Source organism: Rhizobium sp. PP-F2F-G48, from assembly GCF_004342335.1.
GTDB lineage: Bacteria > Pseudomonadota > Alphaproteobacteria > Rhizobiales > Rhizobiaceae > Ferranicluibacter.
Genome location: NZ_SLVH01000015.1, coordinates 1 through 53,486 on the forward strand (window position 1 = coordinate 1; position 53,486 = coordinate 53,486).

General features: G+C 59.9%; 46 protein-coding genes, 1 tRNA gene and 4 pseudogenes. 30 read left to right on the forward strand and 21 right to left on the reverse strand.

Annotated elements, in window-relative coordinates; genetic code table 11:
* A partial coding sequence (locus C8J36_RS25205) for a metalloregulator ArsR/SmtB family transcription factor (RefSeq protein WP_207897614.1) occupies positions 1 to 439 on the forward strand: 439 nt, incomplete at its 5' end.
* A gap of 166 nt (positions 440 to 605) precedes the next feature.
* Positions 606 to 842 carry a hypothetical protein gene (locus tag C8J36_RS23210; RefSeq protein ID WP_132537659.1) on the forward strand — a complete coding sequence of 79 codons (237 nt, stop codon included), beginning with the start codon at positions 606 to 608 and terminating at the stop codon, positions 840 to 842.
* Between the two features lie 20 nt (positions 843 to 862).
* Here the strand turns inward: C8J36_RS23210 and C8J36_RS23215 are convergent, their stop codons facing one another.
* Positions 863 to 1,108, reverse strand: coding sequence for a hypothetical protein (locus C8J36_RS23215; RefSeq protein ID WP_132537660.1), 246 nt, complete (start codon positions 1,106 to 1,108; stop codon positions 863 to 865).
* A gap of 1,351 nt (positions 1,109 to 2,459) precedes the next feature.
* Between C8J36_RS23215 and C8J36_RS23225 the strand changes: the two genes are divergently transcribed.
* Together C8J36_RS23225 and C8J36_RS25670 are read left to right on the forward strand one after the other, a co-directional pair.
* Entirely contained in the window at positions 2,460 to 2,786 is a 327-nt protein-coding gene (locus C8J36_RS23225; RefSeq protein WP_132537661.1) for a hypothetical protein, read from the forward strand.
* A 340-nt stretch (positions 2,787 to 3,126) separates the two neighbouring features.
* The gene (locus tag C8J36_RS25670; RefSeq protein WP_281029269.1) at positions 3,127 to 3,255 is read left to right on the forward strand and encodes a hypothetical protein; all 129 of its coding nucleotides are present in this window, start codon (positions 3,127 to 3,129) and stop codon (positions 3,253 to 3,255) included.
* Between the two features lie 200 nt (positions 3,256 to 3,455).
* Here the strand turns inward: C8J36_RS25670 and C8J36_RS23230 are convergent.
* A pseudogene (locus C8J36_RS23230) lies at positions 3,456 to 3,923 on the reverse strand (recombinase family protein).
* Between the two features lie 827 nt (positions 3,924 to 4,750).
* On the opposite strand from C8J36_RS23230, the gene C8J36_RS23240 reads away from it, so the two are divergent.
* Entirely contained in the window at positions 4,751 to 5,845 is a 1,095-nt protein-coding gene (locus C8J36_RS23240; RefSeq protein WP_132537695.1) for a GSU2403 family nucleotidyltransferase fold protein, read from the forward strand.
* Positions 5,846 to 5,989: 144 nt separating this feature from the next.
* On the opposite strand, the gene C8J36_RS23245 is transcribed toward C8J36_RS23240, so the two are convergent.
* The 4 genes and pseudogenes from C8J36_RS23245 to C8J36_RS25085 all read right to left on the reverse strand — a co-directional run bounded on the left by C8J36_RS23245 (position 5,990) and on the right by C8J36_RS25085 (position 11,154).
* Complete coding sequence (locus C8J36_RS23245; protein WP_132537662.1) at positions 5,990 to 6,571, reverse strand: DUF1349 domain-containing protein; 582 nt, start codon at positions 6,569 to 6,571, stop codon at positions 5,990 to 5,992.
* Positions 6,572 to 6,912: 341 nt separating this feature from the next.
* Positions 6,913 to 7,254 (reverse strand): annotated as a pseudogene (locus C8J36_RS23250) (transposase); the annotation flags it as partial.
* Positions 7,255 to 7,624: 370 nt separating this feature from the next.
* Positions 7,625 to 10,774, reverse strand: coding sequence for a PAS domain S-box protein (locus C8J36_RS23255; RefSeq protein WP_245506715.1), 3,150 nt, complete (start codon positions 10,772 to 10,774; stop codon positions 7,625 to 7,627).
* A gap of 203 nt (positions 10,775 to 10,977) precedes the next feature.
* Positions 10,978 to 11,154 (reverse strand): hypothetical protein, encoded by a 177-nt coding sequence (locus C8J36_RS25085; protein ID WP_165915150.1) that lies wholly within the window; start codon positions 11,152 to 11,154, stop codon positions 10,978 to 10,980.
* A gap of 467 nt (positions 11,155 to 11,621) precedes the next feature.
* Here C8J36_RS25085 and C8J36_RS23260 point away from each other — a divergent pair, with 467 nt between their 5' ends.
* The gene (locus C8J36_RS23260) at positions 11,622 to 11,927 is read left to right on the forward strand and encodes a hypothetical protein (protein ID WP_165915151.1); all 306 of its coding nucleotides are present in this window, start codon (positions 11,622 to 11,624) and stop codon (positions 11,925 to 11,927) included.
* 138 nt (positions 11,928 to 12,065) lie between these two features.
* Positions 12,066 to 13,280, forward strand: coding sequence for an IS701 family transposase (locus tag C8J36_RS23265; protein WP_132537663.1), 1,215 nt, complete (start codon positions 12,066 to 12,068; stop codon positions 13,278 to 13,280).
* A gap of 154 nt (positions 13,281 to 13,434) precedes the next feature.
* Here the strand turns inward: C8J36_RS23265 and C8J36_RS23270 are convergent, their stop codons facing one another.
* On the reverse strand, positions 13,435 to 14,538 hold the full coding sequence (locus C8J36_RS23270; protein ID WP_132537664.1) for an aldo/keto reductase: 1,104 nt from the start codon (positions 14,536 to 14,538) through the stop codon (positions 13,435 to 13,437).
* Positions 14,539 to 14,648: 110 nt separating this feature from the next.
* Between C8J36_RS23270 and C8J36_RS23275 the strand changes: the two genes are divergently transcribed.
* Complete coding sequence (locus C8J36_RS23275; protein ID WP_132537665.1) at positions 14,649 to 15,548, forward strand: LysR family transcriptional regulator; 900 nt, start codon at positions 14,649 to 14,651, stop codon at positions 15,546 to 15,548.
* A 46-nt stretch (positions 15,549 to 15,594) separates the two neighbouring features.
* On the opposite strand, the gene C8J36_RS23280 is transcribed toward C8J36_RS23275, so the two are convergent.
* Positions 15,595 to 16,428 carry an SDR family oxidoreductase gene (locus C8J36_RS23280; protein WP_245506716.1) on the reverse strand — a complete coding sequence of 278 codons (834 nt, stop codon included), beginning with the start codon at positions 16,426 to 16,428 and terminating at the stop codon, positions 15,595 to 15,597.
* A gap of 97 nt (positions 16,429 to 16,525) precedes the next feature.
* Between C8J36_RS23280 and C8J36_RS23285 the strand changes: the two genes are divergently transcribed.
* Positions 16,526 to 17,416: a LysR family transcriptional regulator gene (locus C8J36_RS23285; RefSeq protein WP_132537666.1), complete on the forward strand. Its 891-nt coding sequence runs from the start codon at positions 16,526 to 16,528 to the stop codon at positions 17,414 to 17,416.
* Between the two features lie 326 nt (positions 17,417 to 17,742).
* Here the strand turns inward: C8J36_RS23285 and C8J36_RS23290 are convergent, their stop codons facing one another.
* The 4 genes from C8J36_RS23290 to C8J36_RS23300 form a co-directional block, all read right to left on the reverse strand.
* Entirely contained in the window at positions 17,743 to 17,946 is a 204-nt protein-coding gene (locus C8J36_RS23290; protein ID WP_132537667.1) for a hypothetical protein, read from the reverse strand.
* 94 nt (positions 17,947 to 18,040) lie between these two features.
* Entirely contained in the window at positions 18,041 to 18,256 is a 216-nt protein-coding gene (locus C8J36_RS23295) for a hypothetical protein (protein ID WP_132537668.1), read from the reverse strand.
* A 416-nt stretch (positions 18,257 to 18,672) separates the two neighbouring features.
* On the reverse strand, positions 18,673 to 18,837 hold the full coding sequence (locus tag C8J36_RS25090; RefSeq protein WP_165915152.1) for a hypothetical protein: 165 nt from the start codon (positions 18,835 to 18,837) through the stop codon (positions 18,673 to 18,675).
* Positions 18,838 to 18,898: 61 nt separating this feature from the next.
* Positions 18,899 to 19,129 carry a hypothetical protein gene (locus C8J36_RS23300; protein ID WP_132537669.1) on the reverse strand — a complete coding sequence of 77 codons (231 nt, stop codon included), beginning with the start codon at positions 19,127 to 19,129 and terminating at the stop codon, positions 18,899 to 18,901.
* Positions 19,130 to 19,347: 218 nt separating this feature from the next.
* Between C8J36_RS23300 and C8J36_RS23305 the strand changes: the two genes are divergently transcribed.
* Complete coding sequence (locus C8J36_RS23305) at positions 19,348 to 19,599, forward strand: DUF982 domain-containing protein (RefSeq protein WP_132537670.1); 252 nt, start codon at positions 19,348 to 19,350, stop codon at positions 19,597 to 19,599.
* A 284-nt stretch (positions 19,600 to 19,883) separates the two neighbouring features.
* On the opposite strand, the gene C8J36_RS23310 is transcribed toward C8J36_RS23305, so the two are convergent.
* Positions 19,884 to 19,959, reverse strand: a tRNA-Thr gene (locus C8J36_RS23310).
* A 500-nt stretch (positions 19,960 to 20,459) separates the two neighbouring features.
* Between C8J36_RS23310 and C8J36_RS23315 the strand changes: the two genes are divergently transcribed.
* The 6 genes from C8J36_RS23315 to C8J36_RS23340 all read left to right on the forward strand — a co-directional run bounded on the left by C8J36_RS23315 (position 20,460) and on the right by C8J36_RS23340 (position 25,863).
* The gene (locus tag C8J36_RS23315; RefSeq protein ID WP_132537671.1) at positions 20,460 to 23,003 is read left to right on the forward strand and encodes a HAMP domain-containing methyl-accepting chemotaxis protein; all 2,544 of its coding nucleotides are present in this window, start codon (positions 20,460 to 20,462) and stop codon (positions 23,001 to 23,003) included.
* 62 nt (positions 23,004 to 23,065) lie between these two features.
* On the forward strand, positions 23,066 to 23,584 hold the full coding sequence (locus tag C8J36_RS23320) for a hypothetical protein (RefSeq protein ID WP_132537672.1): 519 nt from the start codon (positions 23,066 to 23,068) through the stop codon (positions 23,582 to 23,584).
* Positions 23,585 to 23,661: 77 nt separating this feature from the next.
* Positions 23,662 to 23,952 (forward strand): hypothetical protein, encoded by a 291-nt coding sequence (locus C8J36_RS23325; RefSeq protein ID WP_132537673.1) that lies wholly within the window; start codon positions 23,662 to 23,664, stop codon positions 23,950 to 23,952.
* A gap of 127 nt (positions 23,953 to 24,079) precedes the next feature.
* Positions 24,080 to 24,427 carry a metalloregulator ArsR/SmtB family transcription factor gene (locus C8J36_RS23330; protein ID WP_132537674.1) on the forward strand — a complete coding sequence of 116 codons (348 nt, stop codon included), beginning with the start codon at positions 24,080 to 24,082 and terminating at the stop codon, positions 24,425 to 24,427.
* Positions 24,427 to 24,726, forward strand: a complete 300-nt coding sequence (locus C8J36_RS23335) for a hypothetical protein (protein ID WP_132537675.1) — start codon at positions 24,427 to 24,429, stop codon at positions 24,724 to 24,726. Before C8J36_RS23330 ends, C8J36_RS23335 begins: the two co-directional genes overlap by 1 nt.
* A gap of 24 nt (positions 24,727 to 24,750) precedes the next feature.
* Entirely contained in the window at positions 24,751 to 25,863 is a 1,113-nt protein-coding gene (locus C8J36_RS23340) for a VWA domain-containing protein (RefSeq protein ID WP_132537676.1), read from the forward strand.
* Positions 25,864 to 26,448: 585 nt separating this feature from the next.
* On the opposite strand, the gene C8J36_RS23345 is transcribed toward C8J36_RS23340, so the two are convergent.
* The 5 genes and pseudogenes from C8J36_RS23345 to C8J36_RS23365 form a co-directional block, all read right to left on the reverse strand.
* Positions 26,449 to 28,134 carry a methyl-accepting chemotaxis protein gene (locus C8J36_RS23345; protein ID WP_132537677.1) on the reverse strand — a complete coding sequence of 562 codons (1,686 nt, stop codon included), beginning with the start codon at positions 28,132 to 28,134 and terminating at the stop codon, positions 26,449 to 26,451.
* 12 nt (positions 28,135 to 28,146) lie between these two features.
* Entirely contained in the window at positions 28,147 to 30,495 is a 2,349-nt protein-coding gene (locus C8J36_RS23350) for an EAL domain-containing protein (protein ID WP_132537678.1), read from the reverse strand.
* Positions 30,496 to 30,517: 22 nt separating this feature from the next.
* Positions 30,518 to 32,263: a pilus assembly protein TadG-related protein gene (locus tag C8J36_RS23355; RefSeq protein ID WP_132537679.1), complete on the reverse strand. Its 1,746-nt coding sequence runs from the start codon at positions 32,261 to 32,263 to the stop codon at positions 30,518 to 30,520.
* Positions 32,263 to 32,688 carry a TadE/TadG family type IV pilus assembly protein gene (locus C8J36_RS23360; RefSeq protein WP_132537680.1) on the reverse strand — a complete coding sequence of 142 codons (426 nt, stop codon included), beginning with the start codon at positions 32,686 to 32,688 and terminating at the stop codon, positions 32,263 to 32,265. The genes C8J36_RS23355 and C8J36_RS23360 overlap by 1 nt, the downstream gene beginning before the upstream one ends.
* 360 nt (positions 32,689 to 33,048) lie before the next feature.
* Positions 33,049 to 34,222, reverse strand: a pseudogene (locus C8J36_RS23365) (IS256 family transposase).
* A gap of 658 nt (positions 34,223 to 34,880) precedes the next feature.
* Between C8J36_RS23365 and C8J36_RS25675 the strand changes: the two are divergent.
* Complete coding sequence (locus C8J36_RS25675; RefSeq protein ID WP_281029270.1) at positions 34,881 to 35,006, forward strand: hypothetical protein; 126 nt, start codon at positions 34,881 to 34,883, stop codon at positions 35,004 to 35,006.
* A gap of 211 nt (positions 35,007 to 35,217) precedes the next feature.
* Here the strand turns inward: C8J36_RS25675 and C8J36_RS23375 are convergent, their stop codons facing one another.
* Positions 35,218 to 35,940, reverse strand: coding sequence for an SDR family oxidoreductase (locus C8J36_RS23375; protein ID WP_132537681.1), 723 nt, complete (start codon positions 35,938 to 35,940; stop codon positions 35,218 to 35,220).
* Between the two features lie 127 nt (positions 35,941 to 36,067).
* Here C8J36_RS23375 and C8J36_RS23380 point away from each other — a divergent pair, with 127 nt between their 5' ends.
* Positions 36,068 to 37,003, forward strand: coding sequence for a LysR family transcriptional regulator (locus tag C8J36_RS23380; protein WP_132537682.1), 936 nt, complete (start codon positions 36,068 to 36,070; stop codon positions 37,001 to 37,003).
* A 52-nt stretch (positions 37,004 to 37,055) separates the two neighbouring features.
* Here the strand turns inward: C8J36_RS23380 and C8J36_RS23385 are convergent.
* Both C8J36_RS23385 and C8J36_RS23390 read right to left on the reverse strand, forming a co-directional pair.
* Positions 37,056 to 37,502: pseudogene (locus C8J36_RS23385) on the reverse strand (IS630 family transposase); the annotation flags it as partial.
* Positions 37,503 to 37,644: 142 nt separating this feature from the next.
* The gene (locus C8J36_RS23390; RefSeq protein ID WP_132537683.1) at positions 37,645 to 38,811 is read right to left on the reverse strand and encodes a dihydrodipicolinate synthase family protein; all 1,167 of its coding nucleotides are present in this window, start codon (positions 38,809 to 38,811) and stop codon (positions 37,645 to 37,647) included.
* Positions 38,812 to 39,067: 256 nt separating this feature from the next.
* On the opposite strand from C8J36_RS23390, the gene C8J36_RS23395 reads away from it, so the two are divergent.
* The 12 genes from C8J36_RS23395 (at position 39,068) to C8J36_RS23450 (ending at position 53,379) form a co-directional block, all read left to right on the forward strand.
* Positions 39,068 to 40,114 (forward strand): LacI family DNA-binding transcriptional regulator, encoded by a 1,047-nt coding sequence (locus C8J36_RS23395; RefSeq protein ID WP_132537684.1) that lies wholly within the window; start codon positions 39,068 to 39,070, stop codon positions 40,112 to 40,114.
* Positions 40,111 to 41,115, forward strand: coding sequence for a Gfo/Idh/MocA family oxidoreductase (locus tag C8J36_RS23400; RefSeq protein WP_132537685.1), 1,005 nt, complete (start codon positions 40,111 to 40,113; stop codon positions 41,113 to 41,115). The genes C8J36_RS23395 and C8J36_RS23400 overlap by 4 nt, the downstream gene beginning before the upstream one ends.
* 8 nt (positions 41,116 to 41,123) lie before the next feature.
* The gene (locus tag C8J36_RS23405) at positions 41,124 to 42,734 is read left to right on the forward strand and encodes an acyl CoA:acetate/3-ketoacid CoA transferase (RefSeq protein WP_132537686.1); all 1,611 of its coding nucleotides are present in this window, start codon (positions 41,124 to 41,126) and stop codon (positions 42,732 to 42,734) included.
* The gene (locus C8J36_RS23410; protein WP_132537687.1) at positions 42,727 to 43,506 is read left to right on the forward strand and encodes an enoyl-CoA hydratase/isomerase family protein; all 780 of its coding nucleotides are present in this window, start codon (positions 42,727 to 42,729) and stop codon (positions 43,504 to 43,506) included. The genes C8J36_RS23405 and C8J36_RS23410 overlap by 8 nt, the downstream gene beginning before the upstream one ends.
* Positions 43,506 to 45,026 carry an aldehyde dehydrogenase family protein gene (locus tag C8J36_RS23415; protein ID WP_132537688.1) on the forward strand — a complete coding sequence of 507 codons (1,521 nt, stop codon included), beginning with the start codon at positions 43,506 to 43,508 and terminating at the stop codon, positions 45,024 to 45,026. Before C8J36_RS23410 ends, C8J36_RS23415 begins: the two co-directional genes overlap by 1 nt.
* Positions 45,027 to 45,155: 129 nt before the next feature.
* Positions 45,156 to 46,355 carry an ABC transporter substrate-binding protein gene (locus C8J36_RS23420; protein ID WP_207897618.1) on the forward strand — a complete coding sequence of 400 codons (1,200 nt, stop codon included), beginning with the start codon at positions 45,156 to 45,158 and terminating at the stop codon, positions 46,353 to 46,355.
* Positions 46,356 to 46,509: 154 nt separating this feature from the next.
* Positions 46,510 to 47,388 carry a sugar ABC transporter permease gene (locus C8J36_RS23425; protein ID WP_062594400.1) on the forward strand — a complete coding sequence of 293 codons (879 nt, stop codon included), beginning with the start codon at positions 46,510 to 46,512 and terminating at the stop codon, positions 47,386 to 47,388.
* Positions 47,388 to 48,272 carry a carbohydrate ABC transporter permease gene (locus tag C8J36_RS23430; protein ID WP_062594401.1) on the forward strand — a complete coding sequence of 295 codons (885 nt, stop codon included), beginning with the start codon at positions 47,388 to 47,390 and terminating at the stop codon, positions 48,270 to 48,272. The genes C8J36_RS23425 and C8J36_RS23430 overlap by 1 nt, the downstream gene beginning before the upstream one ends.
* Before the next feature lie 5 nt (positions 48,273 to 48,277).
* Positions 48,278 to 49,393 carry an ABC transporter ATP-binding protein gene (locus tag C8J36_RS23435; RefSeq protein ID WP_132537690.1) on the forward strand — a complete coding sequence of 372 codons (1,116 nt, stop codon included), beginning with the start codon at positions 48,278 to 48,280 and terminating at the stop codon, positions 49,391 to 49,393.
* 13 nt (positions 49,394 to 49,406) lie between these two features.
* Positions 49,407 to 50,933 (forward strand): GMC family oxidoreductase, encoded by a 1,527-nt coding sequence (locus tag C8J36_RS23440; protein WP_132537691.1) that lies wholly within the window; start codon positions 49,407 to 49,409, stop codon positions 50,931 to 50,933.
* Positions 50,930 to 51,709 (forward strand): 3-ketoacyl-ACP reductase, encoded by a 780-nt coding sequence (locus C8J36_RS23445; protein WP_132537692.1) that lies wholly within the window; start codon positions 50,930 to 50,932, stop codon positions 51,707 to 51,709. The genes C8J36_RS23440 and C8J36_RS23445 overlap by 4 nt, the downstream gene beginning before the upstream one ends.
* A 14-nt stretch (positions 51,710 to 51,723) precedes the next feature.
* A complete protein-coding gene (locus C8J36_RS23450; RefSeq protein ID WP_132537693.1) occupies positions 51,724 to 53,379 on the forward strand; it encodes a GMC family oxidoreductase N-terminal domain-containing protein in 1,656 nt (551 codons plus the stop codon).
* The last annotated feature ends 107 nt before the right edge of the window (positions 53,380 to 53,486 follow it).

The following is a 53,486-nucleotide window of genomic DNA, read 5'->3' on the forward strand; positions in this document are numbered from 1 at the left end:
GCAAACATGTCAGAAACGGGATGCTGTCGCCCGTCGAGTTCGAAAAGCAGCAGAAAACGTAACCCGAGGGTGTCTACGAAACGCGGGGCTATTCAAAGCCGCGTTCCAGTTTCGTCTGCATAAGCTGGCGCTGCACTGGATTAAGGCCACTTACATGATGACAGAAGACCAAGCAAAAAAAGCAGCTAGTGCACTTTATGCAGTCGCCAGCCCCATGCGCATTCAAATATTTTTGGCTTTGGATGATGTAGAACTGATGGTCGCAGACCTTGCAGACAGGGTACGTCTGTCGCAGTCTGCCACCTCTCAACATCTAAAAATCATGACAGGCTCCGGAATACTGGTTTTCCGGAAGGACGCGCAGCGCCGGTATTATACGATCGATCCTTCAATCTGTGAGACATTCCGGAAGTTGGTATCAGTCGCGCTAAATCGATAAACTCAACCGGCAAGACGCTGACGGCACTACGGCGGACGCCCCCAAGCTTGAGGGCTCAAATCCATCCTATGTTCAAGATGATCCATATCTTCAAGATGTCACACCAGCTGGGGCGTGTGGATTCGCGCCCTGCTCATAAGATGGCAGAGGATTGAGCGGAGGCATTATGACCAGGTACTATTTTCACGTTCGGAACCACGGAGTTCTTGAAGAGGACTTAGAGGGAGCGGAGTTCTCCTCTGTGGAAGCGGCTCATGATGAAGCCCTGAAAGCTGCCAGGGAAATAGTCGCGGAAAAGGTTTTGGCGGACGATGTGATAAATGGTCACTGCTTCGAGATAACTACCGAAGATGGCGAAGTCGTCCGCCGGGTTCCCTTCAGGTCAGCTCTACGACTTGAGTAAGCCGCCACCTTGAGCCGCATTTAGTGTGTGGCGCCATACTCAACAATTGCCTCACGAAACTCGTGGGAAATTGCGACCGAGCGCAGAAGCTGCTCGGAAGTGCAGTGGCCTTTTTGGAATTCGGCGAAAGTCCTCACTGCCAAAATCAAAGCGGTCGTGCTCTGCAAATCGACATCTGCCGCTCGGCAAAGCTTCATGAATGTCTGCTCAATGAGCTCGAAGTCATCAGGGTATATGACGCTGTTGTGGGTAACGGGATCAGGCATTAGATTTCTCCTCCCCAGGACACTGCCCTTAAGGCTGCCATCATCCAAGCAGTATGCAACTTGAGTTTTCACGATCGAGAATTATCACTAAGCAGGCGTTTACACACCATCCCAAGTATTAGGGGTGCTAGTGCTTATACTCGCCTGCAGCGCTGGCACAGCGATGATTATATTTCGAACGTATTCAAGTCCCTAGCGCACCCGATAGGTTACAGGACAGGTGAATTAGTCTCCAATTATACAGTTGTTTTTGCTAGTTCAACGGTACAACGTTGTGACCTCATGTAACGCATCGTTTAACATCTTTTGGGAAATGCAACCATAACGCGGTCCCGAGCATGAACTTTTGGAAGTCTCTTCTCTTGACTCTGCAGCCAGGGACATCCGCTGGCGAGGAAAAGGAGGATAAAATGTACAATCGTTTAGTGACCTACTCGATGGCAGCTCTACTCTCGTCGGCGTTGATGTTGCCGACAATTGGTGAAGCTCGGGATCGCAGCAATTCGCGCGGCGTTGGCGTCTCTATCGGCGGCAGCAACGGGATTAGCGTGAGCATCGGAAGTCCCGCACGTGGTTCCGGCCTTGGCGTCGGCGCCTCAATAGGTGGAAGCAAAGGTGTGAACGCCGGGGCTGGCGTGTCGAGCAAGCCGTCGTCCGGTCTCGGCGTAGGCGTTGGAGCAAGTGTTGGCGGAGCTAAGGGCGTGAATGCTGGCGTCGGCGCAAATGTTGGTGGAAAACGTGGCGTAAGCGCCGGTGTCGGTGCCAGCGTTGGGGGAAGCCGCGGGATTGCTACGGGAGTCGGTGCATCCGTTGGGGGTTCCAAGGGCATCAACGCCGGAGTGGGAGCGTCGGTTGGTGGAAGCAAGGGCGTGACGGCCGGAGTTTCTGCCGGAATTGGAGGGTCCAATGGCATCGGTGCCGGCGTTGGCGTTGGGGTCGGCGGAGGCACAGGGGTGGGAGTGGGTGTAGGGATCGGCAACCCCCGCCCTGATCCGGTTCGCAGCCAGCCGAACAAGCCTACCATCCCCAGCGTTGGGAACGCAGACGGCGGCTCCACACCTCCTCGTACGCCAAACGATGTCGCAGCGGTCGAGACGTTCGGCAACATGTCACGATCCGAGCAGCGGCAAATGCTCAAGACCTGTCGTAATGTGTCAGCCGGCGGCTTCGATGCGTCCCTCGTGAAGCTCTGCAGGCTTTTACAGACAGCCAGCCGTTAGACGTCCCCAGATATGTGATGGTTCGACCTACCCCGAAAATTCTCGGGGTAGGTCCCGATCTTGGCATATCCGCTTCAACTCCTGACACAATGGTCAGCTGTGGATATCCCTCATTCTCCAAAGGAAGGCCCATGACCCTCTTCTTCTTTCATCTCCACCATCCCGATATCGAGATCCGCGACGAAGTTGGCCTGGAATTAGCTAACCTGCGCGACGCGGAGCGTGAAGCTAAGAATTCCATATGTGAACTCGTGGCAGACAATTTGAAGGTAGGCATCAAGTTCTCCCTCTTGGGCATCCGCATCTCCGATACTGACGACAATACCATCTCCGTAGTGCTCAGCCGTGAAATCCTTAGAAGATCCATTTCTCACGAGGTGCTGGCAATCGATGGTTCTCAGTTCGCCACCGGCGACACCGAGATCCGACGGGCCATCCCTTTTCCCGCCGGCACATAAAAAGATACCGGCGCGGTAAGTGGGAAGAGACAGAAGTTCGAGCTATTCGGCTTGAGGGTCAATCCAACCTTTATCGCGGCAGAACTGCTCGGCGGCTCGAAAGCCCGTCCGCTGATTTGGATACGGTCCTGGTAGGGTGTATTCGTTGCCCCTGAATGAGACGATGACCGACTTCGAAAACACATCGAAGAAGATAGCCATTCCGAGTTCATACCGCATTTCTGTCTCCATCGCTAAGACGGCAAATTTACGAACTAGGACTTCGTTCCCCGCCTTTCACATAGCGCGCAGACGGTGTACAGCCTACCAAACCGGAGCGGGGAAGCGGAGATATCCCCACATGCGCTTGACCGTGATCGTCACCGTACTGTTTGCCGGGATCGCCACACAGACGAACGGCGCGATATATCCGGTCCAGACAGATCCGGGCCGCGTCGTCTCGATCTCACTCTCGCGACTGATGCTGTAGGCTCGGAGTACCGCATTTCTCCGGTAGCTATCGTCAGTCGTCAAAGCGTCTGAACCCGAGGCTGCCGGCACGACAGAACTCTCCGCGGAGAAGCCTGCCAGGCGCACCCGAAAGGCGCGTACCCCCAAGACTTAGGCTAGCCCTGTCCAGCTCTCGCTCAGGCCAGCGGCCGAAGGCGCTGGATGGTCATGTGGCTGACATCATAAGATCGGGCGATTTCGGTCAGCGGTTCGCCGCCAGCCCTGCACTGCAAGGGCTCGGCCTGTCTGGCAGACGTCAACTTGAGCGGGCGCGACCTCGGTCGTCTGGCTGGCGATCAGCTCCCGCTCGATCTCAGCTAACCCCCCGAAGATAGCCAGGTACATGCGGCCCGAACTGGTGGAGGTGTCGGCGAATGGCTGAGCCAGGTCGCGGAAGTTGGTACCGGCATCAACGATCTAGCTAACGATCCGGAACATCTGAAAAATCGAGCGGGCGAGGCGGTCGGTGCGCGTGACGACGACAAGATCGCCTTCGCGCAGACTTTTCAGCATCCGCAACAGTTGCTTGCGAACGTCGCGGGCACCGTTGGCCTTCTCCTGATAGATGACTTCGCATCCAGCCTCTTCCAGGTGGTCGAGCTGGGCCTCCAGGGTCTGACCCACAGTGCTGACGCGGGCATATCTCACAAGACGTAAGGGAGGTGCGGTTTGTTCATGACTTATGTTCAGTACAAGCGCCTGTTTTGGCAAGCGTCAGGATCGTGAACACAAGTCTTGACTTATGAACGATTATCACCCTTCCGAACAAAGCGCTCGTAAGCCCAATATGTGATGAAAGCTGCGACTCCTCCAATGATTGCCGTTGCAACGAAAGATGGCTCTCCCCATTGGCTCTGATATGCAGCACTTCCAACGTAGATTATTATACCCGTCGTTATAGACGGAATAAGCAAGTTCATAATCCATCGATTGCTGTTTCTATTCATATTTCATCCTGCTTTTGCTGCTTTGACTTGTGCCATAATGGCGATTTATGCAGCAAATGAGCAAGGGCACTCGACCCAACTGGGGGGGCGCCCTTCAATACATGGGAGACTCGAACCCCCGACCCGCCGATTAGTAGTCGGCCGTTCTATCCACTGAGCTACATGTCCAAGGTGGACGTAAGTATGTCATCAAAGGTTATCAAGTGAGGCGCTCTAAAAATCGTCGCCATTTCAGTGGTTCATCACGAATTATGCAAGATGCACGAAACCCGATTTTTTTAATTTTTCATGAACCAGTTTAATGGGCGTCCGGTGCACGCAAAAAACCGGTTGTGCCGGAACAGCACAATATCTGCGTCTGGAGCTGACTGAACATAATTCGTCATTTTTGAGCATATTGGCTCTGTGTGCATGTCACCACTGCAGTTCGATTCCGCTCAAGGCGGAGAACTTACGTCCCGTATTGCGACCTATCCTTTCGAGCGTTATACTGTTTTTGAAAAACAGTATAACGCCGGAGTCGAGCTTATGAAATCCGTCGACCTGATGTACCAGACTATGCTGGCCGAGCTAGGTCAGCGCTCGCTTGACGCCGCTTGGACGGCTGATTTCCCTCCAGAGGGGCGATTTACCCCTGCGACCATCAAGGGACGCAAGTATTGGTATTTCGACATCCCGGATGGACACGGTGGTACCAAACGTCGCTATGTTGGTCCTGCTGACGATCCGGATATAGCACAACGCGTATCTGATCATAAGCGGGACAAGGACGACCTACGCGCTCGCAGGCGGTTGGTAAATACCCTGACCCGCGAAGGTGGGCTGATTTCCCCCGACGCCATGTCGGGCGACATTGTCGAAGCTCTTGCCGACGGGGGGCTCTTTCGACTCCGTGGTGTTCTTATAGGCACGGTGGCCTTTCAATGCTATTCAGGGCTGCTGGGCGTGCGCCTTCCCATGGCTGCCATACTGACCGGCGATGCGGACATCGCTCAGGATTATGCCATCAGTCGAGAGGTTGAAGATAGTCTGCCTCCGATCGTGGAGTTGCTGCAGCACGTCGACGCCAGTTTCCGGCCCGTTCCACATAGATCGGGATCAGGGGCCTCGTCAGCGTTTCAGAATGCCGACGGCTACAGAGTTGAATTCATGACATCGAACCGTGGCTCGGACGACTACGTCGATCAGCCAGCGAAGATGCCTGCTCTTGGCGGTGCTAGCGCGGATCCACTGCGCTTTCTCGACTTTCTCATCAGGGAACCGGTCAGGACAATCCTGCTCCACCGAAGCGGCATCCCAGTCGTTGTCCCTGATCCGGCTCGGTATGCCGTCCATAAGCTCATAGTCGCCAGCCGTCGGCACACCGACGGGCAAGGGCCAGCGAAGCGCGAGAAGGACATTCGCCAGGCCGCGCTGCTTTTTGAGGCGCTGCAGCAGACAAGGCGATCCGCTGACTTGGCCCTCGTCTACAACGAAGCGTGGGAGCGCGGCCCTGCGTGGCAAGACGCTATCCGAATTGGGGCGGGGATGCTGCCGGCACCAGATGCAGACCGGTTCAAAATTGTCCTAATCGACGGCGCAAAGAAAAACCGAGAAGAAATTGAACTTCCGTTCGGCGAATAGACGTACTTGAATTGAGTGCCAAGCTGCTGATCTCGTTGGAAGTGGCTCACACAAATAGGGTGCCGAGAGTCCGATTCTGTTCAAGAGCACCGACCCCGAGTGGTTGTTCGGCGGAATTAGATTTTAAATAGAGCGCTCTAGCCGCTACGTCAGGTCGTGGAGGTCTTTCCCCAAGGCCCGCCCCAATTGCCACTCACTAAATCTTACCTCCAAGCCTGCACGTTCGGGAGTGCAGCACATAGGGCCGACAAAATAATTGTCCGCCCTTGAGAAAGGGCATAGGCGGACCAGTGGCCAAGTCTGCCCATCGTCTGAAGCTTGTATTCGGAGAACGCCGCTCTGGACGGTCACCCTTATCCAAAAATCTGATGGGTCGCCGTCATATCGTCCCGTTGCCCAGTCGGAGACTTCATCGGTCAGCACACTGCCGAGCAAGCCATATCCATCCGAGAACTCGATCCCGGTCTTAACCCACCGTCTTTCGTCGAGCCTGACCATGAGTCCAGCCTGGTCGTAGAGATGTTCAAAATTCGCCTGGACTCGAACCTGGGCGGTGAAATCGCCTTCGGTTTGGAATGCGTAGAAGTGGCCGCTGTCGCGGACAAAGCCATAGTGTGTTTCTCGCCAAAAATCGGTGTAGGCGTCAGTTGTTACGAAAAGTTCGGTATCAGAAGCATCTGCTTTTGTGGGCTCATTGAGCCACAGTCCGTTTTTAAGACTCTGCAATGGCGTCTCCTACTACAACGAGCGGGCTTGCTCAGCCGCATCTCGTAAAGCGATAGTTCCTAGAGAGCCCAATTGCTATCAACAGGCAAGGTCTGACAGGCGTCTTAAGCTTGGAGCCTGCATTGCTGACATCCAGGCCGATCCGGAAAATCAGAAAAGCGGACGGACCGCTCGGCCTCAAATCAGATCATACGTATCCCAACGCTAATGTCCGCTGTTGGCCGATATCGTTGAAAAACTCGACGGACTATCCGCTCAGACGCCCTCCTTGGTCTTTCGGACGCTGAACTATGCCGTGATCTGCCCCGCGCCTTGGCGCAGGGTGATGGTCGATGCCGCCCTCAGGCGGCGATGGGACCGCATGGCGGCATCTGAGGCCTGAGTTTGGCCAGCCTCCTCAGGTTCTGTGCCGTTGCCGCAAGCAGGAATTCGTCTCTCGCACCACATGGCCCTCGAAGGCGCAACCTTGCCATCCGCAGAATGCGCTTCAGGTGAGCGAAGAGCATTTCGACCTTCTTTCGACGATGCCGTGATTGCTCATATTCCGGTGTCTTGGCAATCGCTCTGGCGACATCGCGTGCATCCTCGTTGAGATCGCGCGGTATTTTGCGCATAGGCATGTTCGGGCAGCAGCGAGGCTTCATCTCACACTGATCACAGTCCTTCTTGCTGGCACGATAAAGCCGGGTCCCCTCGGCCCAGCGCCGAGGAACTGCGACGCTTCGATCATTTGGCGGAGGTCCTGCTCGAACCCGACCGTCATCGGGAAGAACTCCGTTTACTCTATTGCGCTCCAGGGTTCGGCATGCCTGGAGAGGTCTTTAATGCTGTCAGGCAAGTTCGTGAGACGGTTTCGGTCGTGCAGTAGGTTCAAAGCTCGTCGGCTGAAGTTCTGCATGCTCGTGTACTATGCGACCGCAAAAAAGTGACGCTGTTGCCCCATTCTTGCCATCAAGATTGTCGCGGCATTTTTCCGAACGGCCAATGGCGCTTGGCCAATGTGCGGGGAAAACACCGTCTACTCTGCACTCCTTACACTGCCGCGGTTCATTTTCAGCTGAGCACTTGCGTTATTGCACGCGACAATTCGTCCGGGCCAAATGGTTTCGCAAGAAGGGATGTGCGCCGTGAATCGCTGAGCACAGGCGCGGTGTCGCGCCCTGTGGCGAAGACGATCGCGATCGCAGGCCACCTCTGGCGCACCATAATGGAGAGCTGCTCACCACTCATACCAGGGAGACCAAGATCCGTCAGGATGATGTCCACGCTCTGCTGCTCGAGCAGCAGGAGTGCCTTCTCACCTGACGCGGCTTCAAAGACCTCATGACCAAGCTCTTCGAGCATGTCCGCGGTAGCAGCCCTGATCAGGGCCTCATCTTCCACGAGCAGGATGGTGAGCTTGGCAGTGGAGTGGGGGGTAGCGTCTGCGCTGACAGCCGGCGAGGCGGCCGGGGGCGTGAGCGCTTGTTGTTCTGCCATCACATCCGTGTTCCGGGTCAGCACCTGCCTGATCTTCCGAGCGAGTGCTTCGCGGGCATACGGCTTTGAGAGCAGTTGAACACCGGCGTCAAGCCGTCCACCGTGGACAATGGAGTTCTCTGTGTAGCCTGAGGTGAAGAGCACGGCGATATTAGGCAGACGTTCTTTGGCTTTCTGCGCGAGATCAGCGCTCTTGAGCGGACCCGGCATGACTACGTCCGTGAACAGCAGGTCGATCGGCACACCGCTTTCGATGATTGAGAGTGCAGCGCTGGCATCCGGTGCCTTCAGGACACGGTACCCAAACCCTTGCAAGGTCTCGACGACGGTTGCGCGCACGCCTTCGTCGTCTTCCGCAACGAGAATCGTTTCGGAGCCTCCCTCGACCGGACCGTCACGCCGGATTGACGTCCGCTCTTCATCCTCCCGCGAACGCGGAAGGTACATTCGGATCGTCGTGCCCAATCCCACCTCGCTGTAGATCCGGACATTGCCGCCAGTCTGTTTCACAAATCCGTAGACCATCGACAGCCCAAGGCCTGTGCCCTTGCCCTCGGGCTTGGTCGAAAAGAACGGATCGAACACCTTGTCGATAATGTCGCTCGTCATCCCGGAACCTGTGTCGGTGACCGAGAGCATGACGTATTCGCCAGCCACAACATCGTCATGCTTGCGCGCATAGGCCTCATCCAGCATGGCATTGCCGACCTCGATCGTCAGCTTGCCGAAGCCGTCCATCGCATCGCGTGCGTTGATGGCGAGATTCAGAAGCGCGTTTTCTGTCTGCATCGGGTCGATGAGCGTATTCCATAGGCCCCCTGACACGACAGTTTCCACCTCAATACCTTCTCCGATCGTTCGGCGAAGCATCTCGTCCATGTTGCGCACCAGCCGCCCTGCATTGACGACTTTTGGGTCAAGAGCTTGTCTTCGACCGAAGGCCAGAAGCTGAGCCGCGAGCTTCGCACCGCGCTCAACGCCTGCCAGTGCATTGGTGACCCTCTTCTGTGCCTTGTCGTTTCCGGCGATGTCCCGCGCAAGGAGCTGAAGATTTCCGGCAACCACCTGCAGCAGATTATTGAAGTCATGTGCGACCCCGCCCGTTAGGTTGCCGATTGCTTCCATTTTTTGCGCCTGCTGAAGGGCGAGTTCAGTCTTGCGAAGGGCTGCGGATGCCTCACGTTCCTGCGTGACATCACGCCCTAAAGCATGAATAAAGGTGTCGTCGGGCACTGCAGTCCACGAGATCGTTCGATACGTGCCATCCTTCGTGCGATATCTGTTCTCGAAGGAAAAGGTTGTCACACCTTCACTCAGTTTCCCGACCTCCGCCAACGTTGCCGCAAGATCGTCCGGATGAATGAGGTCCATGAAGGAGCGCCCTACGAGTTCGCCCTCGTCCCAACGGAAGACCGTTCGCCAGGCTGGATTGACAGCGGTAATTGTTGCCTCGAAGTCCGCAACGAGCATGATATCGGTCGACAAGCGCCACATGCGGTCCCGGTCGGCAGTGCGTTCGGTAACCCTGTCTTCAAGGGTCCTGTTCGCTGTCTCCAGCCGTGCCTGAGCTTCTCGCTGATCCTCTATATCCGTGTTTGTGCCGATCCACCTGACGACCTTCCCATCATCATCCCTCATCGGGACGGCTCTTGCGATGAACCAGCGGTACCAGCCAGTTGCTGCCTTCAGGCGAAACTCCGACTCGTAGGTTTCACCAGCCCTCACAGCAGAAAACCACTTGGCAGCGGCCTCCGGCAGGTCGTCCGGATGAACCATCTGCGTCCAGCCGTTTCCGACGAGATCGTCAAATGTAAGACCTGAGAATGCATAGACGCGATCGTTGAACCAGTCGAGCTGTCCCTGTGGCCCCGCTGTCCAGACATGGTTGGGGAGTGCCTGTGTCAGAGCCTGAAAGCGGGCGTCACTTTCGCGCAGTTGCTGCTGGGCGCGCCGCGTGTCGGTGATGTCCTGAACCACGCCGACGAAGCGGATCGGTGTGCCGCTCGCGTCGCGCTCGAATTCACCTTTGCGGGCGATGAAGCGCTTCTGTCCGTTGTCAGCACGTCTGATCCCATACTCGACATTCAGTAGAGATGCCCCGATCCTTCGGGTTTGGGGATTAGAGGCGGTGCTGCGATCTTCTGGCAGAACAAGCGCTTCGATCTGCTCGATGGAAACGTCGTCGATCTCCGGCAGGCCGTAGATTTTGCAGAACTCGGGGGTAGGGCTAAGGATGTTGGTGATGAGGTCTAGCGAGAACACTCCGACCCCACCTGCCTCCTGGGCTCGACGCAACCGTGCTTCAGCATCGTGAAGAGCTTGTGCTGCGATATGCTCTTTCGTCCGGTCTCGAAGAACCTTTACGAAACCAACAACGTCTCCTTGCTCGTCAACAAGAGTACTGATCTCACCGTTCGCCCAGAACCGTTCGCCGGATTTGCGGATGTGCCAACGCTCGTGATGTGCTGTGCCAGATGCAAGTGCGGCGCTCATCGCCTCACGTGCAGCACCCGCCTCGCGGTCTTCGGGCGTCAGGATCAGATCCCAGTGCTGCTCGGTGGCCTCGTCCTTGTTCCAGCCGAAAATGCGGCGCGCGCCCTCGTTCCAACGAGTAATCTTCCCATCAAGGTCCAAAGCCATGATTGCATAGTCGACCGCGCCATCCAGGATCTGGCGGCTATACCGCTCGGTTGCTCTCAGTTCGCCATCGGTCACGTTCGTCACAGCCTGTCATGCAGTAAAATCCTGCACTCAGCCATACGCCTCATCTTGCAGATGTCGAGTGGTATTCAGCTGCAAACGCAAGCGACGGTCAATCACATGCATAGGGGGAGGCGTGGGTTCCTCACGAAGTTGCCGGAGATACCGCGTGCCTGTCCTCGTAAGACGATATCGCGCTTTGAAGCGGGGTGGGCTCGAATTCCTGTTCAGCCCTGTTGAGCATCCCGTGGCGGAAGGGAGTTCGCGTGAGCAGCCGCTTCGCCGGAGTAAGGAAAGTCGTCCCCAAGCTGACGGTTGCCGTCGTAGACCTTGAAGGCCGGCCCTTCGACTTCAATAATTTTGTATCCGTTCACGTATTCGATCTTTGGGGTTTTCCAACCCATGAGGAGCCCTTCCATAAAGGTCCGGTTTGATTGCTTGAAAACAGATGTTGATCGTCAGAGCGTATATTTTTCCTGCAGCACGCGGTGTGGTAGCTGGCACAGTTGTCTATCAGTTCGCTGCACAAAAGACGAATTACCCAATGGGCAGCTAGCGGGTCGGCCACGCGCGCATCTTTGGGGGTCTTAAAAAATTCAGCTGCCGGCACGATCACGCCATCCACTGTGCACATACGGCCAGAGCCTCGGTGCCTACAATGTCTCCGGTGTCTATCCAGACAATCGGGTGACGCCACGCTTAGACACTGTTGTCCTTGAGAGCAGCTACCTATAGATGGCTTCCAAACGCCTGGAAATGGCCGCGGTACGGCGGCGGTTCCTTTAGTTAAGACAGCCCAAGCCACCAGATCCTGACGCTGCCTCTCGCCGCCTCAAGATTCCGTGCACGCTCGTTACGAATAGGCAAGACAATGAATGATAAAATAATGGACAACCTCAGTGGCATGTACTTCACCGTCGACGATGGCGATGGAAGCTATGCAACGGGGCAGGTCATTCGGATAGCTACTGAGGGTGCATACTTTGTCAGATTTGAAGGTGAAGAAATCTCTTTACCCATGGAGCTCGTTTCAGTCGGAGAAATGCTAGAGGCAACAGATGATGACTACAAGCTATGGCGCTTCTTCGATACGATCGAGGAAAGAGAGAAATGGACGAAGTGGCTGGACACACCTTCAACGCCTCGCGTGATTTCCCTGGTTAGGCCGCCCAAATAACCCGATCTGATCGCATTGGCCTGCAGCTCCTTCTGATCCCAGTGAATCGAAACGGAGAGCGCGCCGCAAGAGGTTAATAGGTCCTGAGCCTAGCATTACAGTTGCATATTTATCTATGATCTGAATACATGGGTTTCCATGATTCGGAGGTCATGGATGGCAGGTGCATCAATCGAGACGACGCTTGAGCTATGGGCATCATCGTTGCGCGACGTGAAGGCTCGCTTGCGCGCGCTGTTTACGCAGGATCGAGTTGCAGCATCTGCGAACCTTTTCCTGGACGGCTTGCTGGGTGACGAGCGGCGTAAGACAGGTTGGATGCGTGCTGAAGCGGCCGGTGATCCCGGCCCGTGGCGGCAACAAGCCATTCTGGGGCGCGGGCGCTGGGACGCGGACGCACTTCGCGACATCGTGCGAGAGTATGTCGTAGAGAACCTCGCCACGGATGATGCGGTCCTGGTCATCGACGAGACGGGCTTCCTCAAGCAGGGCAAGACGTCGTGCGGTGTTGCACGTCAATATACAGGTTCGGCTGGCAAGATAACGAACTGCCAGATCGGTGTGTTCGCCGCCTATGTGTCCGTTCGCGGTCATGCCTTTATCGATCGAGCCCTGTACTTGCCTAAGAGCTGGACTGGCGATCCGGCAAGGCTTGCAGCAACTCATGTTCCTCAGGCTACATCCTTCGCTACCAAGCCAGGCCTGGCTGTCGATATGATACGGCGGGCGCTGGCAGCCGATGTGCCGTTTTCATGGGTGGCCGCAGATGCGGTGTATGGCGTCGGGGACGTCGAAGGAACCCTGCGCCGAGCCTGCAAAGGCTACGTTCTTGGGGTTAAATCGGACCACCATTTTGGCTCGTGGTCGGGAAAGCCTCCGGTCGCCGGCACAGCGCAGGAGATCGCCCGTGATCTCGATCCAAGCGCATGGCAACGTCTTTCCGCCGGTGAGGGCACCAAAGGCGCGCGGCTTCATGACTGGGCCTACTGCGAACTCGCCGATCTCGATGCCGACCAATATAACGAGACGAAATCGGGGCTTTGGACCCGTGGCCTACTGATCCGGCGCAATATCAGCGACGGTGATCTCGCATTCTTCACCACATGGTGCCCTGCCGGGACGGACATCCAGACGCTCGTTTCCGTTGAAGGCCATCGCTGGGCGATCGAAGACAGCTTCGAGACCGCCAAGAACGAGCTCGGACTCGATCACAACGAAACCCGGTCATGGCATGGCTGGCATCGCCACGTCTCCCTCGTCATGCTGGCCTTCGCCATGATGGCGGTGATCCGGTACCGCGCCAATGACGCGACGCCCCAAAAAAGACCGCGGATGCCGACCATCAGGATTTGATCCGCTGGTCTATCCAGGAAGTCCGGCGCATCGCCATCAGACCCGCTCAGCGTCGCATAAACCCCGCCTACGTCATCGCATGGTCATGCTGGAGGCGCGCCCATCAGGCGGCCGCTCGACGAGCTCATCTCAAAACTAAAATGCAACTGTAATGCTAGTTCCGTACGTCAGCGCCTCCAAAAACAATCTGGTTGCGGACGGACGGCTTGAAGAGGCCGTAGAGGAAGCCCTCGATTCCGCTGCTTGCTGCATCTAACATCGACACGTGTTCCGGCGAGAGGGTTACATCGAGCGCACCGACATTATTACCCACCTGTTCGGGACGGCTGACGCCCATAAGGGTACTGGCGACGCCCGCGCGTCCGACGACCCAGGCAAGCGCGATGCGGGCCGCGGACTCTCCGGCCTCGTCGGCGACGCGCTTCAGGACATCGACGATGTGCCAGTTACGATCGGTGAAGAGAGTATCTCCGAACGGGTTGTCCCCGTCGAGGCGTTTGTCGCCATCGTCACGCGCGCTCGTTCCGGCAGCGCCCTGGTTGGGAACACCACCCTTGCGGGAGCCGCTGGCCTCGACCGTGGCCCGGTCGTACTTCCCGGTCAGCAGACCATAGGCAAGGGGACTCCACGGGACGAGCCCCATGCCCGCCGATTGACCGAGGGGTAGGTGCTCAGCTTCAACCCCGCGCTCGACGAGCGAGTAGAAGTACTGAAGGCCTATGGGTGCCGGTAGACCCCGCAGCCGGGTGATGGTGGCGACTTCCGCTGCATACCAGGCCGGAGTGTTCGACAGACCCCAATAGCGGATCTTGCCGGACCGGACGAGGCCTGCCATCGTCTCCGCCATCTCCTCAGCAGGAGTGATGCCGTCCCAGATGTGGATCCAGTAGAGGTCGATGAAGTCCGTTTGGAGACGCTTCAGCGAAGCCTCGACTGAGGCATGGAGGTGCCGGGAACCGTTTCCGCCCGCGTGGGAGCCGCGACCCGTAGAGAAACCTGACTTCGTTGCGATTACCATCTGCTCACGTAAGCCCCCTTTTGCAACGAATTGACCGACCATCTCTTCAGAACGCCCCCCGGAGTAGGCGTCGGCCGTGTCGATAAAGTTGCCGCCGAGCTCGACATAGCGGTCGAAGACAGCCCGGCTTCCGTCTTCGTTCATGCCCCAGCGGGGCGTGCCGAAGGTCATTGTGCCGAGTGCTAGCGGGCTGACGAGGAGCCCGGAGGCACCGAGAGGACGATAGGTTTGGAGATCCATGGGCTGAGCGCTCTTTCTGAGACTGATCGTGATGGATCATGAAGATGGCACGAACATCGGCATTCGATTAGGCTATATTCGGCGTATGGGTTGCTGAAGGAATTTCATGAATGGATCGCGACCTTTGGGCTGGCCTTGCCGTCTTTGCCGAGATCGTAGAGGCTGGGAGCTTCACGAAGGCGGCAGCGAGGATGGGCCTCTCACCCTCGGCACTAAGCCACGCGATGCGCGGCCTTGAGGCCAAGGTCGGCATTCGCCTTCTTGATCGGACGACTCGTTCGCTGGCCCCGACCGATGCGGGTGAGAACTTACTCCGGCAACTTCGACCCGCGATGGCGTCGGTCGAAGGGGCGCTGGGGACGCTCGACGCCGGACGCACCCGGCCGGCGGGGCGCATTCGGATCAACGCCCACCGCATGGCAGCCGTCCACGTCGTGCTTCCGCGGCTGGCGGCCTTCGCCAAGACGTGTCCGGATGTCGCGGTCGAGCTCATCGTAAACGACGGGCTCGTGGACATCGTCGCCGAGCGCTTCGATTGCGGCGTGCGTCACGAAGGTCAACTCCAGCTGGACATGATCTCGGTACGCATCAGCCCTCCAGTGCCGCTCGTCTTCGCCGCCGCTCCCTCATACCTGGCGTCGTGCTGCGCTCCGCAAGTACCGGACGAACTGAGCCGACACCGCTGCATCTGCTACCGCTATACCTCCGCGGGAACGATGCACGTCTGGGAGTTCGTGTCGGGAGAGAGCATCATCCAGCGACCGGTCACCGGATCGTTTGTCACGAACGACATCGACGTCATGCGGGACGCCGCCGTCTCCGGGGTGGGCGTGGCTTGCTTGCCTGCCCCGCATGTCGAGGAGCATCTCAAGTCCGGTGCACTGGTCGAGGTTTTGCGCGGCTGGGCGCCAATCCTGCCCCCCAACCACCTTTACTATCCCCATCGTCGACAGCCAAGCGCCGCTTTCCAAGCTTTCATCGGGGCGATGCGAGTCCCGAGCGAGGCCTGAAGGCGTTGCAGACACAGCCGGACTGACCACCACACTGGCTTCGAAGTCAGGCTGGCTTGTCGGCTGCGAAAGCAATGCCCTTCTGCGCGCGAATTGCTTCGAGGCGGCGAATGAGCGCGGCCTCTATGTTCTCGTAAGCCGTGCTGCCGAGCGCGAGCCGCAATGGCGGATGTTCCGAGTCCCCTGCCTCGATCATTGCGTCGACTGTGAGCCTGGCATCGCCCTTGATGGCGAAACTGCCCGTGACCACGCTGCGGCGCATGTCGCCCGACGGCGTCGCGTCATAGACCTCCGTCGCCTCGGCTTGGTCGAGGCCCTCGCCGAAGTTCGTGGCGGTCGGCCCTGGCTCGACGAGCACACAGTCGATACCGAACGGAGCGACCTCCTGCGCGACGGCCTCGATGAACCCCTCAATGCCCCACTTTGTGGCGTGGTAGAGGCCGAAGGCCGGATAGGCGACCTGACCTCCCTCCGAGGACACCTGCATAATGCGTCCGCCGCTTTGCGCTCGTAGATGAGGAAGGCTGGCCCGGATCAGCTGTATTGATCCGACGAGGTTCGTCGCGATCTGCCGCTCTATCTGCGCGTCACTGACATCCTCAGCTGCGCCGAACAGTCCGTAGCCTGCATTGCTGACGACGACGTCGATCCGCACCTGCGAGGTGAAGGCATCATCGACTACACTGCGAACAGCATGTGTGTCGGTGACGTCGAGGACCAATACCCTCAGATGTTCTCCGTACCGCGTTGCCAGATCGTCCAGTGCGTCCGAACGGCGGACTGTCGCGACAACGCGGTCGCCGCGCTCAAGCAGCTTCTCCGTCATGATGCGACCGAGGCCGGACGAGCCGCCTGTGATTAGCCATGTCTTCATCTTCATCTTCATCTCCATCTGTATCGACCAGGCCAATGTAGCGATTACCGAAAGATGAGATAAGCTCACCGAATGAGCATGACCCGGTGAAGGAACTACACCAATGCGCAAGCCCAGTTTCGTTGAGCTTTCGGCTTTTGCCGCCGTCGCCCGGCATCGGAGCTTCCGGCAGGCGGCCGACACGCTCGGCACGTCCCGCTCGGCGCTCAGCCACACCTTGATCGGTCTTGAGCAAACGCTGGGGGTTCGTCTCCTCAATCGCACGACAAGGAGTGTGTCGCCGACCGAGGCAGGAGATGAGCTCCTGCGCCGGATCATCCCGGTGCTTCGGGACCTTGACGAGGCTCTCGATGCTGTAACGGGAGAGGCTGGCGCCATCGCAGGCACCTTGCGGATCAATTGTGGAACAGCATCTGCGGAGCTGCTCCTGAGAACCGCCGTTCCGATCTTTACCGAGCGTTGTCCCGGGGTCACCCTTGATCTTATCAGCGACGGCCGATTGATTGACATCGTCGCAGAAGGGTTCGACGCGGGCGTTCGCCTCCGCGAGACTGTGCCGCAGGACATGATCGCCGTTCCGTTCGGCGGCGACGTTCGCTTCCTGGCGGTCGCGGCCCCCCATTATCTCAAGCGTCGTGGAAACCCTCTCGTTCCGGACGACTTGCGGGGACACCGCTGTATCCGCCACCGGATGCCGAGCGGAAAACTCTACCGATGGGAGTTCGAAAGACAAGGAGAGGAGATCGTCATCGACGTCCCCGGTTCGCTGACGCTCGACGATAACCGTTTAATGGTCGGGGCAGCGGTGGACGGACTTGGGATCGCGTTCGTGGCCGAGTCTTTCGCCCTGGCCGAACTGCGAGCGGGCCGCCTTGTCGCGTTGCTGGAGGATTGGTGCCCTGCCTATCCGGGGCTCTGCCTTTACTATCCCGGGCGCCGTCACGTGCCAGCCGCGCTAAGGGCGTTCATTGATGTGCTGAAAGATGGCGGCTGAGAAGAAAGTCGTCAATGGCGCCTGTCTCACACCGCGCCGTCAAACGGCAGGGAAAGATCGACCTTCTACGGAGGCCTACCATGCGGGCGCACTTGTGGGGTGTTTCGAGACGGTCGAGATGAACGCAGGATACCGGCGAAGACGTCGTAGGTCCCGGTGATATCATGGCGCAACTGGTAACGATTATGGTTGCCGGTCAAGCGACTCCTCCTAGTTTGGAGGCGTACCGCTCTATCATGCGCAACACTCCGCATGTCGCATGGATTCGCTCGTGTCGCCGGCCGCCCGCAGAAAACATCCCTTGCCTGCTTGTGCGCCCTCAACACCTAACCGAGCCTGTCTAACGCAGCTTCGATGCTGGCACGCTTGTCAGCCGGGCAGGCTTCGATACGCACGCTGGCGCCAGTTCGGTTCTGAGTTGGTTGCTTCGCGATCTCCCGCTCAGACAAAACGCACGCGATCCAGCCCGTCTTTGGCGTAAAGCCATAGGTAGATTTTACTTCTTGCTGAATTGCTCTGTACGTTGCCATGTGACCCTCCCAAGTCTGACGATGCGCCGAAGGCGCACGAGTAGTCGGGCAAATGGTAACGACGAGTTGTGCTGCAAGTCCGATTTTTGGTAGATCAGCACCGGGTCACAGCGTGTGCGGCGGGTATTCCGAACGACAGGCCACGCTTTCGCCAAGCCATATTGAGCTTGTCGACGATTTCGATGACCGGCGTTTCAGGGAATTCATCATGAAGCTCATGCGCCAGCTTCATGCGGTCGAGCATTTTGGTCGGATTTTTCGCTGCACGATCAGCTTGATTGTTGACTTCTGCCATCAGGTCACGAGTCATATTAGGGTCCAGACTCAAAAGAAACGCGCTGGCCGAGGAATCTCAGTCAGTCTGTTGTGAGGTGTTCGGTTGATGAGAGCCGGCTCCCATAGTGGGATGAACCTCTATCGGAACCTTGTCCCATCACGTGGAGAAACCCGGCGCTCTCCGCCGGGCTTCAAGCTCACCCGACCCAAGCTGAACCCCTCCAGCCAAGCCGTGCGCATTTCCAGCTGATTGTGTAGAAATGGGCAGTCGCTGACGAATGAGGTCATCTGCCGGCCCGCGACTTCTCCAAGTCGCAGGGCTTCGTCTCGATCTTCACCAACAAAGCTCATTTGTCCCTCCTCGTTGCGCGTGGGGGAATTATGTGATGGCACCGATTGCGACAAGTGCTCTGAGCGAACTAGCCGGCAGATGATGGGACGTCGCTTCATCTAATGATGGGTAACGTTGTTGCGCATGTAGACCTGCAGCTTGATCGGGTCATAACCGAATTCTTTGCTGTAGGCCTGAATGAGGCGCGCCAGGAATACCTGCGATTCTCCGGCAGCAGCATGCATCTGCAAGTGCCGAACACAGTCTGCGAATGTCGGTTTCATTGCGCACCTAGTTCTGGATGGAGGACTGGGAAAGAAGCCGTCATGGTGCTGATTACCCGCTTCAGATCACGGCCAGAAGCAGGGCGATCGCCAATCCGAAGAGCAAGAGGCACTTCACCACGACGAGCAGCACGCGGCGCATCTTGAAGGAACGTCGCCCCGCCAGTGGCGAGAGAGTATGATCGAACGCTTCATGACTTCTAGGGGACAGGCTTCGATATGCAGCTTTGCCTCCCCATTCGTCGATGGCGACGACGTGTGAACGCTTGATGGATGGCTTTTTGGAAGACATGTCGTCCTCCTCGATTTGAGGCCAAGGCGTTTAGCCCTTAAGCGGCAGCGCCCGCGAAATCTGCTGCAGAAGATTTACCCTGCGCTGAAGGTAGGCTGTTTGCAATGACTATGACGATCGAAGACAAACCAGCGGAGGATTTGTGTGAATAAGCACAACTGGAACGAGTCGCGCTTCTGCTCGTTGGGTCGAAAGTAGAGCGCTGGGAGTATTGCGTTATGGACCCGAAAAAATGGGATAGCCCTGTTACCTTCGAGGAAAACAGTCGCGGCGGCTTCAGGACAATTGCAAGCACAGAAGAGGCGGCATGGGTACTGCTCATGGACTGGCCAGTTCGAGGGACAAAGGCGCACCAGCGGGCCAAGGAGGTAATGATGTTTGTTCTGTTGGGAGAGCGTCCGCCGGAGGAGGCGCACAGTGCATTCCTTGCTGCCGCTGCCGATGCAAATGTCTTTATTCGAAACGCTTGAGTAACGCGCGAATTTTCATTCACTGTCCGTGAAGTTTCAAAGGCGTATGCTCTACATTTTTCTTTGCCGTCTATTGAAGCCCTATTCGCACAAGCCCTGACGTGAAGCGGCCAAGCACCATCTTGCCGGAGAGTGATGCCGCCGCCCTTTTTGGGGGGCGGCGGCTAAAATCTTAGCTCATTGGGAAAAGCCATCGACACGATGGCAAGGTGAAGACGGGTTTGAAATCAAAGAGGTTTCGACAGCAGTCTGATTTCTTTCAGGAAGGTCAGCCGAAAGTCTGGTGGTGCCCCTGCCAAGGAATTGAACCTGGATCTGCTACAGACGAGGTAGCTGCTCTAGCGTTGAGCTACGAGGGGCATGTTCTCCATACGCCGCCATTCGGCCCGCCTTGCAAGTCGGTTCCGCCAGTAAAGTTAGCGGGTAGGGTTACCCGCCACCGCGCCAGCGCATCACGGTGATGCGTTCGAAAAGTTACTCAGTCTTCAATACGAGGCCGGCAACATAGAAAGACCTTCTCCGACGATATCTCGGGGTAGGTGAAAGCTCGTATTTAAGAGAACGTCTAGCGGCTGGCTGTCTGCAGCAGACGGCAAAGCTGCACGAGCGCACGCGATGCATTCCGAGGGTTCACGTCCAATCAAAGCAATCGGTAAAGGCGTACACTGTTGGTTTCCACGAGGAACTGAGCCGGGGGATGAGCCTTCTTACGAAAAATGTTTGACAGTAGCGCACAGAAATTGCGCCCGATTAACTCTTGGTCAATTGAAATCGAAAAGTATGCGTCAGTCCCGCATGACGCTGGTTAGAGCCGCTGCTTACACATGACGTCTTCCCGTCGGCTGGCGAACGAGGTTTCCATGTCTTTCATCGATCGACTTCTCCAGGGCCGCAGGATTGTGACCAAGGTCCTGCTTTTCGTCGTCCCCCTGGTGCTGCTGATCGCCGGTGTCGGTGTGGCTGGCTTCTTCACTTCGACAATGCTCAACGGGCACATGACGGTGACGCGCGCAACGATCGAAAACATCGCCGACTTCGACAATCTTCAGAGCGCATTGCAGGAGCTGTCGCTCAGGCCAAACGAAGCGACGCTAGCGCCCTTGAAGCAGGCGATTGATCGGCAAGGAGAGGGGGCCGAGGTTTTGGACGGTCTGCTGTCGTCCGAAGATCGCCAGCGTATCGATACGGTCATGCAGTTGGCGCCCGCCATGAAGGTTCGTACAGAAGCGCTATGGACGATTAAGACCGAGCGCGATGCCAACGCCAGCGATATCGCCGAGCGCCTCGCTTCGATCAAGACGCTCGCAGGGGACGTGAGCCAGAAGCTTGGAAACCTGCAGAAGAAATCCGACGGGCAGGAGACATTCGCAAAGAGCGCGCTGTTCGAATCCTACGCCTACACGTCCGTGGCCGAGCGCCTGGCGAGCCTGCGCAGCGCCATAGAAAAAGCCGCGTCCGACGACGCTACCATCAAGCTAGCAAACTCACAGGCGGGCGCTCTGCTTGCCGAGTTCAACATGGTAAAGCCGCTGGTCCCCGTGAAGGTCATGACTGCGCTCGAGCCTGTGCGCGCGGTTGGACAGCGGCTGCAGACTGTTGCAGGCACAACAGGCGTTGACGATGCCGCCACCCTTGCTCAGACCTTGAAGCGCGAGGCTGCCGGCCTTGAGCCACTGCTGGCGGATTTACAGGCCAATATTCTCAGATCGTCGGGCGCCGCAGCTGAAAGGTTCGTGAAGCTCGAAGCCGATGTCACGATGCTTCGGCAACTTCTGGCCGAGGTCCAGTCGTCGCTGTCGTTAGTGGATGCCCTGCAACTTCACATCGAACGTCTCGGCGCACAGCTAACCGAAGCGGCGCAGGACGTCGTGCTTGCCGATATCGCCGCCTTACAGGCGTCCAGCCGGAAGGTCGCCGAGCTTGGAAGCAAAAATGCTACGATGAGTGCGTTTTCGCAGAAACTTGAACCCGAGCTTGCCGCACTGAAGGGTGCGGCCACCGCCATGCTAGTGATTGAGACAAACTGGAACACCGCCCGCGCTGCCGCGTCCGATACGCTTTCTAACGGCATGGCCAACCTCCAAGACTTCATTTCTCAGGCGCAGGAAACTGGCAAGAAGGACAGTGAGCGCTCGGCCAATCTTTCCGTGGTCGCCATGGTACTTGGCACCGTCCTCGCCATCGTCGGCGGTCTGATGCTGGTTGAAACGCTACGTGGACCTCTTAAACGGGTCACCGACGTTATGAAGAAACTTGCGGAGGGCGATCTCGACGTCGGTATCGAAGGCCGCGACCGTGGTGACGAGATAGGCGATATGGTGCGCTCTGTCAGCGTATTCCGCGACAACGCCCGCGAAAACATTCGTCTCGAACAGGAAGCCGCAGCCATCCGCGCAAAGTCCGATGCCGAAGGCACGCGTGCTGCACAGGAGCGGGCGCGTATCGCCGCCGAACAGGAGCACGCTCTGACCGCATTGTCGGGCGTCCTCTCGCGACTCGCTAACGGCGATCTGCAACAGGGGCTGAGCGAGGATCTGCCGGATGATTTTGTTGATATGGCCAAAACATACAACACAGCAACGCAGGCGTTGCGCTCCACACTTCTCGACGTGCGCATCGCGACGGGCGAGATCAGCGACAGCGCCGAAAATCTCTCGGTCTCAGCCGACGATCTCGCCCGCCGCACAGAGCAACAGGCTGCGGCGCTCGAGCAAAGCTCGCGAGCGCTGCGCCACCTTGACACGCTAGTCGGCTCAACGGCCGACAGTGCCCGCAAGACCGCACTGGCGGTCAACGAGACCGAGCAGTTTGCCGTCCGTTCCGGTGAGGTCGTGGCCCGCGCCGTGGGCGCGATGGGCGAAATCAGCTCGTCTTCGAACCGGATCGCCACCATTATCGGCGTCATCGACGAAATCGCCTTCCAGACCAACCTCCTCGCGCTCAATGCGGGCGTGGAGGCGGCGCGGGCTGGGGAGGCGGGTCGCGGCTTTGCCGTCGTCGCCCAGGAAGTGCGCGAGCTCGCACAACGTTGCGCCGGTGCCGCTCGGGAGATCAAGGGCCTGATCTCGGCCAGTGCCGTGCAAGTGGAGAGCGGCGTGCATCTCGTCGAGGAAACGGGCCAAGCGCTTTCCCGCATCATCGGCCATGTTACCGACGTCCGTAAACTGGTCGCCGCCATATCGTCGGCTACGGCCGAACAATCTACCGGCATCAGCGACGTCTCCAAGGCCGTCGAGTCCGTCGAGCACATTACCCAGCAGAACGCGGCGATGGTGGAGGAAAACAATGCGGAGATACATGGACTGCGCCAGCGCGTGGAAATCCTCGCCGATAAGATCGACCGCTTTCGTGTCGAGGAACGATCTTCGTTGAACGATGGCGCTAGTTCACTTCAGGCTGCTTAGGTTGTAGCAGTCGCAGTTGTTGCGATTCCAACTGCCATTCTCGCCGACGTAGACTGACGCTGATGACATACGGCATCAACGTCAGTTTACAGATCGGCGGAGACAGCTTTTCAATTGTTGATGTGTTGTGTGAGGCAGGCATCGGCGCGAATGGAGCGCTGCCCGTAGATACTGCCGAAATATGCAAATTTGCTATTTTCGCGCAACGAAATAAAAACGAGAATAATGTAATATACGGTTGCACGGTCTGTTCGACGGCCGCTCGCTTTCACTTCAGACGCCACAGCCGAAGGTCTCGGTACGGTTTGTTTGGCGCGGACTTCATGATGCCTCTGGACGCACTCACCATTTCCAAAGCCGATTTCGGCATGATGCGCGACGTCCTGGAGCGTGAGTGTTCGGTTCGCGGCCAGACAACCAGTGGCGTTGAACGCAAACGTCTGGCAAGGCTGATCATGTATGCGTATCGCGACGGAATGGTTTCCGAGGCAGAGCTGACCGCTCTCGTGCGCCGGGAGGCTGATCATAGCCAGATGCTTCCGACTGGACGCTATCTGAAAGACTTTCCGTCATCGCGTTAGCAGGTGTGATGTTGGTGGGCATATCGTGAGCTTCGGTCGGGTAACGTCCAGACGATGTGGGATAAGGCGGTTTCGAAATGGACGGTGCAGATTACGCGGTGGATTTGGATCCGCGACTTTCCAATTACCGCGTCGAGGTATTCCAGCACGGCGTCAGTCTGGCAACGACGATAATGGAGCGGGCCGACCTGCATCTGCTGCTCAAGGTGACCGGACATCTCGAATTTGCAGATTTCGAAAGCTGGTTGGCAGCTATAGCCGACGTCACCCAGCGCCCGTGGTTCACGCTGGATGCCAAGGGGACGGTCACCTATCACGTGACATTGACGCCCGAGAGAGCAACCCACGCGAACAGCTCGGTCCACTAGCCCTGACGATCAACATCGGAGGTCATCCGGAGCGGTTCGAATTCGATTACGGATCGGTCCTCTTGCTAGCCTCCGCCAATTAGGGTCTTTGGTTCCGATCGTACATCAGGGCCTTGAGCAGACTTCAATGACAGAGGACGAAGCAAAACGTTCAGCGGACGCCCTTTCACTTATTGCCAACCCCATCCGCCTTCTCATGATAAAAGCTCTGGCCGGCGAGGAACTGTCGGTCGGGAAGCTGGCGGACATGCTGGGCTTGTCGCCCTCCGCTGCTTCGCAGTACCTGAAAAGGCTCAGGACATCGGGACTGCTCGTCGAGAGGCGAGACGCGCAGTTTCGGTACTACGCGGTCAAGCCTGCGGTTGCCGAGGTCGTGCTGAGATTGGTGTCTCTTGCGGAAGAGCATGAGTTCCATCCGCAAGGACAGCAGTGGCGCTCTAACAGGCGTCCCATCAAAAGACGACCGAAACGCTGATGACGCGCTATTTCTTCAGCATCGAGCGGCGAACCGGGTTGTGCGCCGATGACGAGGGCCGCAAGTGCGTTTCTGATACCGAGGCGCGGATTGCCACCGCCTTCCTCTGCAAGATTGCCGGTGAGAGCCTTAAAGCGGGGCATCGTCTTGAAATCGACGCAATCCGCATCACCAAGGGTGATGGGATTCTGGTCTGCAGCAAGCAGTCTTGGCTGGCAGATCTGATAGTTCTGCTTTCAGAGAAAATTTACATTCTGTCTCAACTGTTCCGACATGGATCACGATTATGTTGCCGCTAAGCAAAACATTAGTGGTATTCGATTATGCGCAAGCTTTTTTCAACAGCCATTCATTCCTTTCAATATGCAATATCCGGCAATATCGGCATCATGGCAGCAATGATAATGCCCGTCCTCCTTGGTGCGGGCGGTGTGTCCGTCGATGCTTCCAATATTATGTGGGCGAAAAGCACTTTGCAAAATGCGACCGACGCGGCAGCACTCGCCGCGGCATCCGGGCTCGCGAACGAGCAGATGTCGGTGGACGAGGCAAAAAAGCAGGCGAGGGCGTTCCTGCTGGCTCGAATGGCGAGCCCAATAGATTCTCTGTCATCGACAGGCGATGATGCAACTCTCAGCTCGCCTGATGTTGATATTGATACGGCAGCAACGGGGGTTGGAACCGGCAAGCGATTTGTCGTTTCGGTCAAATCCGAGTTTATCGTTCCGCTGACTCCGATGACGCGCCTGCTCGGTGCGTCCAGCATAAGCGTCCATGCTGAAAGCCAGTCTAAGGGGCAGACAGCGACCGAGAGTTCGCTTTCAATGTTTCTCGTTCTCGACAAGTCCGGATCAATGAACGAGGCAACAAACAAGAAGGGCGTCAACAAGCTTCAGTCTCTGAAGCTTGCAGTCGAGGGTTTGCTGGCGCAGCTCTCGAAGGCCGATCCAAATGGAAAGTACGTGCGGACCTCTGCAGTTGCTTACAACGACAAAGCAGACGCACCGAGTGGGTTAAGCTGGGACGAAGGTGTTACCTTGGCCTACGTAAAGAAATTGGCGTCAGGCGGCTCGACAGACTCCAGCGGCGCGATGAAGACGGCATATGCTGCGTTGACCGATCCTTCCGAAACAGCTGTTCACGTTGCTATGACTGGTTTGACGCCAAAACGGTTCTTGGTGCTAATGACGGATGGTGACAACACGGCCGTCAAGAACGATACGGACACCAAAGCTATTTGCGACAAGGCCCGATTAACGCAAACGACAGTCTACACGGTGGCCTTCATGGCGCCGGCAAAGGGCAAGTCTCTGCTGTCATCCTGCGCGACAAGTGCGGCTAACTTCTTCCAGGCTGAAGATGCGGACGCGCTAATTGCGGCATTTGCCTCGATCGGCAGAGACGCGTCGATGCTGGCGGTGCGCTTGACGAAATAAATTCACATAGGGGTATAACAAGGCCTCCCTGTGTCTGCGCTGGAGACAAGCCCGTTGCCTTTAAGACTCATAGAATCTTTTAGCGTCACGCTATTATCCGAGCAGTAAGCAATTTACGTCAGAGTATAATCTGTGTTAAAGATGATAAAGAACTAATAAAGATAATAAAATTGTTTGAAGATTTCCAATTCGTTGCTGGATTCGAAACTTTTTATGCTTTTGTTTTGCTTGATCAAAAATTGGAGAGGGAGATTTGCACATCATCATTGTATAACATACCAGGTCTTAATTCGTCCATTTAAGCGAACTGTGTTTCGCCGTCCTAAGTCATCGCGTGAGGAGCGGGTTTCGTTTGGCCTATTTCGGGAGGCAAATGGCCAAGCATACAGCCTCGATCTCCAAAATGAATAGCCAAGTATACAGTCGTTTTTTGCACGCTTAGGGCTTCTCTCTGTGTCCTTTGATCTTTCTAATTGCATCATATTCCCGCAGAACGCGGCTCATTAGCGTTTTTTAATTGGAAACTGCCAGTTGCATGCTTACATTGTAAATCCGCTAATGGAAAATGAGTATCTGAAAAGCACTTCAAGCAACAATTCGTAAACGTCTAGCATCTGTGTAAATGAATATACCGAGAAGTTTCCGTAGCTCCATCGTCTGAGCAGCAAGCTCGATACTTGCAGCCGTGCTTTCCTCGGCCATCGCGGCATTTTTCTGGGTTGCTTGGTCCATCGCATTCACGGCGACGTTGATCTCCCGCAGGCCCACCGCCTGTTCCCGGCCGGCCTGGACGATGGCGGTGATGTTGACATCGATGCTCGTGACCTTGCCGACGATCTCATCGAGCGTTCGGCCTGTTTCTCCAACGAGCGCCACACCCTTCTTCACGACTGCCTGTGACGTCGAAATGAGCGTGCCGATTTCCTTGGCGGCCCTCGCGGATCGTTGCGCCAGTTCCCTCACTTCCTGTGCAACCACCGCGAACCCGCGCCCGGCCTCGCCGGCCCGCGCCGCCTCGATGCCTGCATTGAGCGCCAGCAGGTTGGTCTGGAAGGCGATCTCGTCGATCGCGTCTATGATGCCACTGATCGCTTGGGAGGCATCGGCTATCTCTGCCATGGCAGCCACGGCCTCCCCGACGACCTCCCCGGACCGTTTGGCTCCTACCCGCGTCTCGGACACGAGACGGCCGGCTTCCTGGGCGCGGGCGCTCGTGTCGTTGACGGTCGTCGTGATCTCTTCCAGAGCTGCGGCTGTCTCCTCCAGGCTGGCTGCATTCTGCTCGGTTCTGCGCGAAAGGCTGCCAGCATTCTCACTGATCTCGCGGGAGCCATCGGCAATGGCTGTCACGCTGTCACCGATGCCGCTCATCGTCGTCCGGAGCTGTGCCAGCGTCGCGTTAAAGTGATGTCTGAGCTCCTCCATCGAAGGAACGAAGGCGCGGTCGAGCGTCCGTGTGAGATCGCCGTCCGACATTGCCTTCATCGCCGTTCCGATCTCGGCGATGGCGCTCATCCTCTCCGTGACGTCGGTTGCGAACTTGACGACCTTGCAGACCTTGCCGCCTGCATCGAGGATCGGGTTGTAAGCCGCCTGGATCCAAACTTCTTTCCCGCCCTTTCCGATCCGCACGAACTCGTTCGCGATGAACTCGCCTGCAGCGAGACGATCCCAGAATGTCCGGTACTCCGCCGTGGCCGCATAGTCCCTGCTGCAGAACAGGCTATGGTGCCGTCCGACGATCTCGGCGAGTTCATAGCCAAGCGTCCTGCAGAAGTTCTCGTTCGCCGTGATGATCTCGCCCGTGGGCTTGAACTCGATGACGGCCTGGGATCGGGAGAGGGCGGACAGCTTGCCCGCGTCCTCGACCGCCTTCTCCCTCGCCGCGGTGATGTCGGCTGCAAACTTGACAACCTTGTAGGGGCGACCACCCTTCATAACGGGATTGTACGTGGCCTGTATCCAGACTTCGCGCCCGCCCTTGCCGATCCGTCTGTACGCTCCGGCATCGAAAATGCCCCCCGCCAGCCGTTTCCAGAACGCCGCATAGTCCGCGGACTCAACAGTCTGCGCATCGCAGAACATGCTGTGATGCCTGCCGACGATCTCTGCGAGGTCGTAGCCGAGCGTCCTGCAGAAGTTCTCGTTGGCGGTGATGACCATGCCTTTGAGGTCGAACTCGATGACCGCCTGCGACCGTGACAGCGCGTCCGCGATGTCCGTCCCGTGTCCTGCAGCCCGGCCGTGCGCACCCGTCTTCCATCCGAACATTGTATTATCCCCTTATCTCTTTCCCGCGGCGATCCGGCTGGATACCTTTCGCACGTATTTCTGCGGGCCTGCGGCGGGTCTTCCGACCAGATACCCCTGCGCATGCGCGCAGCCTTCGTCGGTGATGATCTTGTACTGCGCGGAAGTCTCGATTCCCTCCGCGGTGACCGGCAGTCCAAGGGAGCGGCCGAGGCTGACCACCGAACGAACGATGGCCCGCGCGCTCGGGTCGGTCGCCATGCCGGCGATAAAGCTGCGGTCGATCTTCAGTCCGTCGAACGGAAAGGACTGGAGATTGCTGAGCGAGGAATAGCCTGTTCCAAAGTCGTCCATGACCACCTTGACCCCGAGCGCCTTGATCTGCGTAAGGATGTCGAGCGTCATCGCACGGTCCTTCAGGAGCGCCGTCTCCGTGACCTCCAGCTCCAGGCGCTCGGGCGAGAGACCTGTGGCGTCCAGGATGCTGCCGACGACGAACGCGAGGCTGGCGAGCCGGAACTGGATGGCTGATACGTTGACGGCCACCTTAAGTGCCGGGTTCCATTCGACCGCCTGCCTGCAGGCTTCCATCAGAACCCATTCCCCGATCGACAGGATGACGCCGCTTTCTTCGGCGATGGGTATGAAGATGTCGGGGGACACATTACCCCGCGTGGGATGCGTCCATCGGAGGAGCGCCTCGTATCCGACCGTTGCCTTTGATCCGATGGCTTCGATGGGCTGGAACTGCAGGTGCAGCTCGTTCCGGACGATAGCCTGGCGAAGGTCGTTCTCGAGCTGCCTGCGATCCCGCCGCTCGAGGTCCATCGCCAGGTCGTAGAAGGCATGGGTCCCCCGGCCGCCTGCCTTTGCGCGATACAGAGCGACGTCGGCCGCCTGCGTCAGTGCGTCGGCATCCAGTCCGTCCTTCGGATAGACGGCGATACCGATGCTGACGCCGACCGCGGTCGGATCGACGGAGACGTTCATCCTGTCGCGGAAGGTTGCTCGCACACGCTCCGCCAGCGCTCCGGCCCCGTCGCTGCCCACGCCTTCCGCCGTAAGGATCACGAACTCGTCGCCGCCGATCCGGGCGACCGTATCGCCTCCACGGCAGCAGGTCCTGAGAATCTCGGCGACATCGCGAAGGACGCGATCACCCTCGGCATGCCCGAATAGATCGTTCACGGCTTTGAAGCGGTCGAGATCAAGGGCTAGGAGCGCAAACGGTTTTCCTGTCCCGGAACCGCGCGCCAACTGCATCTCGAGGGTGTCCTGGAAGGTCGATCGGTTGGTCAGTCCTGTCAGGATGTCGTGGCGGGCGAGGTATTCGACCTTCTTCTGTACGGCCCGCCGTTCTGTAAGGTCGCGGAGCGCCACAACCTGTGAGGGGCGTCCGCCATATTCGATGGTGTGCACGGCGATCTCGAAGATGCGGGCCTGATTACCGACGAGCGGAAAGGCCTCCAGTGCGGCCTCGCGCGGTGTGTCGACCCGGTCACCGTCCGAAACCGTCATCAGACTGTCGGGCCGGATGCCGACGAGGTCCGAGGCCTCCCGCTCGAGGAGATGGGCGAAGCGGCCGTTTGCCTCGATGATCACACCGTCCCGGACGATCGCAAGGCCGTCGAGCGTCGAGTTGGCAAAGCCCTTCAGGTCGACGAGGTGCCTGTCTATCACGACAGCGACGATCGAGGTGACAAGGATCAAGAGCGTGATCACGGCGATCGCAATGGTCAGCCACATCGCGTCCTCACTCCCGGTGACGAGGGAGGGCAGGGACGGATCGGGTGTGATGATTGTCGCCGACATCGAGGTGAAGTGAAGTGCGCAAATGCCGAGCACCGCGGCGATGGCGGCGGGTACGATGCGTATCCGCCCTCGCAGTTGTGTGAAGGCGAGAAGCGACAGGCAGAAAAGGGCGAATGCGACGGCCGCTCCAGCGGCGATCTCAGCCCAGCCGAAATTGAGCTGGGCGGCCGCGTCAAGACCTGCCATGCCGACGAAGTGCATTGCGGCCACCGCAAGCGTGACGAGCATGGCTGACATCGCCACGGGCTGCCGGCCTTTGAACCCCTCTCTGATCGCGATCCAGAAACCTGCGATGGCAATCAGGGCAGACAGCGTGGTGAAGAGGAAATCGAAGCGCAGCGACACGGTGCCCTCGTAGGCCAGCATCGCGACGAAATGGGTCGCCCAGACGCTGAGACCGGCGGAACAGGCTGCGACGATACGCCAGTTGCGTCGGCGCGCGAGCGTGCTTTCCTCCGACCGCATGAGAAGATGGAAGAAGGCGAGCATTCCAACCGAGGCGATGACGGCCGAGATTGCCGTTATCGCGGTGTCGTGGCGGTCGATGACGCATTCCAGAACCGTGAACATCCTGTTTCTCCTCTCCGCCGCCCTACTGCACCAGCACGGGGTTGGCGCAGTCCACGCCCGTGACCTGGATATCGGCCTCGCCGACGCGCACTCCTGCTGCGGCGAGCACGCTGTCTAGCAAGGTGTCGACGGCCGGGGTGACGGCCCCGAGCGTCTTTGCCAGAGCGGTCTGCAGAACCTTCGGAGGCGACAGGGACAGGCCGAGAAGCAGCTTGACCTCGACTGCCAGATCGAGATTGCCGATCAGCGACTGGGTCGCCGAGGTGGTGAGGCCCGTGCTCGAAACCGACTTTGTCAAACCGCTCGCGATGTTGGAAGGAGTGAAGGAGACCCTCTTGATCTGCGTGCCGCCAACCGTGGTCGACGACATGCCGTCGATGGCAAGCGCTGGCGTGTCGACCAGACGCGCCCTTGTCACCCTTGGCTTCGATCCGAAACTCTTCAGAGCCGAGGGATCGACGGCGCCTATCGACACCTCGGCGACACCGGGAGCGGCATCGATCGCGACGGTGGCGTTGTCAGCCTTGCCGCCGTGGCACTGGATGTCTGCGAGCTTTGCTTCAGCATGGGCGACCTCGACATAGAGGGGCAGGGTGATTTTCGTTCCGAGAAGTTCTGCAAGCCCGTCGATCCGGACCGTGGCGGAGAGGCGCACCTGCACCGTTCTGACCGCCTGGCCGGGTTCTCCGATGCGGTATGGAGGCGCGCTGACAGACGGTTCGCCGACGGCGAGGTTGAGGTCGACCGTTCCGAGACCTGGGAGAGCGGCCTGCGTCTGGACGGAAACGAGATTGGAACCGTTCGCCAGCGACGCGCTCGACTGCAGGAGATCGAGCAGCCCCACTTTCATCGAGATGCCGGATTTCGCGTCGACCCTCAGGCGCGACTTCTGGTCAAGGTCGACGAAGCCGCCTAGCGTAAACGTCTCACCACCAGGCGGCACGATCCTGCGCAGTTCGCTGACAAGGCCCGACGCTCCTGCCGCGACACCGCCGTATCTGGCCACGGCGGACAGGAGCTGAGGCATCGTGATTTCGGCCTTCAAGACGTCGTCGTAGGTGGCGGCGGTCAGGTTGAGGTCGGTCGCCAAGCCCTTCGCCAGTCGGAAGAGGTCGATGTCGGCCGCCGCCAGCGAGCGGTAGTCCACAGCGCTGAACGTGAGCTTCGCGCCGAGCATCTTGCCTAGGATGGCATTGAGGACGCCGCCCTCAAGACTTGCCAGCCGCGATCCGATAGAAAACGCGGCTGTCTTCGATACAGCGGCGGTCCCCGTCGCCGACAGCATTGGTGGTGTGGTGAACATGCCCGCGAAGAACAGCGTCCCCGGCTGCTGGACATGGACGCGAACGGCATCCACCAGTTGAGCGGAAGGCTTGAAGCGCTCGTTGGGCGAACGCGCGGGATCGGGCACATAGCGTCCCTTTTCGACCGTGACGCGTCCGGTGGATGCGGCGACGGACGCCTCCGGAAGCAGGGCGCCTTTCACCGTCTTCCATCCCTGCGGAGTCCTGAGCACCATCTTGAGACCGTTGTTGTCCAGATGAGCCAGGACGGCATCGTCCGAATGCGCCATGTCGGAGGCGACCGCGATCGCGGCGAGGTCCGCCACCGTCTGGAGCTGCCGGCGCTCGAGCGTGAGCTGGCCGTAGTCGACCGCAAGGGCGACGATGCCAAGGCAGGCCGGGAGCGCCAGTGCAGACATGACGGCGATGTTGCCCTCCCTGCATGAAACGAGGCCGGACACGCGTTTTGTCAAGGACCCTGCCATCACACGCCACCGATGCGAATGGTGGTGCTCCGGACGATCGTCGGACTCGGCATCGCGAACGTCATCAGGTTCCAGATCGGAAGGTCACTCGCGTCGTACGTGAGCTTGACGGTAAACTGATTGGCGACAGCCGCATCGTCTGCAACCTGGACTGTCAGCCTTGCCTGGTTGATCAGAGCGTATCCCGCAGTCGCCTGGGAAGTCGCGTACCCTGTAGCAAGGGTCGTTCGCTCCGTTGCTGAAAGTCCAGCAACAGCAGATCGGGCGGTATCAGCTGCGATCTGCTGAAGAGAGTGACAGGCGCCCAGGTAAAATCCCCATCCGACCATGCTAAATAACATGCAAATGAAAAGTGGAGCAAGCATTGCGAACTCGATCGCGGCGACGCCGTCTGCGTTGCGCGAAAAGCGTGACAGGATATGCATCGCCAAACTCCGGTCTATTATTGACCGAGCTCCCTCGGTGCACCATAAGGTTGCGCTCAATTTCCTAACGGGGTATTAACGCAACAATCCCGAGTTCTGGTACGATTTTGGACCTTTCTATCTGCGGTTTACTTGAGAAAACGGCTCAAAATAGAACATACGGCTTTCAGAAACCCAACGTCTTCAATGACAACTCCCAATAATGTGGTGATTTAACTCTTGGTCGGCTTGCGTGATCCGATCGTGTTCCAAGGGGTGGTGTAGCTTCGGCAGTCGCCGTGCCTTCCGGACAGAGCCGTGGATGGATCAGCTTGCGGCTGGCAGGCTGATGAGCAAATTATCGCTCATTGTGGCGATTGTCTAAAGTGTCATGTAACGGGACTGCTGGACTGCCCGCTCGTCACTCTTCTCAATTAGCAAGGCACGGACCAGTCTGACGATGGCATCGTCGTTAGGAAAGGTGCCGACGACCTCTGTCCGTCGCTTGATCTCGCCGTTGAGCCGTTCGATGGAGTCTGTCCTGAACAGCTTTGTCCAGAGCGCCTCGCGAAAGGTAATGTAGGCGAGCACGTCTTGCTCGGCGCTGTCCATAAGACTAGCGAGCTTGGGCACCTTCGGCCTGTTCTGATCTGCGCCATTGCGCCATTGCGCCATTGGGCACTTGCGGCCTCTGGCGTGTCGTGGTCAAACGCCGTGGCGATGGAGGCGGACACGACACGTCGTCCGCTCTTCCGGCATGGACGAACGCGTTGCGCATGAAGTGCACCCTGTAGCCAGAAAACACCTTTGACACGGCGGCCTTGATGCCCTCATGCGCATCGGAGACGACGAGCTTGATGCCGCGCAGGCCTCGTCTTGTCAGCTTCCGCAGGAATTCGGTCCAGATCGCCTCAGCCTCGGACGTGCCGAGTTCCAAGCCGAGCACCTCGCGTCGGCCATCTGTGTTCACACCCACCGCGATGATGACAGCGACAGAGACGATGCGCCTGCCGCGTCGGACCTCCAGATAGGTGGCATCAATCCAGAGATACGGCCATTGGCCTTCGATGGGCCTGTCGAGGAAGGCCTTCACCTTTTCATCAACCTAACCTTGCCCGACAGGCAATGTCTGCATTGCCCAAAGGGGGGAGAGTTGGGATACTTGGCTCTTGGAGATGCCTGACATGCCCATGGCGTTGACCAGGTCATCGACAGACCGGGTCAAGATGCCCTGGATATAGGCCTCCTGGATAACCGCCGTCAGAGCCTTCTCGGCCATCCGGCGCGGCTAAAGGAAGCTCGCGAAATAACTGCCTGTGCGAAGTTTGGGAATGCGTAGTTCGACGGTGCCTGCCGGCGTCTCCCAGTCCCGGTCGCGATAAACATTACGCTGGGCAAGCCGGAAATCATTCTTCTCACCATAGCCGGCGCCGGTCTTCCTCCCCACCGCCAGCGCCATGAGCGTTTTGACAGCAAAGCCGATCATCTCGCGCAGCAAATCGGTGTCGGCGCTTTTCTCAAGAAGTGAGCGCAGGTTCATCATGTTATCGGTCATCGGTGGTGTCCCTCAGGTTGGCTCTAAGTAACTCGACCATACCGGATAGAACTGGTGACCACCGCTACGCCGCCTGCTCCCTACAGCACATCGGAGGATCCGCTCGCGAGCGGCTTCGCTATCACCCAGCTACACCACTCGGCGGGACACGATGTTTAATTTCTCATGAACCAATTTAATGGGCATTGGCATTAGTAAAAAATCTAGCTGTACCGTAATGAGCGATACCTGCTCCTAGAACCATCTGACTATATTTCGTGATTTTTGAGCACATTGGCTCGGTGCGTATGACACCACTGCAGTTCGATTCCGCCCAAGGCGTCTGAGCCGGGAGTGGCTGTTCTGCGGAATTAATTTCCGGGCACGACGCAAGGCGTTGGTTCGTGCCATCCGGGCGAGGATAATGGCATAATTATCGACCTATCACACAGACAGGCTTCGTTTATTAAGGCCTGCCTTGCGAGGTAACATAGTCTTCACCTGGAGAAGGCTATGTTAAAGGTGGAAAGCATCGATCACCACTTCCCCAGTAAGGCGGACCATGCTGCCGCCACTGCCGAGCGCTACTGGCAGGATACTAAAGGTTTGGCTGGAAGAGGTGGCTAGCAGAGAAAGCGATGCGAAGGGGCGTCTTCGCAGGTACCGGGAGACGATCCGGATGTCGCTTGAGAACGGCACTCGTCTCTGCCTCGGAAGTTTTGTCGGGGCCGAGTACGACGATCTGCCCGAGCCGGTGCGCAAGCACGTACCGGTCTTCGCGGACGTCAACGTCGCGTGGCTGTAAGCGCGGCTCGTTGAGGCCGATCCTGCTAACAAGGAGGATTCTAAGCAGCGGGCACGGGCGATCTTCGCCGCCGTTGCGGGAGTCCGGCTTTTGGCCCGCAGCCGTTCCAACATCTCGCTGTTTGACGCGATGAATGAGAGCTACCGCACAGTAGGTCTGCTGCCAGCTTAATCTCGCAGCTCAGAACCACAGCGAGAATGGCCCTGCGCACTCACCAAGGTGCTTGGTTTCTTTCGAAAAAGAAGCCGCCCGTTGGCCCAGAAGCATCCTGTCCTGCAAGCCAGACGATCGTGTCTGCGGCCTGCTCGACGGTGCGATATCCGGAGTGATTGTTAAAGTCCGTCTTCGTGTAACCGGGATCGCAGGCGTTCACTTTGATGCCGTTCTTCGCAAGATCCTTGGCTAGGGACAGAGTAATCGCGTTCAGCGCCGTCTTTGAACTGTTGTACCCCAGAATATTGACGGCATGGTATGGGTGCGCGGGGTCGGAAAGCCAAGTCAGCGAGCCCAGGCCGCTGCTGACCATAATCACGTTGGCCCGACCAGAAGCTCGAAGAAGGGGCAGAAACGCCTGCGTGACCCGGATCGGGCCGAAGACATTGGTCTGGTACACCGTTTCGATTTCGCTTAGGGTCTGTTCGCCTGGCGCGGCATAGCTTCCGGGAATGCCAGCATTGTTGATCAAGACGTCGAGCTTGCCATCGGCAGCCTCAACAGTCGCCACTGCATTTCGCACGCTGTCGTCATCCGTCACGTCGATCGCAATCGCCCGAACATCGATGCCCTCCGATGACAGGATTTCGGCGGCAAGCTCGCCTCGACCGGCGTCTCGGCTGCCGAGCCAGATGCGATATCCGAGCCGGCCCAGTTGGCGGGCGGTCTCGTAGCCGATGCTCTTGTTTGCACCGGTGATAAGAACGGTCTTGCTTGTCATGTGATCTCTCCTGGTCTGAACTTCGGGCCGTTGTTGGTCGTAAATGTGTTGGCCAGGTTCTGTTGCCATTTATCTATCACTCTTGGATTGTTTGATAAGCGGTCCAAAACCGCATAGTCTGATCGCCATGGCGAACATCGATGATCTCCCTTTGGACGACCTGTCCATATTTCTTTCGGTCTGCGCGACAGGTGGATTTCGGACAACGGCTAGGCAGCTCGGGCTGTCGCCGTCAACCGTCAGCGAAAAGATCGCCTTGCTTGAGACGCGGCTGGGCGTGCCACTTCTCATCCGCACCACTCGAAGTGTGAACGTGACAGAAGCAGGTCGGGCGCTGGCTTCCCGCCTGTCACCATTGATGCGAGAGGCACGGGCCGCACTGCAGGATGTCGCAAGTTCAGAGGGCAAGGTCAGAGGTCAGCTAAAGCTGAATGTCACTGGCGCCGTCATGGTCGACATCCTGCCGCCGCTGATCGATCGCTTCCTCAACCGCTTTCCAGAGGTCAGGGTCGAGCTTGTGGTGGAAGACAGGCTCGTCGATATCATCGCCGTTGGCTGCGACGCTGGGATCCGCTACGGCGAGCATCTGGCGCAGGACATGATCGCTGTCCCTATCTGGCCCCCATTCCAGCGATTGGCACTTGCAGCGTCGCCGAGCTACCTGGACGCGCGGGGTGTGCCTATGCATCCAAGTGATCTTCTGACCCATGACTGCATCCGACTTCGCTTCTCAAGCGGCGCGCTCACCGCTTGGGAGTTCGAATGCGGTGACACGTCCGTCACGGTTGATCCCCCAGGACGTCTTACCATCGGTGTGGATGCTGCACCGGCGGCCATTGAACTGGCGAGCTCGGGTCATGGAATTATTTGCACATTCGAGAACTGGCTGCATCCGGCGCTGAAGACCGGCGCTCTCAAACCGGTTCTTCCGGAATGGTGGACCAGGTTCGAGGGCCCTCGGCTCTACTTTTCAAGCAGGCTGATGTCGGCGCCTCTCAGGGCATTCGTCGATCTTGTGGGTGAAGAGAGGGCTCAAAATAAGCGACTTGCAAAAGAGGTTTGAACGAAAGATACCCGCTACCGGCCGCGCAATCCCATGTTAAAGCGTGTCTCATCTATTCTGCCTCATAGCCTGTGGCTTTGAAGAAGGTTTGGCATTCTGTGACTGAGAAGAGGGAGATGATGTCGCCGAGGGCCTGTGCAATTGCATCGAAGCCGCGGGCGGCGCGTTTTCGCAGAAGCGCTTTCAGTTTTGAGAAGGCCATTTCGATGGGGTTCAGGTCCGGCGAATAGGGTGGCAGAAACAAAAGCCAGGCCCCCTTTGCCTTGACCAATTGCTCGGCGCGTTCGCTTTTGTGGAAGCCGACATTGTCGAGGATGACGACGTCGCCTTTTGACAGGGTCGGCGCGAGCTGTGTCTCGATCCAGGTCTCAAAGACGCGGCTGTTCATCGGCGCATCGACGATCCATGGTGCCGTGAGGCCATGGCAGCGCAACCCTGCGATGAAAGTCTGCGTTTTCTAGTGACCGAAGGGAGCAAAGGCTGCGAAGCGGCTTCCCCTTCGAGACCATCCGGTGCGTTTCGTCACGCAACTCGATCGGATGCGGTTTGCCCATGGCGTTTCTCCTTCCATGGGCAAAGGGAATCACAGATCGCGCAAACGGGATAAATCGATTCCAGTTAAACACCTAAGCCTAGCAATGTCATTGAATGCCGTAAACGCCAGCGAGATGGCGCATGCGCTGAATGGCGAGGTCCGGGCGGTCGAAGATGTTGGCCTGGTCGGCGAGGCGGAAGATATCGGCGTAGTGGTTGATGCCGCGCGCCGACTGCATGCCGGCCGGAAGGCTGAAATGCGACTGGTGTCCGTTCAGCCAGGCGAGGAAGACGACGCCGGCCTTGTAATATTGCGTCGGCACCTCGAAGATCTTGCGTGAGAGCGGAACCGTCGGATCGATCACCGCACGGAAAGTTGCTGTGTCGTCTGCGGCAAGCGCTGCCAGCGCCTTGGAGGCGGCCGGCGCGACGGCGTCGAAAATGCCGAGCAGCGCATGGCTGTGGCGCCGCCCGTCGCCCTCGATCAGGCGGGCATAGTTGAAATCGTCGCCCGTGAAGCAGAGCACGGCTTCCGGCAGACGGTCACGGAGCGCGATTTCCTTCTCGTGTTCGAGCAGCGAGATCTTGATACCCTCGACCTTGCCGGCATTCTCCGTGATGATCCGCAGTGCGCAATCGAGCGCCGGCTCGAAGTCGGTGCTTCCCCAGTAGCCGAGTAGCTGCGGGTCGAACATGTCGCCCAGCCAGTGCAGTACCACCTTGTCCTTCGTCTGCGAGAGAATGCGGCCATAGACTTTGGCGTAGTCTTCCGCTGAGCGGGCGATGCGGGCAAGCGCCCGGCTCGCCATCAGGATCGCGCGACCGCCATGCTTCTCGATATGCTCGATCTGTGTCTCGTAGGCTGCGATGATATCGTCCAGCGAGCGGGCATCGTTTGGGTCGAGGTGATCCGTGCCGGCACCGCAGGCAAGGTCGGCACCATCCACCGTGCGCGCTTCGGCAAGCGAGCGGGCAATCAGTTCCTGAGCACCGGCCCAGTCGACACCCATGCCGCGCTGCGACGTGTCCATTGCCTCGGCGATCCTGAAGCCAAGGCTCCAGAGATGATGCCGGAAGGCAAGCGTCGTGTCCCAGTCGATCGCCGGGCGGTTCCACGGATCGGTGTCGCGCTCCGGCGCGGAAACGACATGCGCGGCGGCATAAGCGATGCGGTTGAAGACGGGGGTGGTTGCCGGCCGCGCGATCGGCGTGCCCACAAGATGATACGCTTCGACCGTGTCTGCGGATGTCGGCAGATTGAGAACGTGGGTCATGATGCCTCCTCGGAATGTAAACCGGATAATTTGGATCGATCTAAATAGCAAGACTCTATTTTGCGACGAATGATCATCACCTCTACAAGCCGTCATGCGCGCAATGCGCTGCAGATACTGCAATGCATATCATAATAGGCCTGCATGCAATTGAAATAGGCGCGTCAAAAAATCTGCAGACACCCAAGAAATGGTGCTTGATATTTTGGAACGATCCAAATATTGAAGGGGACAAGGTGGAGGCGCATGAGAGTTCATGGCGAGCGGACGGGTTACGGTCATCGATATTGCAAAGGCAGCGGGCGTGTCGAAGTCGACGGTCTCGCTCGTCCTGCAGGGTTCGCCGCTCGTCAACGAGGGCACGCGGACCAAGGTCAATGCCGTCATGCGGGATCTCGGCTATGTCTACAATCGCGGCGCGGCCAATCTCCGCCAGTCCAGCGCCAAGTCGAAGATCATCGGCGTCGTCGTCAACGATCTGACCAACAGCTTCTTTGCCGAGCTTGCGGTCGGCATCGATCTCGTCGTGCAGGATGCGGGCTTCGTGCAGTTCCTCGCCAATACCAGCGAGAGCCTCGACCGGCAGACGGAGGTCATTGCCTCCATGCGCGAGCACGGCATTTCCGGCCTCGTCGTGTCGCCCGCCCGCGGCTCGCGGGCCATCGACTTCAAGGCGCTGGTCTCGGCCGGCATGCCGGTCGTTGCCGTGGTGCGCCCTGTGCCGGGTGCCAAGGTGTCCTCGCTGATGTCGGACAATCACACCGGACTTTTTTCAGCCGTCGACCATCTGGCAAAGCTCGGCCACACGCGCATCGCCTTCTTCGGCGGTTTTGAGGATACGGCGATCTTTCAGGAGCGGCTGGCCGGCTATCGCGACGGGCTCGCGGCGGCGGGGTTTGGCTATGACGAAGGCCTTGTCTTTGCCTGCGCTCCATCGCGGGCGGAAGGGGCGAAGGCCGTGGCGCGGGCGATGGCGGCCGGCGACCGGCCGACGGGCGGGGTCTGCTTCAACGATGCCGTCGCCTTCGGCGTCTATGACGGATTGCGGGCGCGGCGGCTTGAGCCGGGCGTCGATTTCGCCATCGTCGGCTTCGACGACGTCATCGAGGCGGGTACGTCCGTGCCCGCGCTCACAACCATCGCGGTGGATCCGCAAGGCATGGGCCGGCGTGCCGCCCAGCTGCTGCTCAAGCAGATCAATGCCGGCAAGGCGGAGGCGGAGGCCGTGGTGACGCCCGTACGGCTGGTCGTGCGGGAAAGCTGCGGCGTGAACAGAATGAAGCCGGGGAGGCGGACTGCATGACGAACCGTTGGGGATTGATCGGCGCGAGCACGATCGCACGGGAATGGGTGATCGGCGCGATCCGCGCGACGGGCGGGGAGGTCGTCTCCGTGATGAGTTCCAGCCCGGAACGCGCTGCGACCTATGCGTCCGAAAACGGGATCGGCAAGGCCGTCTCGAATCTCGATACCCTGCTCGCAGATCCCGATATCGACGCGGTCTATATCTCGACCACGAACGAGCTGCACCGCGATCAGGCGATCGCCGCCGCCAGGGCCGGCAAGCATATTCTCTGCGAAAAGCCGCTGGCGATGACTCTGGAGGATGCCCACCGCATGCGGGACGCGGCGCGGTCGGCCGGCGTGGTGCTAGCGACGAACCATCACCTGCGCAATGCGGCCAGTCATGTCGCCATGCGGGCTGCGGTCGCAACCGGACGGATTGGCAAGCCGCTTTCGGCACGAGTGTTCCACGCGGTCTACCTGCCGCCGCATTTGCAGGGCTGGCGGCTCGATAATCCCGCAGCCGGTGGCGGCGTCATTCTGGATATCACCGTGCACGACACGGATACGCTGCGCTTCGTGCTGGGACAGGACCCAGTGGAGGTCACGGCTTTCTCGCAATCCGGTGGCCTCGGCAAAGCGGGGCTTGAAGATGCGGTGATGGGGGTCATGCGGTTTGAAGACGGGCTGATCGCCCAGTTTCACGACGGTTTCACCACGAAGTATGCCGAGACTGGTTTCGAGGTTCATGGAACCGAGGGATCGCTCATCGCCCGCAATGTGATGACGCAGCGGCCCGTCGGCACGGTGATCCTGCGCACCGGCGAGGGCGAGCAGTCGCTGCCGCTCGACGGACGCAATCTCTATGAAAGCGGCCTTGCGGCGTTTCATGCGGCCATGGCCGGCGCCGGATCGCCGGCCGCCACGGCCGAGGACGGCATCTGGTCGCTGGCAACCGGGCTTGCCGTCTTGGAAGCGGCACGGTCCGGCCGCGCCGTCACGGTTCAGACGGGGCTTTGAGACGGATCATGGGCAAGCACATCACACCGGCCGAAGCGGCGGCCATGATCCCAGACGGCGCCGTCGTCTCTGTCTCGTCTTCCAGCGGGCTCGGCTGCCCGGACCTGATGTTGAAGGCGATCGGCGATCGCTTCGAGGCGACGGGCCATCCGCGCGAGATCACCACCTTGCATCCGATCGCCGCCGGCGACATGAGCGGCATCAAGGGCGTGGACCATATTGCCCGCAAAGGCCTACTCAAGCGGATCCTCGCCGGCTCCTATCCGTCAGGCCCTTCGACATCCGAGCCGCCGCGGATTTGGCAGATGATTACGGGCAACGAGATCCCGGCCTACAACATCCCCTCCGGCATCCTCTTCGACATGCACCGCGAAGCCGCCGCCAAGCGTCCCGGCGTCATCACCAAGATCGGGCTCGAAACCTTCGTGGATCCCAAGCGGCAGGGCTGTGCCATGAATGCGCTGGCGGCGGAGACACCGGTCGTCAAGCGGGTCTCATTCGAGAACGAGGACTGGCTGTATTTTCCCGCTATCGCGCCCCAGGTCGCCATCATCCGCGCAACGACGGCCGACGAGCACGGCAACCTGACCTATGAGCACGAGGGCGCGACGCTCGGCGGGCTCGACCAGGCGCTGGCGGCGCGCAACAATGGCGGCATCGTCATCGCGCAGGTCAAGCGCATCACCAAGCAGGGCGCACTGAAGCCGCACGACGTGCGGGTTCCCGGCATGCTGGTCGATTACGTCATCGTCGATCCGGACCAGAAGCAGACGACGCTGACGGACTACGACCCGGCGATTTCGGGCGAGATCTTCCGGCCGCTCGAAAGCTTCTCCGTGCCCGATTTCAACATCCAGAAGGTGATCGCGCGCCGGGTGGCGCAGGAGCTTCAAGCCGGCAGCTGCGTCAATCTCGGCTTCGGCATCTCGGCTAACGTGCCGCGTATCCTTCTGGAGGAGGGCCTGCACGGCGCGGTCACCTGGGTCATCGAGCAGGGGGCCGTCGGCGGTGTGCCGCTGCTCGACTTCGCCTTCGGCTGCGCGTCCAACGCGGATGCCTACATGCCTTCTCCCTACCAGTTCACCTATTTTCAGGGCGGCGGCTTCGATGCCTCGTTGCTGTCCTTCCTCGAAATCGGTCGCGATGGCTCGGTCAACGTTTCCCGCCTTTCGTTCCGTCCGCACGTGACGGCCGGTGCCGGCGGCTTCGTCGACATCACGGCGCGCGCTCGCAAGATCGTGTTCTCCGGCATGTTCAATGCCGGCGCCAAACTGTCGATCAGTGGCGGCAAGCTGGTGATCGAGAAGGAGGGCAAGCTGAAGAAGCTGGTCGAGGCGGTCGAGCACGTCACCTTCTCCGGCAGCCGCGCCATCGCGCAGGGGCAGGACATCACCTATGTCACCGAGCGTTGCGTGCTCAAGCTGACGCCGCAGGGGCTGGTGTTGACCGAAATCGCGCCCGGCGTCGATCTCCAGACGCAGGTGCTCGATCAGTCCGAGTTTCCGCTGATCGTCTCGCCGGACCTGAAGCTGATGGATGCCGCTCTGTTTGGCGAGGCGCGCATCGGCCTGTCGCTGCCGGCCAAGGCGCCGCGCGTTCTGGAGGGTGCGCATGTCTAGGGGAGAGGTTCGCATCGAGATCGAGGGGCCGATTGCCGTCCTCACGGTCTCCCGGCCGGAGAAGCGCAATGCGCTCGATCTCGACATGCTGAAGGCGCTGATGTCGGCGGCCGATACGGTGGAGGCGAAGGCCGGCATCCGCGTCGCCATCCTCACGGGCGAGGGGCCGGGCTTTTCGGCCGGTGGCGACATCACCGCCTGGGGCGGCATGCGGCCGGAGGAATTCGGTCATGGCTGGGTGCGCTACGGGCACCGCGTGTTCGAGCGGCTGGCAACCCTGCGCATGCCGCTGATTGCGGCGCTGAACGGGCACGCGCTCGGCGGCGGTCTCGAGCTTGCTGGCATCGCCGACATCCGCATCGCAGAAGAACAGATCCGGATCGGGCTGCCGGAAACGGGCCTCGGCATGGTGCCGGGCTGGTCGGGCACGCAGCGGCTGGTCAAGCGCTTCGGCGCCCAGCCCGTGCGCCGGATGGCGCTCGGCGGGGAGATCTTCACGGCGGAACAGGCCCTGTCGCTGGGGCTGGTGGATCGGGTCACCGCGACCGGACAGGCGCTTGCCACTGCAAAAGACATGGCGACAGGCATCGCCGCGCGGGGGCCGGCGGCGCTGGAAATCGTCAAGCTGATGATCGCGAGCGCCAACGGAGAGGACAACGGGACGGCCGTGGAAGCGCTGGGGTCGATCCTCGCCGCTAAGACGGGCGACCTGAAGGAGGGCGTTTCCGCTTTCAAGGAGAAGCGCGCCGCACAGTTCAAGGGAGAATGGTAATGACGGTTCTGGTAAACCCGAAGGCGCTCGCGGATCATGCTCCACGCGACTTCAAGATGCTGATCGACGGCCGGTGGAGCGAGGGTACCGCCGATCCGATCGAGCGGGTCGCACCCGGCCACGGCGTCGTGGTCAGCCGGTTCCAGGCGGGAACCCGCGCCGATGCCGAACGCGCTATCGCGGCTGCCCGCAAGGCCTTCGGCACAGGCCCCTGGCCGTGCATGACGGCCTCGGAGCGCTCAGGCATCCTGCTGAAGGCCGCCGATCTCATTGCCGCGCGCGCCGAGGAACTCGCTTTTCTGGACGCGGTGGAAGCCGGCAAGCCGATCTCTCAGGTGCGCGGCGAAATCGCCGGCTCGGTCGATATCTGGCGCTATGCCGCGGCCCTTGCCCGCGATCTTCACGGCGAGAGCTACAATACGCTGGGCGACGGCACGCTGGGTGTGGTCCTGCGCGAGGCGATCGGCGTCGTCTCGATCATCACGCCGTGGAACTTCCCCTTCCTGATCGTCGGTCAGAAGCTGCCCTTCGCACTTGCCGCCGGTTGCACCACGGTCGTCAAGCCGTCGGAACTCTCGTCCGGATCGACCGTCGTGCTCGGCGAGATCCTCGAGGAAGCCGGCGTCCCCAAGGGCGTCGTCAACATCGTCACGGGCACGGGCGCCGAAGTGGGAGCGGTCATGACGTCGCATCCCGACGTCGACATGGTCTCGTTCACGGGCTCCACCGGCGTCGGCAAGCTGACCATGGCGAATGCCGCGCAGACGCTGAAGAAGGTGTCGCTGGAGCTTGGCGGCAAGAACCCGCAGATCGTCTTTCCCGATGCCGATCTCGACGGCTTCATCGATGCCGCCGTGTTCGGCGCCTATTTCAACGCCGGCGAGTGCTGCAATGCCGGCTCGCGGCTGATCCTTCACAAGAGCATCGCCGACGAGGTGGTGAAGCGAGTGGCCGCGCTTTCGGAAAAGGTGCGGGTCGGCGATCCGCTCGATCCGCAGACGCAGGTCGGCGCGATCATCACACCGCAGCATCTTGAGAAGATCGCCGGCTACATTTCAGGGGCGACGAACGGCGGAGCCGATATTGCGCATGGCGGCCAGGCGCTCGACCTTGGCCGTGGTCAGTTCATGGCGCCGACGATTCTCGCCAATGTGACGCCGGACATGCCGGTCGCGCGCGAGGAGGTGTTCGGGCCGGTTCTCTCCGTGCTCACCTTCGAGACGACGGCGCAGGCGATCGAGATCGCCAATGCGGTCGATTACGGTCTGTCGGCCGGTGTGTGGAGCAAGGATTTCGACACCTGCCTGACAATCGGCAGGCGTGTGCGGGCGGGAACCGTGTGGATGAACACCTTCATGGACGGCGCCTCCGAACTGCCCTTCGGCGGCTACAAGCAATCGGGCCTCGGCCGCGAACTCGGCCGCCATGCGGTGGAAGATTACACCGAGACCAAGACGCTCAACATGCATATCGGCGGCCGCACGAACTGGTGGATGCCGCAGACGGAAAAGCTGGCCTAGCCGGCTGACGCCGGCGCTCGAGGAGGGCGGCGGCACGAGAGCGGAAATGGGTTCCGCTCTTCACTGTGCTCATGGGAGGAAAACATCGTGCGCAAGTTTCTGACATCGACTGCATTGGGTCTCGCTTTGATGGCCGGCGCCGCGCAGGCTGCCGAAAACGTCGAGGTGCTTCACTGGTGGACATCCGGCGGCGAGGCCTCGGCGCTGGAGGTCCTCAAGAAGGACCTTGAGGCCAAAGACATCTCCTGGACGGACATGCCGGTCGCCGGCGGCGGCGGCACGGAAGCCATGACGGTGCTGCGCGCCCGCGTTACGGCCGGCAACGCGCCGACCGCCGTGCAAATGCTCGGCTTCGACATTCTCGACTGGGCGAAGGAAGGATCGCTCGGCAATCTCGATGCGGTCGCCGCGAAGGAAAACTGGGACAAGGTCATCCCCAAGGCGCTCCAGAAGTTCTCGAAATATGACGGCCACTGGATCGCGGCACCCGTCAACCTGCATTCGACGAACTGGATGTGGATCAACAAGGCGGCGCTCGACAAGGCCGGCGGCAAGGAGCCGCAGAGCTGGGAAGAGCTGATCGCCCTCCTCGACAAGTTCAAGGCGCAGGGCATCATCCCCGTTGCGGCCGGCGGCCAGCCCTGGCAGGACGCGACCGTCTTCGACGCCGTCGTGCTGTCGCTCGGCGTCGATTTCTACACGTCCGCTTTCATCGATCTCGACCCGAAGGCGCTCGGCGGCGACAAGATGAAGGAAGCCTTCAACCGCATGACGACTCTGCGCGCCTATGTCGATCCCAACTTCTCGGGCCGCGACTGGAACCTCGCCTCCGCCATGGTCATCGACGGCAAGGCCGGCGTGCAGTTCATGGGCGACTGGGCGAAGGGCGAATTTTCCAAGGCCGGCAAGACGCCGGGCAAGGACTATGTCTGCATGCGCTTCCCCGGCACGCAGGGTGCCGTCACCTTCAACACCGACCAGTTTGTCATGTTCAAGGTCGCCGACGCCAAGGTGCCGGCACAGATGGAGATGGCCATGGCCATCGAAAGTCCTGAATTCCAGTCGGCCTTCAACGTCGTCAAGGGTTCGGCACCGGTGCGCACCGACGTGTCGGACGCAGCCTTCGACGATTGCGGCAAGAAGGCCATCAAGGATGCGGCCGAAGCCGACAAAAAGGGCACGCTTCTCGGCTCCATGGCCCATGGCCATGCCAATCCTGCAGCCGTGAAGAACGCGATCTACGACGTCGTGACCCGTCAGTTCAACGGCGACCTGACGGCCGACGACGCGGTCGCCGAGCTGGTGAGCGCGGTCGAAGCCGCGAAGTAAGGGCTTGAGGAGCTGCGGGCCTTTGTCCGCAGCTCCGGCCTTCGCAACATCCGATACATGAAAACGGCCGGGAGACCGGGGGCGCCAGAGGGCCTGCCATGATGGCGGGGCCAGGGCTTGTGCCTCCTGTCGTCACGGCGAGGGGAACGAAGCCATGCAGAGCCGCAGCTTCCTACAGGACCAGTTGCCGAAAATCGTGCTCGCGCCGAGTTTCCTGGTCATCGTCATTTTCGTCTACGGCTTCATCGCCTATACCGGGTTCCTGTCGATCACCGACAGCAAGATGCTGCCGTCCACCAACATCGTGGGCCTGTCGAACTACAGCAAGCTCTGGGCCCTGCCGCACTGGTGGCGGGCTATCACCAATCTGGCGATCTTCGCCTCGCTCTACATCCTCATCTGCTCGGTGCTCGGCCTGTTCCTGGCGATCATGCTCGACCAGAAGATCCGCGGCGAAGGTTTCCTGCGGCCGATCTACCTGTACCCGATGGCGCTCTCCTTCATCGTCACGGGCACCGCCTGGAAGTGGATCCTCGATCCCGGCATCGGCATCGAGAACACCATGCATCTCTGGGGCTGGGAGACCTTTGCCTTCACCTGGATCAAGGACAGCAAGATGGCGATCTACTGCGTCGTGCTCGCCGCCGTCTGGCAGTCCTCGGGCTTCATCATGGCGATGTTCCTCGCCGGCCTGCGTGGTGTCGACAACGAGATGATCAAGGCCGCTCAGATCGACGGCGCGGGCACGGTGACGATCTATCGCCGGATCATCATTCCCCTGATGCGGCCGGTCTTCCTGTCGGCCTTCGTCGTGCTCGCCCATCTCGCCATCAAGGCCTACGACCTGATCGTCGCGCTGACCGGCGGGGGGCCGGGGCAGGCGACCGAACTGCCGGCCACCTTCATGTATTCCTACACCTTCACCCGCAATCAGATGGGCATCGGCGCGTCCTCCGCCATTATCATGCTGGTCATGATCTTCTCGATCATCGTTCCCTATCTCTATTCCGAAATCCGTGGAGGAAAACGCTGATGAGCGGCGCAGCCAATCCGCAGAACGCGATGTCGCACAGCCTTCTCACCCGGGCCCTGATCTATACCGCGCTGATCTTCTTTGCGATGTTCTACCTCATGCCGCTCTACGTCATGGTGGTGAACTCGCTGAAGCCGCTGGAGGAAATCCGCCAAGGCGGGATGGTCAACCTGCCCGAGGTCTGGACCGTGGAGCCATGGCTGTCGGCCTGGTCGACCGCTCAGATCGGCATCCAGCCGACGGGGCTCAAGCCCTTTTTCATCAACTCCATCCTCATGGTCATTCCTGCCGTCGCCATCTCCACCGTTGTCGGGGCGCTCAATGGCTATGTGCTGACCAAATGGCACTTCCGCGGGTCGAACATCGTCTTCGGCATGCTGCTTCTGTCCTGCTTCATCCCGTTCCAGATCGTGCTCATCCCCACCGCCCGCATTCTTGGCATGCTGGGCCTTGCCGGCTCCATTCCCGGGCTCGTGCTGGTGCATGTCGTCTACGGCCTCGGCTTCACCACGCTCTACTTCCGCAATTACTACGAGGCCTTTCCGACCGAACTCGTGCGGGCGGCGCAGATCGACGGCGCGACGTTCTTTCAGATCTTCCGCCGCATCCTGCTGCCGTCGTCCGGGCCGATCATCGTCGTCTCCGTCATCTGGCAGTTCACCAATATCTGGAACGACTTCCTGTTCGGCGCCTCGTTCGCCGGCGCCAATTCGACGCCGATGACGGTCGCGCTCAACAACCTCGTGCAGTCGTCCACGGGCGTGAAGGAATACAACGTTCACTTTGCCGGCGCGATCCTCGCCGCCCTGCCCACCCTCATCGTCTACATCGTTTCGGGTCGCTACTTCGTGCGTGGCCTGATGTCCGGCGCCGTGAAAGGCTAATCGTCATGTCGTTTCTCAAAATCTCGCATCTGCGCAAATCCTATGGCGCGCTGGAAATCCTGAAGGACATCAATATCGAGATCGAGGAAGGCGGCTTTCTCGTGCTGGTCGGCCCATCCGGCTGCGGCAAGTCCACGCTGCTGAACACGATCGCCGGACTGGAGCCGATCACCTCAGGCGAGATCGCCATCAAGGGCCGCTCGATTGCGGGTCTGCCGCCGTCGCAGCGCGACATCGCCATGGTGTTCCAGAGCTACGCGCTCTATCCAAACATGACGGTGGCGGGCAACATCGCCTTCGGCATGGAGATCCGCAAGGTGCCGAAGGATGTGCGCGAGAAGGCGATCAAGGAGGTCTCCGATATCCTCCAGATCGGCCATCTGCTCGATCGCAAGCCGAGCCAGCTCTCCGGTGGCCAGCGCCAGCGTGTCGCGATGGGGCGCGCCCTCGTGCGCAATCCGCAGGTCTTCCTGTTCGACGAGCCATTGTCCAACCTCGACGCCAAGCTGCGCGTCGATATGCGCACCGAGATCAAGCGGCTGCACCAGCGCCTGAAAACCACCATCGTCTACGTTACCCACGATCAGATCGAGGCGATGACGCTGGCCACCAAGATCGCGGTGCTGAAGGACGGCGTGTTGCAGCAGTTCGGCTCGCCGGCCGAGATCTACAACAATCCGGCCAATATGTTCGTCGCCGACTTCATGGGCTCTCCCGCCATGAATCTGCTCTCGGCAACCGTGGAGAAGGATGCGGCCGGCCTTTCCGTCTCGCTCGCCCGTCCGAACGGCGCGCTGGTGAAACTGCCAGTGGCGGCAGGGCAGCAGCAGCTGGAGGCCCATCTCGGCCGCCAGATCGTCTTTGGCATCCGGCCCGAGGCGCTGACCGACATCGACGGCGCCGACCGCAATGCGCGCACGGTCGCGGAGGGCGACTGCCTGATAGAGGTCGTCGAGCCGGCCGGCGCCGATACCTTCGCGGTCACGAGGCTTGGCGGCAAGGAAGTGGTGGCGCGCCTGCGGGCCGATGCGAGAATCCAGGCCGGCCAGACCGCAAGGCTCGCCTTCAACCTCGACAAGGCCGTCTATTTCGACCCCCAAAGCCAGCAGCGCATCGCGTGACCGGGGAAGCGAGATGAGCAGGACCCCCGACATCGTCATCATCGGCTCCGGCATCGGCGGGGCGACGCTGGCCGCCGGGCTTGCCGCCTCGGGCAGCGAGATTCTGATCCTGGAGGCCGGCGAGCACATTGCCGACACGCCTGTGAACCGCGACCAGCGCGCGATCTTCCAGCGGGGGCATTTCCGCCCGAAGGAGACATGGTACGAATGGCAGGGCCAAGGCCAGAGGGAGCACAGGGGATTCAACCCGGGCAACTACTACAATGTCGGCGGCAACTCGAAGTTCTATGGAGCGGTACTGTCGCGCTATCGGCGAGAGGATTTCGACGAGATGCAGCATCAGGAAGGCGTCTCTCCAGCCTGGCCGTTTCCCTACGCCGAGCTTGAGCCCTGGTATGGGGCGGCCGAGCGGATGTATCAGGTCCGAGGCGCGCTGGGAGATGATCCGACCGAGCCGGGGCATTCCACACCTTACGCCTTTCCTCCGGTGCCGGACGAACCGGCTATTGCCGACGTCCGGTCGCGGCTGAAGCAGAGAGGACTCCACCCGTTTTCCCTGCCGCTCGGCATCGATATCGACCGCTGGCTTGCCAAAGGGCGAACGCCCTGGGATGCCCATCCGAATTCCAACGATGGCAAGATGGATGCCGAAAGTGCAGCCCTTGCGGTCGCGCTCGCCTTTCCCAACGTCACGCTGCAGACGGGCGCGATCGTAAAGCTGCTCGAAACGAATGCCTCCGGCAACCGCATCGAGCGTGTCGTCTACTCCACGGCTGATGACACACGCAGCGTCTCGCCGAAGCTCGTGGTGCTTGCCGCCGGTGCAGTTCAGTCGGCCGTCCTCCTGCTGCGCTCGGCCAATGCGCGTTTTTCAACGGGTCTTGCCAACAGCTCGGACCAGGTCGGGCGCAACTTCATGAACCACAATTCTTCCGCCGTCTTGGCACTGTCGCCGCGCTACCGCAACACGTCGGTTTATCAGAAGACGTTCGCCTTCAACGACTTCTACCTGTCGGACGGCGCGGGCGGGCCGCCGCTCGGCAATGTTCAGCTTCTCGGCCGGGTGTCCGGCGCGATCCTCAAAAGCAGCCTTCCGCTCATCCCCGAGCGATTGCTCGACCGGATGTCGGCGCATGCAATCGATTTCTACGCCATGAGCGAGGATATCCCGCATCCCGAAAGCCGGGTCATGGTCGATGGCGAGCGGATCGTGCTCAAATGGCACCGTACCAACTGGAACGCGCATCTGGCCCTGGTCGCAAAGCTCAAGGTCGTTCTCCGCTCGATCGGTTTTCCGATCGTGCTCTCCAAGCCATTCGACAAGCGCACCCCGTCCCATCAGTGCGGCACGGTGCGCATCGGCAACGACCCCGCGACCGCGCCGCTCGACCCCTTCTGCCGCGCCTATGACCACGACAACCTGTTCGTCGTCGATGCGAGCTGCCTGCCGACCTCGGCTGCCGTCAATCCGGCGCTGACGGTCGCGGCCCAGGCCTTGCGGGTGGCGGATCATATCGTCTCGAAGGACCTGCAACGATGAGCGAGCGAGGACAAAGACCGGTAGCGGTGGTGACGGGCGGGCGACGGGGGATCGGCTTCGGTATCGCTTCGCACCTGGCTGCTGCTGGCTACGACATCGTCGTCACGGGCATCGGCGGCCCCGGAACGGCCGAGGACGCGCTGGCGGAGCTGCGCGCGGGTGGGAAGATCGACGTCCTCTACCTCAAGGCGGACATCTGCGATGTCGCCGGGCACGGAGCGACCGTCGATGCCATCTTGACCCGGTTCGGCCGCATCGACTGCCTCGTCAACAATGCGGGCATGGCCTCCGTGGTGCGTGGCGATTTCCTCGACCTTTCGCCCGACAATTACGACCTGATCCTGGCAACCAACCTCAAGGGCACGGTGTTCTTCACGCAGGCCGTGGTGAAAGCGATGCTGGCGACCGCGCCCGACCATCCCCGGTCGATCGTCAACATCACCTCGGTCTCGGCGGAGGCAAGTTCGCCCGAGCGCCTCGACTACTGCATCAGTAAGGCCGGTCTTGCCGCCTTCTCGCAGGGGCTCGCTTTGCGGCTTGCGGCCGAGGAAATTGCTGTGTTCGAGGTGCGGCCCGGCATCGTGCGGACCGACATGACGGCCGGCGTCACCTCCAAATACGATGCCCTGATCGCCGGGGGACTGGTACCCATGCGGCGCTGGGGGGAGGCAGGCGATATCGGCGCCATCTGCGCAGCGCTCGCTTCGGGCAGCTTCGCCTTTGCAACCGGGACCGTGATCGATGCCGATGGCGGCCTGTCGATCCCGCGTCTTTGACAGGAATGGATATCATGCGCTTCGACTATATCATCACTGGGGCAGGCCCCGCCGGATGCGTTCTCGCCAACAGGCTGAGCGAAGATCCCGATGTCGCCGTGCTGCTTCTGGAAGCCGGCGGCGGAGACTGGAACCCGCTCTTCCACATGCCGGCCGGCTTTGCCAAGATGACGAAGGGCGTGGCCAGCTGGGGCTGGGAGACCGTGCCGCAGAAGCACATGAACGGTCGTGTCCTGCGCTACACGCAGGCCAAGGTCATCGGCGGCGGCTCCTCCATCAACGCGCAGCTCTATACCCGTGGGAACGCCGCCGACTACGATCTCTGGGCAAGCGAAGACGGCTGCGAGGGCTGGGACTACCGTTCAGTGCTGCCCTATTTCAAGCGGGCGGAGGACAATCAGCGCTTTGCCGACGACTATCATGCCTATGGCGGGCCGCTCGGCGTATCCATGCCGGTGTCGGCGCTGCCGATCTGCGACGCCTATATCCGGGCGGGGCAGGAGCTGGGCATTCCTTACAATCCAGATTTTAACGGGCGCCAGCAGGCAGGAGTCGGCTTCTACCAGCTGACGCAGCGTAACCGCCGCCGCTCGTCTGCGTCTCTCGCCTATATTTCGCCGATCAAGCACCGGAAAAACCTGACGATCCGCATGGGTGCCCGCGTGTCGCGCATCGTGCTGGAGGGTAAGACGGCTGTCGGCGTCGAGATCGCCACCAGCCGGGGCAGCGAGATCGTGCGCTGCGAGCGCGAGGTGCTGGTGACGTCGGGTGCCATCGGCTCCCCGAAGCTCCTGCTGCAGTCGGGCATCGGCCCGGCCGATCACCTGACGTCGGTCGGCGTTCCCGTCGCGCACGACCTGCCCGGCGTCGGCGGCAATCTTCAGGACCATCTCGACCTGTTCGTCATCGCCGAATGCACCGGCGATCACACCTATGACGGCGTCGCGAAACTGCATCGCACGCTCTGGGCGGGCCTCGAATATGTGTTGTTCCGCTCGGGCCCGGTCGCCTCATCACTCTTTGAGACCGGCGGCTTCTGGTATGCGGACCCGGATGCGCGCTCGCCTGATATCCAGTTCCATCTGGGCCTCGGCTCGGGCATCGAGGCGGGCGTAGAAAAACTGAAGAATGCCGGGGTGACGCTGAATTCGGCCTATCTGCATCCGGGGTCGCGCGGCACAGTGCGGCTCTCCGCGTCGGATCCCGCCGCCGCCCCGCTCATCGACCCCAACTATTGGTCGGACCCGCATGACCGGAAAATGTCGCTTGAGGGGCTGCGGATCGCCCGCGAGATCTTCGAACAAGCGGCATTGAAGCCCTATATTCTGGCCGAGCGCCTGCCTGGACCGAAGGTACACACGGAAGCCGAGCTCTTTGACTATGGCTGCGCGAACGCCAAAACCGACCACCACCCGGTCGGCACCTGCCGGATGGGCACCGGCGCGGATGCGGTCGTCGGACTCGATCTGCGCGTGCGGGGGCTGCAGGGTTTGCGCGTCTGCGACAGCTCCGTCATGCCGCGCGTGCCCTCCTGCAACACCAACGCCCCGACGATCATGGTCGGCGAAAAAGGCGCCGACATCATCCGCGGCCTCGATCCCCTGCCGGCAACGATCTTCGCCGACGAGCGCAACGACCAGCGGCCCCGGACTCGCGCTCATGTGCGCTGAGGCGACGCTGCTGCTTTGCATTCCGTCACCGGCTTTGCCACAAAAGGTGTCGCCATGCCCAGGAGGGTCGGACCCTGATGCCACTTGAGAACCCGCGCGCATTCCTC

Coding starts and splice junctions, on each gene's coding strand:
- C8J36_RS23210 (WP_132537659.1), top strand. CDS start 606: ATGACCAGGTACTATTTTCACGTTCGGAACCACGGAGTTCTTGAAGAG.
- C8J36_RS23215 (WP_132537660.1), bottom strand. CDS start 1,108: ATGCCTGATCCCGTTACCCACAACAGCGTCATATACCCTGATGACTTC.
- C8J36_RS23225 (WP_132537661.1), top strand. CDS start 2,460: ATGACCCTCTTCTTCTTTCATCTCCACCATCCCGATATCGAGATCCGC.
- C8J36_RS25670 (WP_281029269.1), top strand. CDS start 3,127: ATGCGCTTGACCGTGATCGTCACCGTACTGTTTGCCGGGATCGCCACA.
- C8J36_RS23240 (WP_132537695.1), top strand. CDS start 4,751: ATGAAATCCGTCGACCTGATGTACCAGACTATGCTGGCCGAGCTAGGT.
- C8J36_RS25085 (WP_165915150.1), bottom strand. CDS start 11,154: ATGGGTTGGAAAACCCCAAAGATCGAATACGTGAACGGATACAAAATT.
- C8J36_RS23260 (WP_165915151.1), top strand. CDS start 11,622: ATGAATGATAAAATAATGGACAACCTCAGTGGCATGTACTTCACCGTC.
- C8J36_RS23265 (WP_132537663.1), top strand. CDS start 12,066: ATGATTCGGAGGTCATGGATGGCAGGTGCATCAATCGAGACGACGCTT.
- C8J36_RS23270 (WP_132537664.1), bottom strand. CDS start 14,538: ATGGATCTCCAAACCTATCGTCCTCTCGGTGCCTCCGGGCTCCTCGTC.
- C8J36_RS23275 (WP_132537665.1), top strand. CDS start 14,649: ATGGATCGCGACCTTTGGGCTGGCCTTGCCGTCTTTGCCGAGATCGTA.
- C8J36_RS23280 (WP_245506716.1), bottom strand. CDS start 16,428: ATGAAGATGAAGACATGGCTAATCACAGGCGGCTCGTCCGGCCTCGGT.
- C8J36_RS23285 (WP_132537666.1), top strand. CDS start 16,526: ATGCGCAAGCCCAGTTTCGTTGAGCTTTCGGCTTTTGCCGCCGTCGCC.
- C8J36_RS23290 (WP_132537667.1), bottom strand. CDS start 17,946: ATGGCAACGTACAGAGCAATTCAGCAAGAAGTAAAATCTACCTATGGC.
- C8J36_RS23295 (WP_132537668.1), bottom strand. CDS start 18,256: ATGACTCGTGACCTGATGGCAGAAGTCAACAATCAAGCTGATCGTGCA.
- C8J36_RS25090 (WP_165915152.1), bottom strand. CDS start 18,837: ATGAAACCGACATTCGCAGACTGTGTTCGGCACTTGCAGATGCATGCT.
- C8J36_RS23300 (WP_132537669.1), bottom strand. CDS start 19,129: ATGTCTTCCAAAAAGCCATCCATCAAGCGTTCACACGTCGTCGCCATC.
- C8J36_RS23305 (WP_132537670.1), top strand. CDS start 19,348: ATGGACCCGAAAAAATGGGATAGCCCTGTTACCTTCGAGGAAAACAGT.
- C8J36_RS23315 (WP_132537671.1), top strand. CDS start 20,460: ATGTCTTTCATCGATCGACTTCTCCAGGGCCGCAGGATTGTGACCAAG.
- C8J36_RS23320 (WP_132537672.1), top strand. CDS start 23,066: ATGACATACGGCATCAACGTCAGTTTACAGATCGGCGGAGACAGCTTT.
- C8J36_RS23325 (WP_132537673.1), top strand. CDS start 23,662: ATGGACGGTGCAGATTACGCGGTGGATTTGGATCCGCGACTTTCCAAT.
- C8J36_RS23330 (WP_132537674.1), top strand. CDS start 24,080: ATGACAGAGGACGAAGCAAAACGTTCAGCGGACGCCCTTTCACTTATT.
- C8J36_RS23335 (WP_132537675.1), top strand. CDS start 24,427: ATGACGCGCTATTTCTTCAGCATCGAGCGGCGAACCGGGTTGTGCGCC.
- C8J36_RS23340 (WP_132537676.1), top strand. CDS start 24,751: ATGCGCAAGCTTTTTTCAACAGCCATTCATTCCTTTCAATATGCAATA.
- C8J36_RS23345 (WP_132537677.1), bottom strand. CDS start 28,134: ATGTTCGGATGGAAGACGGGTGCGCACGGCCGGGCTGCAGGACACGGG.
- C8J36_RS23350 (WP_132537678.1), bottom strand. CDS start 30,495: ATGTTCACGGTTCTGGAATGCGTCATCGACCGCCACGACACCGCGATA.
- C8J36_RS23355 (WP_132537679.1), bottom strand. CDS start 32,263: ATGGCAGGGTCCTTGACAAAACGCGTGTCCGGCCTCGTTTCATGCAGG.
- C8J36_RS23360 (WP_132537680.1), bottom strand. CDS start 32,688: ATGCATATCCTGTCACGCTTTTCGCGCAACGCAGACGGCGTCGCCGCG.
- C8J36_RS25675 (WP_281029270.1), top strand. CDS start 34,881: ATGTCGCTTGAGAACGGCACTCGTCTCTGCCTCGGAAGTTTTGTCGGG.
- C8J36_RS23375 (WP_132537681.1), bottom strand. CDS start 35,940: ATGACAAGCAAGACCGTTCTTATCACCGGTGCAAACAAGAGCATCGGC.
- C8J36_RS23380 (WP_132537682.1), top strand. CDS start 36,068: ATGGCGAACATCGATGATCTCCCTTTGGACGACCTGTCCATATTTCTT.
- C8J36_RS23390 (WP_132537683.1), bottom strand. CDS start 38,811: ATGACCCACGTTCTCAATCTGCCGACATCCGCAGACACGGTCGAAGCG.
- C8J36_RS23395 (WP_132537684.1), top strand. CDS start 39,068: ATGGCGAGCGGACGGGTTACGGTCATCGATATTGCAAAGGCAGCGGGC.
- C8J36_RS23400 (WP_132537685.1), top strand. CDS start 40,111: ATGACGAACCGTTGGGGATTGATCGGCGCGAGCACGATCGCACGGGAA.
- C8J36_RS23405 (WP_132537686.1), top strand. CDS start 41,124: ATGGGCAAGCACATCACACCGGCCGAAGCGGCGGCCATGATCCCAGAC.
- C8J36_RS23410 (WP_132537687.1), top strand. CDS start 42,727: ATGTCTAGGGGAGAGGTTCGCATCGAGATCGAGGGGCCGATTGCCGTC.
- C8J36_RS23415 (WP_132537688.1), top strand. CDS start 43,506: ATGACGGTTCTGGTAAACCCGAAGGCGCTCGCGGATCATGCTCCACGC.
- C8J36_RS23420 (WP_207897618.1), top strand. CDS start 45,156: ATGGCCGGCGCCGCGCAGGCTGCCGAAAACGTCGAGGTGCTTCACTGG.
- C8J36_RS23425 (WP_062594400.1), top strand. CDS start 46,510: ATGCAGAGCCGCAGCTTCCTACAGGACCAGTTGCCGAAAATCGTGCTC.
- C8J36_RS23430 (WP_062594401.1), top strand. CDS start 47,388: ATGAGCGGCGCAGCCAATCCGCAGAACGCGATGTCGCACAGCCTTCTC.
- C8J36_RS23435 (WP_132537690.1), top strand. CDS start 48,278: ATGTCGTTTCTCAAAATCTCGCATCTGCGCAAATCCTATGGCGCGCTG.
- C8J36_RS23440 (WP_132537691.1), top strand. CDS start 49,407: ATGAGCAGGACCCCCGACATCGTCATCATCGGCTCCGGCATCGGCGGG.
- C8J36_RS23445 (WP_132537692.1), top strand. CDS start 50,930: ATGAGCGAGCGAGGACAAAGACCGGTAGCGGTGGTGACGGGCGGGCGA.
- C8J36_RS23450 (WP_132537693.1), top strand. CDS start 51,724: ATGCGCTTCGACTATATCATCACTGGGGCAGGCCCCGCCGGATGCGTT.